The sequence below is a fragment of the Streptomyces flavochromogenes genome (genome assembly GCF_000717595.1).
Lineage (GTDB): Bacteria > Actinomycetota > Actinomycetes > Streptomycetales > Streptomycetaceae > Streptomyces > Streptomyces flavochromogenes.
In genome coordinates, this window is sequence record NZ_JNZO01000031.1 from 1 (window position 1) to 54,942 (window position 54,942).

A 54,942-nucleotide genomic window follows, 5' to 3' on the forward strand; every position below is an offset into this window, starting at 1 on the left:
GTACTGCAGGGGGGACCCTGTGGGAGAGTAGGACGCCGCCGAACAATTTTTAGCCTCAACCCCCGGACCATGTCCGGGGGTTGAGGCATTTTTGCGTTCTAAGCTGGGTTCATGCGCTACGACCTGGTCATCTTCGACAACGACGGTGTGCTCGTGGACAGTGAGCCGATTTCCAACACGCTGTTGGCCGGCTATCTGACGGAGCTCGGGCATCCCACCACGTACGAGGAATCCGTACGCGACTACATGGGATCCGCCATGCACCGCATTCACGAACTCGTCGAGGAGCGGAGCGGGCAGCGGTTGCCGGACGGGTTCGACGAGACGTTCCACGCGCGGGTCTTCGCTGCCTTCCAGGCCGAGCTCGAGGCCGTGCCCGGGGCTGGAGAGGTGCTCAAGCAGCTGGCCGAGGCGGAGGTTCCGTACTGTGTGGCCTCCTCGGGGAGTCATGAGCGGATCCGGGTGGGGCACCGGAAGACCGGGCTCGACGCATGGTTCCCGGACGAGCTCGTCTTCAGCGCCGAGGACGTCGGCAGGGGGAAGCCGGCGCCCGATCTCTTTCTCCACGCCGCCTCGCGGATGGGGGTGGCGCCCGAGCGGTGTGTGGTGGTCGAGGACAGCAGGCTCGGGGTGCAGGCGGCCGTGGCGGCCGGGATGGACGTGTACGGGTTCACCGCGATGACGCCCGAGGAGAAGCTCGCCGGCGCCAAGGGGTTCTTCGGGGCCATGGACGAACTGCCGGCGATATTGGGACTGTGATCCATCTACCCCCGGGTAGGTTCCGGCCCTACGCTGTGCCGCCATGACGGATGCGCGGTTGCGGCGTGGGCGGGGATCCCTGGCGGTCAGCTTCTTTGTGCAGGGGGTGACCTTCGCCCTGCTCGTGACCCGAATACCGGCGATCCAGGACCGGTACGGGATCTCGGACGCGCTGCTGCCGGCCTTCCTCGCCGCCGTGCCGATCCTGGCCGGTGTCGCGAGTGTGATGACCGAGAAGGTCGTCGCCCGGGTGGGGCCCGCGGTGGTGCTGCGATGGGCTCAGCCGTTCGTGCTCCTGGCGCTGCTCGCCGTGGGAGTGGGGGACCGGCTGTGGCACGCGGCCCTGGCCCTGGGGCTCTTCGGGCTCGCGGTCGGTGCGCTCGACGCCTCCATGAACATGCTGGGGGTCAGCCTCCAGCGGGCGTACGGGCGGAGCATCATGCTCGGCTTCCACGCCTCGTACAGCCTCGGCGGGATCGCGGGAGCCTCGCTGGCCTGGGTGGGGGCGCACTGGCATCTGTCGCTCTTCGTCTCCTACCTGCCGGTCGTGGCGGTGCTGCTGCCCCTCGCCTTCGTCGGGAGCCGCTGGTACGTGGCCGGGGGCGACGGGGTCGGCGTCGCGGCGGAGGCGGGGGACGGCAAGAGGAGCGGAGTCGCCTTCACGCTGCTGCTGCCGCTGTGCCTGGTGATGACCTTCGCGTACATCGGGGACTCGACGGTCTCCAACTGGAGCGCCAAGTACCTCCAGGACGTGCTGGGCGGCTCGGAGGAGCTGGCGACCGTGCCGTACAACGCGTACATGGTCACGACGCTCCTCGGGCGGGCCGTGGGGGACTTCGGGGTGCGGCGGTTCGGGGCGGCGACGGTCGTGCGGGCCGGCGCCGTGCTGGGGGCGCTGGGGTTCGCGGTGGTGGCGGTGTCGCCGGGGGCGTGGATCGGGATCTTCGGGTTCACCGTGCTGGGGCTCGGGCTGAGCGTGATCGTGCCGCAGACGTTCGCGGCGGCCGGGCGGTTGTTCCCGGGGGCGAGTGACGCGGCGGTGGCGCGGCTCAATGTCTTCAACTACGTCGGGTTCCTGATCGGCTCCCCGTTGGTGGGGGCGCTGGGTGACGCGTGGAGCTACCGGGGAGCCATGCTGGTGCCGATGGTGCTTGTCCTGGTGACGGTGGTGTATGCCACGTCGTTCGGTTCGCGACCGGCCCGATACGGTGGCGGGCATGAGCGGCCGCGCACTGTTGATGTGGGATGAAGCTGTCACGCAGTACGACTTCGGGTCCGAGCATCCGATGGATCCGGTACGGCTCGCGCTGACGATGTCGTTGGTGCGGGCGTACGGGCTCGACCGGGCCGTGGACGTGGTCGCGGCGAAGCCGGCCGGGGACTCGACGCTGCGTCTCGTCCACCGTGAGGACTATGTGGCGGCGGTGCGGGCGGCGTCGGCCGACCCGCGGCACGCCGACCAGTCGTACGGGCTCGGTACGGTCGACGATCCGGCGTTCACCGGGATGCACGAGGCGTCGGCGCTGATCGCCGGGCAGTCGGTGGGCGCGGCGGAGGCGGTGTGGCGCGGGGAGGCCGCGCACGCCGTGAACTTCGCGGGCGGTCTGCATCACGCGATGCCGGGGGCCGCGTCGGGGTTCTGTATCTACAACGACGCGTCGCTGGCGATCGCGAGGCTGCTCGAGCTGGGCGCGGAGCGGGTCGCGTACGTGGATGTGGACGTCCATCACGGGGACGGGGTGCAGGCGGCGTTCTGGGAGGATCCCCGGGTGCTGACCGTGTCGCTGCACGAGCATCCCCGGACGCTGTTCCCGCAGACGGGCTGGCCGGAGGAGACCGGGGCGGCCGGGCCCGGTGAGGGCGGGGCCGTGAACGTGGCGCTGCCGGCCGGGACGGGCGACGCGGGGTGGCTGCGGGCGTTCCACGCGGTGGTGCCGGAGCTGCTCGCGGACTTCCGGCCGCAGGTTCTCGTCACCCAGCACGGGGCGGACACGCACTTCGAGGATCCGCTGGCCCATCTCGCGGTGTCGCTCGACGCGCAGCGGGCGGTGCAGGAGTCCTGTCACGAGCTGGCGCACACATACGCCGAGGGTCGCTGGCTGGCCCTGGGCGGGGGCGGATACGCGGTGGTCGACGTCGTACCGCGGTCGTGGACGCATCTGGTGGGGATCGCGGCGCATGCCCCGGTGGATCCGGAGTCGGTCATCCCGTCGTCCTGGCGGGACGAGGTGTACGCGCGGACCCGGCAGCCGGGGCCCGGGCGGATGACGGACGGGCTGTGGCCGGTGGGCTTCCGGGACTGGTCCGGGGGATACGACCCGGCGGACCGGCTGGACCAGGCGGTGCTCGCGACCCGGAAGGCGGCATTTCCGCTGCGGGGGATGCTCGCGTAGGTATCAGCCGGAACGTTCTGGCGGGCGTTACGCCGACGGTGGGGTGTCCCGGGGGTTTCGGCTCCGGGGGAGGGGTGTTCCGGCAGCATCGGGAGGGTGTTGAGTACCGGGGCGCTGCGGGCGCATCTGTTGGCGGCGGGGTTGGCGGGAACGGTGGCGACGTCGCGGGAGGAGAGCCTGCGGAGCTATCGGCTCTTCGCGGCGCGGGATCCGCGGGTGCTGCTGGGGCTGGATCCCGCCTGGGGGTGGGGTGAGGCCGATCTGCTGCGGCTGATGGCCGACAAGTGCGGGGTGTCCGACGATCCGGAGCATCGGTCGGGGCCCGACGTGATCGATCCCGAGCGGACGCTGAGGGGGCTCGACGCCTTCGCGGCGCGGTTGGGTGCGGCGGCCGCGCGGCGGGTTCCGGTGCTCCTCGGGACGGGCCATCCGCACCGGCTGCTTGGTTTCTACGTCGCTCTCGCAGACGCCTTGTCGGCGGCGGGATGTCTTGTTCTCACACCGGCGCAGGGGCGATGTGTCGACATAACGACCCGGTTCGGCGTACGCACGTACCTCCTCGACTACGTACGGGGGGTCGCACTGGTGCGAGAGCCGGGGCCGTCGGGGGGCGGGCGCGAGCCGGGGGCGCACTCCCACTCTCCGCTGCCGGTTAGGGCGGCTCTGGAGAGTGCGGCCGAGGCAGGCGGGCCGCTGCCGGCGCTCGTCGTCGGCGACCACGGCTGGGTCTGCGGGGCTGGTCAGCTGGGTATCGAGGCCATCGGTCTCGCCGATACGGATGATCCCGCGCTGTTCGTCGGTGAGGCGGAGGGGCAGGTGTCGGTGGCCGTTCCGCTTGATGACGGCGTGCGCTCCGACTACTACCGTCCGCTGACGCGCTATGTACTCAATCGAGCGTGTCTGTCACGGTAAACGGCAGGTGGTAGCTCCTCTTCCCCACTCGTACCACCCGCCCCTAGTCTGGAGCGTGAGCGCTCGGCGACGAAGAGTCACCGGAGGGGAAGCCGGTGGGCGTCGCGGCGGAAGGTACAGGTGGGTCATGGCTGCTGGCGAACGACCTCTCAACGAGGTCAAGTTTCTGACCGTGGCGGAAGTCGCCTCGGTGATGCGCGTGTCCAAGATGACCGTGTACCGCTTGGTGCACAGCGGTCATCTGCCGGCGATCCGGGTGGGCAGGTCCTTCCGGGTGCCGGAACAGGCGGTTCACGAGTACCTGCGGGAGTCCTTCGTGGGGGTGGGGACCGCGTAGCGCGAGCGCGGCGACAACGCCGGGAAAGCTCCGTATGTCCCTCGGATTACAAGCGCGGTGCTCGGGACGGTAGGCTAGGCCGACGTAGGTCGTGTGGGCCCAGACGCCCCGCACCGATCCCCGCCGGGAGGCGGGGATGTTCCGAGAAGTGAGCGAGGGTAGTCGTGGGCTCTGTTATCAAGAAGCGGCGTAAGCGGATGGCCAAGAAGAAGCACCGCAAGCTGCTCAAGCGCACGCGCGTTCAGCGTCGCAACAAGAAGTAAGGCGACAGCTGCTTCGCAGCGTTCAGTGCGTCAGGCGTGGCCCTTCACCGTTCGCGGTGGAGGGCCACGTTTTATTTGCGCGGAAATCTTGAGGCGCTACGGTGGCGACCAACGGAAAACGGACGGAAGGCGCTGATCTTGGGCAAGGTCGTGCTCGTCACCGGTGCCGCCCGGCATCTCGGGGGCCGCTTCGTGCGGCGGATCCAGCGGGATCCGGAGGTGGACCGGGTGATCGCGGTGGACGCGGTCGACCCGGCGCACCAGCTCGGCGCCGCAGAGTTCGTACGGGCGGACATCCGCCGGCCGGAGATCGCGAAGGTTCTCGCCGAGCACGACGTCGACACGGTGGTCCATCTGGACGTCACCGGTACGACGCTCGGCGGAGGCGGCCGTACGTCGGTCAAGGAGACCAACGTCATCGGCACGATGCAGCTGCTCGGCGCCTGCCAGAAGTCGCCGCGGATCAGCCGGCTCGTGATCAAGTCCAGTACCAGTGTCTACGGCTCCGCTCCGCGCGACCCGGCCGTCTTCACCGAGACGACGGCTGCGAAGTCCTTGCCCAGCGGGGGCTTCGCGAAGGACGCCGTCGAGGTCGAGGGGTACGTGCGGGGGTTCGCCCGGCGCCGCCCCGACGTGGCCGTGTGCGTGCTGCGGTTCGCGAACATCCTCGGGCCCAGGATCGACTCGCCGCTCGCCGAGTACCTCGCGCTGCCGGTGCTGCCGACCGTCCTCGGCTACGACCCGCGGCTGCAGTTCGTCCACGAGGACGATGTCATCGATGTGCTGCGTCTGTCGGCGCACGAGCCCCGCAGGGCCACCCTGAACAGCGGCACCTTCAACATCGCCGGCGACGGGGTTCTCCTGCTCTCGCAGTGCGCGCGGCGGCTCGGACGGCCCACCGTGCCGGTGCTGCTGCCGGCCGTCACCTGGGTGGGGACGGCGCTGCGGACCGTAGGGATCACCGACTTCGCTCCCGAGCAGATCCGGCTGCTCACCCACGGCCGGGTCGTGTCGACGCTGCAGACGCGCGAGGTGCTCGGTTTCTCGCCGCGCTACACCACGGCGGAGACCCTTGCGGACTTCGCGCGGGGCCGGGGGCCGGGGCTGCTGCCGCCGGAGACGCTGGCGGGGGCGGTGGACCGGATCGCGGGGCGGCTGGGCTCGTCGGCCGCGCGGCCGGGCGACCCCGTGGCCGCCGTACCCCCTGCGCACGAGGTGCGCTCTGTTCACTCTGTTCACGACGGCGCCTGAGGAGACCGGACAGCGATGGCGGACGCCAAGGTCATTCCGTTCGACGACGACCGGTCGCGGGCCCGGCGACGGCCCGGCGGCCGCGCCGACGGCGAGGCGGCGGCCGTACGGGCCCTGCCGGGGCCCCAGCAGGGCCCCCAGGAGCCGGAGGGGAGCCAGGAGGGCCCGGCTCCCGGCGAGGCCGGGGAGGCCGTCGGTGCCGACACAGGGGGCGTCGGTGAGGCCGCGGCCGGAGCCGGGCCCGTGGCCGGCGGCTGGGAGCGGCGGCTCGCGGGCGGGCTCGCGTTCCTGCGGCGCCGGATCACCGGCGATTACGAGGTCGACGAGTTCGGCTACGACGAGGAGCTCACCGACCAGGTCCTGATGTCGCTGCTCCGCCCGCTGTACGAGAAGTACTTCCGGGTCGAGGTGAAGGGCGTCGAGAACATCCCGGCCGAGGGCGGGGCGCTCATCGTCGCGAACCACTCGGGGACCCTGCCGCTGGACGGACTGATGATGCAGGTCGCCGTCCACGACCACCATCCGGCCGGGCGGCATCTGCGGCTGCTCGCCGCCGATCTGGTGTTCGTGCTGCCGGTCGTCAACGAGCTGGCCCGCAAGGCGGGGCACACCCTGGCCTGCGCGGAGGACGCGGAGCGGCTGCTGCGCTCCGGCGAGATCGTCGGCGTGATGCCGGAGGGCTTCAAGGGGATCGGGAAGCCCTTCGGGGAGCGGTACAAGCTCCAGCGGTTCGGGCGGGGCGGCTTCGTGTCGACGGCGCTTAGGGCCGGGGTGCCGATCGTGCCCTGCTCGATCGTCGGGGCCGAGGAGATATACCCGATGATCGGGAACGCCAAGACGCTGGCGCGGGTGCTCGGCTTCCCGTACTTCCCGCTCACGCCGACCTTCCCCTGGCTGGGGCCGCTCGGGGCGCTGCCGCTGCCGACGAAGTGGACGATCCAGTTCGGTGAGCCGATCCCGACGGACTCGTACGCGCCGGAGGCGGCGGAGGACCCGATGCTGATGTTCAACCTGACGGATCAGGTGCGGGAGCAGATCCAGCACACGCTCTACAAGTTGCTGGTGCAGAGGCGGTCGGTCTTCTTCTGACCACGTGCCGTCCGTTCGGAGCAAGGAAGAAGGGGCGCCCCCCGTCCGTGGGGGCGCCCCTCCTTCCTTGCTAGCGAGCGTCCTCGCTGTCGATGCCGAGGCCTGGAAGCAGGCCCGGCAGGATGGGCGGAATGGTGACGTCCGGCATCTCGGTCGGCGGCTGGCCGACCGTGGGGGCGGTCGGTGTGCCGGTCGGGGAGGCGGGGGGCTTGAGCAGTCCGCCGGTGTTGCCGCCGAGGAGACCGTCGTCCTCCGGCGATTCGGTGCCGCTGTCGGCGCTCGGGCTGGTGCCCGTGCTGGGGCCCGACGGGCGGGGCGGTGCGGAGTGGCTGCCCGAGGACGGGGAGTCGTGGGTGGACGGCGGACGCTGGGTGTCCGTGCCCTGGGGGTTCTGCGGCGTGCTCGGGCGGCCGCTGGGGCTCTCCGTGCCGATCGCGCCCTTCTCGGGGGTGCGGGGGAGCACCGACTGGAGGGGCTCGACGTCTTCGTCCATGGCGTCGAAGACGTGCGTGACCTCGCTTCCCACGTCCGACAGCTGGACGGGGAGCCGGTCGCGAAGGCCGTTCCAGGTGTCCCGGTGGGCCTGCGCGAAGGAATTGAGCCGGGCCATCGGGGCGATCTCGCCGTCCCGCTCGTACGCCTGGCGGAGCAGCCGGTGGCCTTCGGTGGCGTCGTGCTTCATCCCGCCCAGGACCCTGCGGATCTCGGTGAGCGACTCGTGGTCGAGGTCGCCGACGCGGCCGCGCTCCATGAGTCTGCGGGCCTCGCTGAGCCGGGTGGACGCCTGGTCGAGGTAGATGCCGCCGCGGTCCGCGTCGTCGTCCGCCATGCCCAGCTTGATGTCCTCCATGCCTCGCTTGAGCCCGTAGAGCGAGTCACCGGGGAGCGCGTCGGAGCTGGCGGCAGCGACGCCGCTGAAGGCGCCCGCCGCCACACCCACCGTGAGGCCGCCGGCGGCGAGGCCCTTGGACCAGCGGGAGCGGGGCCGCAGCTTCCGCAGTGGGGACGCCCGGTGGGCGCCCTTGCCGCCGGCGGTGCGCTGCTCGGGCACCGTGGGGCCCCCGGCCGCGCTCCCTTCCATGAGCATCGCTTCCATGGCGGCGACGAGCTGGGCTCGCTGCACCACCTTGACCTCGGGATCCAGCTGTGGCTTCGGCAGTTCGCCGAGGCCGTTCGCCACGGCCAACAGCCGCCCCTGTTCGGCCGGTTCTGCCGGAGTCTCCGGCTGCTCGGCCGCCGCGCCCTCGGACTCCCGGTCCTCCAGGGCCTGGGCGAAGGCGTTCGCCCGCCGGTGCGCCGATACGTTCGCGATCACTGGCGGCACCTCCTCTCGTCATGACGGTCGACTCCCCGGAGTGTCCGGAAGGTTGCACACCTTGAGCGCATCCACACGAAAGAGTGAGTGGCTGCGGACATGGCGTGTCCACAGGGAGCCTGCATCCCGCACAACGAGCGGCGCGGCACTTGGGTTACGCGCGAAAGATGATCGGACCAGTGCGTCATCGAGGCGTCACCGACTGTGAGTTGGGCGGGGGTCGTGGGGGTGTGGGGGGAGATACGGGGACGGGGGCGCGGTCCGGTCCGCAGGGGCGTGTGTGGGGGGAGCGGACCGGTCAGCGGGCGTCGTCCGGGAGAAGGCGGGCCAGGGTGCGGACGGCCCGGTACTGGAGGGTCTTGATCGCCCCCTCGTTCTTCCCCATGACCCGGGCGGTCTCGGCGACCGAGAGGCCCTGGAGGAAGCGCAGGGTGACGCACTCCTGCTGCTGGGGGTTGAGGCGGCGGACCGCGTCGAGGAGTGCGGCGTTGGAGAGGGACTCCAGGACGGAGTCCTCGGGGCTGCGCTCGACCTCGTTGGCGTCGAGCATCTCGCCGGTGGTCACTTCCAGGCGGAAGCGGCTGGACTTGAAGTGGTCGGCGACCAGGTTCCTGGCGATGGTGACGAGCCAGGCGCCGAAGTCGCGGCCCTGCCAGGTGAAGGTGGAGATCCGGCGCAGGGCGCGCAGGAACGTCTCGCTTGTGAGGTCCTCCGCCGTCGCCTTCCCGCCGACGCGGTAGTAGATGTAGCGGTAGACGGTGTCGCTGTACTGGTCGTACAGCCGGCCGAAGGCCTCGGCCTCGCCCGCCTGGGCGCGCTCGACCAGATCCATCATGCGAGCGCTGTCGCTGTCGGCGGTGGGGCGGCGGGGGGCGGTGGTCGAGGTTCCGGACCGGGCACCGCGTCTGCCCACGGCGGCGCCGCCGTCGGCCAGGGCATAACAAGGGCCGGCGGGTGCCGGTGCGGCGAAGGCGAAGGCGGGGACAGGGCCGGCGTACGCGGTGGGGACGAAGCCGCGCAAACGGTCGAGGACCGTTGCGCGCAGCGTAGCCAGGCCCGAGGTGTCAACCCCGACGTGTGGGTACACGGGACTCCCAGAGGCAGAGCTTCCATCACGTGCAGTGCGGGACCGTTCACCCGTCGTAGCGACGTGAGGGGTCCTTTGTGCGTCCCAGGAGAATAACGCTTCGTACAGGCAGCGCTACACCCAGTTGCTCAAATCACCGGTTCCGTCGGTTCTGTTACTGCTTGCAGTCGGATCAAGGTGCGATTGGTGACCGATTGTTGATCGGTTTGCTTCCGAGTGTGACTGCGCGGGCGTTGCGTTGTGCTCAAGTGCAGGACCGGTGAGTGATCGAGGCCGCTGCGGGGTAAGGAGCCCCGAATGCCTGGGAGTCGACCTGTGCGGTGGTGTTCGACCACGGACGGGTGAGGGCGCCTGGTCCGGGGTTGTCGCAGATGATCGCGGCCGAAACGTATCGGCAGACCGATCGGGCGGGCCGGGAGAGAAGCGGGGAACCGGGCCTCAGTGGCGGCGGCGGTGCAGGGCGACCGCGGCCGCCGTGCCGCCGGCCAGGGCGCCCAGACCCGCGGCGGCGGGGATGCCGACCTTGGCGGCCTTGCGGCCCGTCCGGTAGTCGCGCAGTCGCCAGTCCCGGGCCTTCGCGTACTTGCGGAGCTTGGTGTCCGGGTTGATCGCGTACGGGTGGCCGACGAGCGAGAGCATCGGGATGTCGTTGTGCGAGTCGCTGTAGGCGGCGCAGCGGTTCAGGTCGAGGCCCTCGGCGGCGGCGAGGGCCCGTACCGCCTCGGCCTTCGCCGGGCCGTGCAGGGGCTCGCCGACCAGCTTGCCGGTGTAGACGCCGTCGACGGACTCGGCGACCGTGCCGAGCGCGCCGGTCAGGCCGAGCCTGCGGGCGATGATCGTGGCCGTCTCGACCGGGGCGGCCGTGACCAGCCAGACCTTCTGGCCCGCGTCCAGGTGCGCCTGGGCGAGGTCGCGGGTGCCGGGCCAGATGCGGTCGGCCATGTACTCGTCGTAGATCTCCTCGCCGATCGACATCAGTTCGGAGACGCGATGGCCCTTGACGATGGACAGGGCGCTGTCGCGGGCCTCCTGGATGTGCTCGGGGTCTTCGACGCCGGCGATCCGGAACCAGGCCTGTGCCCAGGCGAAGCGGGCGAGTTCACGCCGCTGGAAGAACTTCCGCTTGTACAGGCCGCGGCCGAAGTGGAAGATCGACGCGCCCTGCATCACGGTGTTGTCGAGATCGAAGAACGCGGCCGCCCGTACGTCGCCGACGACCGGGAACTCGGGCTCGGGCGGGGTCTCGGCCTCCGCGGGTTCATGGGCCGCCGCCTCCTCCCGCTCCCGTTCCAGCTGGAGCGAGGACTTGCGCGCTGCCTCGGCAGCGGCCTCGCCTGCGAGCACGCTGCGCGCGGTGGCGGAGCGCCTACGGGGGGTGAGCCATCCCAGAGCGGCCATGCGGTGAGCATAGCCAGTCTGTTCGGTACTTCCCGACTTGTGACGATGCCGCGGCGTGAACACTGTGGGGCTCCCCTGTTAATCAGGGACAGAATGGACGTCATGTTCGGACGGACGAAGAAGAAGACGGACGCCGCTTCGCGCACGGTGACGCTGATCGGCAAGCCGGGCTGTCATCTCTGCGACGACGCCCGCGCGGTGATCGAGGCCGTGTGCGCGGAGACGGGGGCGCGCTGGGAGGAGAAGGACATCACCCAGGACGAGGAGCTCCACCGGGCGTACTGGGAGCAGATTCCCGTCGTCCTGGTCGACGGCGAGCAGCACACCTTCTGGCGCGTGGACGCCGGGCGGCTCCGGCGCGAACTGGGTGCGTGACCGAAAGACGGCTACCATCATGGACGTTTTGTTGGGTTTCGGGGGCGGGGTCGTGAGGAGTGTGTGCGGTTTTGCCCCCTTCGGGTTCTCAACGCGCTGACACGCCGCGCGGTTCCGTGACGATACGAACCAGCCGCGTGACCCCGGTCACTTTGGGCGGACAAAACGGACACCATCTTTGTGCACGCGTTCACAAAGACATAGCCTGCATTCGACGGGGCGGTCTTGGGACATATGGCCGCCTGCAGCCCCGCTCATCCCGCAGGAGCACCGTGGCAACTGGCCGAACTCACCGACCGGCGACCCGTAGCCGAGGAATTCCCGAGGCCACCGTCGCCCGGCTTCCGCTGTATCTGCGCGCACTCACCGCGCTCTCGGAGCGCTCCGTACCCACGGTCTCCTCCGAAGAGCTCGCCGCCGCGGCGGGGGTCAACTCCGCGAAGCTGCGCAAGGACTTCAGCTACCTGGGTTCCTACGGCACCCGCGGGGTCGGCTACGACGTCGAGTACCTCGTCTACCAGATCTCCCGCGAGCTGGGGCTCACCCAGGACTGGCCGGTCGTCATCGTCGGTATCGGTAACCTCGGTGCCGCGCTCGCCGGCTACGGCGGTTTCGCGTCCCGCGGTTTCCGCGTCGCCGCGCTGATCGACGCCGACCCCGCCATGACCGGCAAGCCGGTCGCCGGGATCCCCGTCCAGCACAGCGACGACCTCGAGAAGATCATCGAGGAGGACGGCGTCTCCATCGGCGTCATCGCGACCCCGGCCGGTGTCGCCCAGCAGGTCTGCGACCGGCTCGTGGCCGCCGGAGTCACCTCCATCCTGAACTTCGCCCCGACCGTGCTCTCCGTGCCCGACGGCGTGGACGTGCGCAAGGTCGACCTCTCCATCGAGCTGCAGATCCTCGCCTTCCACGAGCAGCGCAAGGCCGGCGAGGAGTCGAACGCCGAGGCCGACGCGGCCGTCGACGAGGAGACCGCCACGGCCGTCGCGCCGCCGGCCCCCCGGGGCGCGACGGGCGGCAGCCGCAAGGGACCCGACGGGGACGTCCCCGCCGTGATGCCGGCATGAGCCTCCTCGTCGTCGGCCTCAGCCACCGCAGCGCCCCCGTCTCCATCCTGGAGCGGGCGGCACTCGCGGCGGACACCCAGGCCAAGCTCCTCCAGGACACCCTCGCCGCCGAACCGGCCGCCGAGGGCACCGTCCTGGCCACCTGCAACCGCATCGAGCTCTACGCCGACGTGGACAAGTTCCACGCCGGTGTCGCCGAGCTGTCCACGCTGCTCGCGCAGCACAGCGGCGTCGGCCTGGACGAGCTCACCCCCTATCTCTATGTGCACTACGAGGACCGGGCCGTCCACCACCTCTTCTCGGTGGCCTGCGGGCTCGACTCGATGGTCGTCGGCGAGGGGCAGATCCTCGGCCAGATCAAGGACGCCCTGGCCCTCGGCCAGGAGCTGCACACCGCCGGCCGTCTCCTCAACGACCTGTTCCAGCAGGCCCTGAGGGTCGGCAAGCGCGCCCACAGCGAGACCGGGATCGACCGGGCCGGACAGTCGCTCGTCACCTTCGGCCTGGAGCAGCTGGCCGACGGCACCGACGTCGACACCTGGGCCAAGGGCAAGAAGGCGCTCGTCATCGGCGCCGGCTCGATGTCCTCGCTGGCCGCCGCCACGCTCGCGCGGTCCGGTGTCTCCGAGATCGTCATCGCCAACCGCACCCTGGCCCGTGCCGAGCGGCTCGCGCAGATCCTGAACGAGCCCGGGGGTACGGGAGTGGCCGCGCACGCGGTCGAGATGGTTGCCGTCGGCGACGAACTGACACGTGCCGACGTCGTCGTCTCCTGCACCGGCGCCACCGGACTCGTCCTCACCGGGGACGACATCGAGACCGCCGTCCAGGGCCGACGCACCCCGCTCGCCCTGCTCGACCTCGCCATGCCCCGCGACATCGACGCCGCCGCCCACCGCATCCCCGGTGTCCGGCTCGTCGACATCGAGTCGCTCGCCGAGGCCTCCGCCGACGCGCCGATGGCCGCCGACGTCGACCAGGTGCGCGGCATCGTCTCCGACGAGGTCGCGGCCTTCGGCGCCGCCCAGCGCGCCGCCCACATCACCCCCACCGTCGTCGCCCTGCGCACCATGGCCGCCGACGTGGTGGCCGGCGAGGTCGCCCGGCTCGAGGGCCGGCTGCCCGGCCTCGACGACAAGCAGCGCGCCGAGATCACCCAGACCGTGCGCCGCGTGGTCGACAAGCTCCTGCACGCGCCGACCGTGCGGGTCAAGCAGCTGGCGAGCGAGCCCGGCGGTGCCGGGTACGCGGACGCGCTGCGGACACTCTTCGACCTCGACCCGGAGACGGTGGCTTCTGTCAGCCGGGCCGACCTGAATGACGCCGACGTCAAGAACCGAGGGCGAGTATGACCGAGAGGGCACTGAGGCTCGGGACCAGGCGCAGCAAGCTCGCCATGGCCCAGTCCGGGCACGTGGCCGACGCGGTCCGGCAGCTGACCGGCCGGCCCGTCGAGCTCGTGGAGATCACGACGTACGGGGACACCTCCCGGGAGCACCTCGCGCAGATCGGCGGCACCGGCGTCTTCGTCGCCGCCCTGCGTGACGCGCTGCTCGCGGACGAGGTGGACTTCGCCGTCCACTCCCTGAAGGACCTGCCGACCGCGCAGCACCCGGACCTGGTGCTGGCCGCGATCCCGGAGCGCGAGGACCCGCGCGACGTGCTGATCGCCCGCGACGGACTGACGCTGGACCGGCTGCCCCAGGGCGCCCGGGTCGGCACCGGCTCGCCGCGGCGCATGGCCCAGCTCCACGCGTACGCGCGCAACCACGGCCTGGAGATCACCTGCGTCCCGATCCGGGGGAACATCGACACCCGGGTCGGCTACGTACGCAGCGGGGAACTGGACGCGGTGGTTCTCGCCGCGGCAGGCCTCAACCGCATCGGCGGGACGGCGGAGCTCACCGGCTCCCTGTCGCTCGACCACCTGTCGGTCGACTCCGTCCTGCCCGCCCCCGGCCAGGGGGCCCTGGCGATCGAGTGCCCGGCGTCGAACGCCGAACTCGTCACCATGCTCGCCGAGCTCGACGACCCGCTCACCCGGGCCGCCGTGACCGCCGAGCGATCCCTGCTCGCCGCCCTGGAGGCCGGCTGCTCCGCACCCGTGGGTGCGCTGGCCGACCTGCTGGCCGACGACCCCGGTCACGGGCAGGTTGTCACCGAGATGCGCCTGCGCGGCGTCGTCGGCACCACCGACGGCTCGACGCTGGTGCAGCTGTCCACCACCGGACCCGTACCCACCTCGCACGACGAGGCCATGGCGCTCGGACGCGAACTCGCGGACGAGATGCTCGCCAAGGGTGCGGCCGGTCTTATGGGGGAGCGAGCACTTTGAACCCCACCAGCCCGACCACCAGCCCGCTGTCCCCGGCCTTCGCGGGCCATGGACACGTCACATTCCTCGGCGCAGGTCCCGGTGACCCCGGACTCCTGACCCTCAGGGCCGTGGAGGCCCTCGCCGGAGCGGATGTCCTGATCGCCGAGCCGGAGGTGCTCGAGGTCGTTCGCGGCCACGCTCGGGCGGGGGTGAGCACGCCGGAGCTGACGGTTGTTGACGAGGCGTCAACAACCGCCGGTGTCCCCGTGTTGAGGGACGCGGCCAATCTTGTCATGGAGGCCGCGAGGGGCGGCAGGCGGGTCGTCCGTGCGGTGACCGGCGACCCCGGCCTCGACGGCAACGCGGGAGCAGAGATGCTCGTCTGCGCCGCCGAGGGCATCCCCTTCGAGGTCGTCCCCGGCGTCGCCACGGCCGTCGGCGTACCCGCGTACGCCGGCGTCCCGCTCCGCGACGCCCAGGGCACCGACGTGCGCTTCGTCGACGCCCGCACCGCCGACGAGCGGTGCTGGACCGAGGTCGGTGCCTCCGACGGCACCGTCGTCGTGTCCACCTCGCTCGACTCGGTGGCCGCGGCCGCCGGTGAACTGGTGGCGGCAGGCCGTAAGCCGGACACCCCGCTCACCGTCACCATCGCCGGTACCACCACCCGGCAGCGGACCTGGAACGCCACGCTCGGCACCATCGCCCAGGTCTTCAAGCAGGGCAAGGTCCTCCCCTCGCCCGAGGGCCACCGGCCGGTCATAGCCGTGGTCGGCGAGCGCAGCGCCCCGGCGCAGCGGGACCAGCTGTCGTGGTTCGAGTCGAAGCCGCTGTTCGGCTGGCGGGTGCTCGTGCCGCGTACCAAGGAGCAGGCCGCGTCGCTCTCCGACCAGCTGCGTTCGTACGGCGCGGTGCCGCACGAGGTGCCGACCATCGCCGTCGAGCCGCCGCGCACGCCCCAGCAGATGGAGCGTGCGGTCAAGGGGCTCGTGACCGGGCGCTACGAGTGGATCGCCTTCACGTCGGTCAACGCGGTGAAGGCCGTACGGGAGAAGTTCGAGGAGTACGGGCTCGACGCGCGTGCCTTCGCCGGGATCAAGGTCGCGGCGGTGGGCGAGCAGACGGCCGCGGCGCTGGTCGACTTCGGTGTGAAGCCGGACCTGGTGCCGAGCGGGGAGCAGTCCGCGGCGGGTCTGCTGGAGGACTGGCCGCCGTACGACCCGGTCTTCGACCCGATCGACCGTGTCTTCCTGCCGCGGGCCGACATCGCGACGGAGACGCTGGTCGCCGGCCTCATCGAGCTCGGGTGGGAGGTGGACGACGTCACCGCGTACCGGACCGTACGCGCTTCGCCGCCGCCGGCCGACACGCGGGAGGCGATCAAGGGCGGCGGGTTCGACGCCGTGCTCTTCACGTCGTCGTCGACGGTGCGCAACCTGGTCGGTATCGCCGGGAAGCCGCACAACGTGACCGTCATCGCGTGCATCGGTCCCGCCACGGCGAAGACCGCCGAGGAGCACGGGCTGCGGGTGGACGTGCTGTCGCCCGAGCCGTCGGTGCACAAGCTGGCGGAGGCGCTGGCGGACTTCGGGCTGCGGCGGCGGGAGGCCGCGCTGGAAGCCGGGGATCCGGTGACGCGGCCTTCCGAGCGGCGACCGGGTGCCCGGAGGCGGCGGACCACGTAGGTGGTGTGGGGCGGGGCCTCTATTCGGCCCCGCCCTTTTCCTCTCGTGGGCCCTGGTGGTGCGGGCTACGGGGCGCTGCGCCGGCTCTGTCGGCGTTGCCCCACCCGTTCCGCCCTGCGCAACGATTGCCCACAACGGGGCGGGGCGCATGCCGATGACGCGGACGCCGTGTCGGTAAAAGCACTCTTTGGGCGGGCGTAGCCTCGGGGCTATGAACTCGTACGGATCCTTTCCCGGGGCGCGGCCGCGGCGGCTGCGGACGACGCCTGCCATGCGGCGGATGGTGGCCGAGACGCGGCTGCATCCCGCCGATCTGATCCTTCCCGCGTTCGTGCGCGAGGGGATCACCGAGCCCGTGCCGATCCAGGCCATGCCCGGTGTCGTCCAGCACACGCGCGACACCCTGCGGAAGGCCGCGGCCGAGGCCGTGGAGGCCGGGGTCTCCGGGATCATGCTCTTCGGCGTGCCCGAGGACGAGAAGAAGGACGCGGCGGGGACGGCCGGGACCGACCCCGACGGGATCCTTCAGGTCGCCATCCGGGACGTCCGCGCCGAGGTCGGCGACGAGCTCGTGATCATGTCGGACCTCTGTCTCGACGAGTACACCGACCACGGCCACTGCGGCGTCCTCGACGCCGACGGCCGCGTCGACAACGACGCCACGCTGGAACGTTACGCCGAGATGGCCCAGGTCCAGGCGGACGCCGGCGTCCACGTCGTCGGCCCCTCCGGGATGATGGACGGCCAGGTCGGCGTCGTACGGGACGCCCTGGACACCATCGGCAGGGAGGACGTGTCGATCCTCGCCTACACCGCGAAGTACTCCTCCGCCTTCTACGGCCCCTTCCGCGAGGCCGTCGGCTCCTCCCTCCGGGGCGACCGCAAGACCTACCAGCAGGACCCCGCCAACCTGCGGGAGTCCCTGCGCGAGCTCGCCCTCGACCTGGAGGAGGGCGCCGACATGGTGATGGTCAAGCCGGCGGGGCCGTACCTCGACGTCGTCGCCAAGGTCGCCGAGTCCGTGGACGTGCCCGTCGCCGCGTACCAGATCAGTGGTGAGTACTCGATGGTCGAGGCCGCCGCGGAGAAGGGCTGGATCGACCGCGACAGGGCGATCTTCGAGACCCTGACCGGTATCCGGCGGGCCGGCGCGCAGATGATCCTCACCTACTGGGCCACCGAGGTCGCCCAGAAGCTGTCCGCCGCGCGCGTCTAGCCGGGGCTCAGTCCCACCAGAAGGTCCAGACGGGGCTGTCCAGCAGCCCCGTCCGCGCGTAGGCGCGCAGGCCGCCGCGGGGGCCCTGGTCGATGTTGTCCGGGCAGAACGCGAAGTGTTCCGCCGCCAGCGCCTCGGCCTCCTCCAGGGTCTGGGGAGGGGACCCGACCGAGACCACCAGCTGGTCGAAGGTGAGCGCGACGACACGGGCCCCGAAACGGTCCTCCCAGGACCGCAGCACCGCACACAGCCGGGCCACGTCGTTCTCGTGGTTCAGCGGCCCGCTCCAGCCGATCACCGCCGGTATGTCCGCGCTGCGCCGCGCCGGAACCAGGGCCGGGCGGGCGTCCTCAAGCCAGAAGCCCGGCTCCGTCAGCATCTCGGCGACGGCGGCCGCCGCCTTGTCCGGGTCCGTGTCGCACGGCTGCGCCGGGGCCAGGCCCGGCCAGCCGGCGCTTTCGGGTATCTCGTCGGACGCGTTCGCGTCCCAGAACTCGGCGAGGACCTCGTCCGCGTCATGGTCCGCCGGGTCGCTCATCCGCCCGGGCTCCAGCTCCCACTGGTCCAGGCTCCAGTCACCGCCCAGCAGCACCGGCAGCAGGCCCGCCGAGCGGGCCGCCGGCCGCAGCGCGCTCCAGGCGGCGGGCCCCGCCGCGCCGTGTCCCGACCAGATGTACGGGGCGTCCGCCGGGCCGGTGAGGGCGCCGGGCGGCAGGTCGAGGCCGAGTGAACGGCCGGTCGGGTCGGCTGCGAGCCGGGGCAGCTGGTTCGGGATCATCGCCATGCGCAGAACGTACGGGGCGCCACTGACAACGGAGCGAGTGGTGGTGCGGCACGCGTCGGCGCACCCTGGAGAGGTAGCCGACAGGTCCTCGCTGGAGGTGGTCCTCATGATGCACACGCTCGTCGGATGGCATGTGGAGATGGAGTTCCAGGAGGAGGGTGACCGGACGCGGGCCGCGGCCATGGTGCGGCTGACCGACGGCACCGAGTTCCGGGCCCACGGCACGGCCAACCGCCACCCTTCCGACCCGGACCAGCTCAGGGTGGGCGAGGAGATCGCCGGCGCACGCGCGCTGATGGATCTCGCCTCTCAGTTGCTCCAGAAGGCCCACACGGAGATCGACGAGGTCTCGGGCCGGACCTCGCACACCATCCGTTGACGACGAAGCCCCCGGCACGGTGATCCGTACCGGGGGCTTCGCCTTCGGATGTCGCTCCGGGACCGTCAGAGGCGCTCGGGCGTCCGGATGCCCAGCAGAGCCATGCCCTGGTGCAGGGTGCGGGCGGTCAGGTCACAGAGGAAGAGGCGGTTCTCCGCGACCTCCTGCGCCGGTTCCGGCTTGATGACGGGGCACTGGTCGTAGAACGTCGTGTACAGCGACGCCAGCTGGTACAGGTACGCGGCCAGCTTGTGCGGGGCGTGCTCCGCGGCCGTCTCGGCGATCACCTCGCCGAACTGGTCCAGGTGCAGACCCAGCGCGCGCTCGGCCGGTGCCAGCTCCAGCTCCGGGTGGGCGAGCGGCGTGCGGTCGCCGGCCTTCCCGAAGATCGACCTGATCCGTGCGTAGGCGTACTGCAGGTACACCGAGGTGTCGCCGTTCAGCGACACCATCTGGTCCAGGTCGAACTTGTAGTCGCGGGCGGCCGACGTCGACAGGTCGGCGTACTTCACCGCGCCGATGCCCACGTACTGGCCGTTCTCGACGATCTCCGACTCGGTCAGGCCCACCTTCTCGGCCTTCTCGCGCACGACCGTCGTCGCGCGGTCCACGGCCTCGTCCAGCAGGTCCACCAGCCGGACCGTCTCGCCCTCACGGGTCTTGAACGGCTTGCCGTCCTTGCCCAGGACCGTGCCGAAGGCCAGCTGGACCGCCTTCACGTCCTCGTTCAGCCAGCCGGCCCGGCGAGCGGTCTCGAAGACCATCTTGAAGTGCAGCGACTGGCGGGCGTCGACCACGTACACCAGGGACGTCGCCTTGAGGTTCTGCACGCGGTCACGGATCGCGGACAGGTCCGTCGCCGCGTAGCCGAAGCCGCCGTCGGACTTCTGGACGATCAGCGGGGTCGGGTTGCCGTCCGGGCCCTTCACGTCGTCGAAGAAGACGCACAGCGCACCCTCGGAGCGGACGGCGACGCCCGACTCCTCGAGGATGCGGCAGGTCTCCACCAGCATGTCGTTGTAGCCGGACTCGCCGACGACGTCGGCGTCCCGGATGTCCATGTCGAGCTTGTCGAAGACCGAGTAGAAGTAGATCTTCGACTCGTCGACGAACCGCTGCCAGAGCGCGAGGGTCCGCTCGTCGCCGGCCTGGAGGTCGACGACCCGAGCCCGGGCCCTCGTCTTGAACTCCTCGTCGGAGTCGAAGAGCGCGCGCGAGGCCTTGTAGAGCCGGTTCAGGTTCGACATGGCCTCCTCACCGGAGACCTCGGCGCCGTCCTCGGCCGTGTGGTCCAGCTCGTGCGGGTGCTCGATCAGGTACTGGATGAGCATGCCGAACTGGGTGCCCCAGTCGCCGATGTGGTGGCGGCGGACCACGCTCTCGCCGGTGAACTCCAGGATCTCGACCATCGCGGCGCCGATCACGGCGGAGCGCAGGTGACCGACGTGCATCTCCTTCGCCACGTTCGGCTGGGCGTAGTCGATGACCGTCGTGCCTGCCGACTCGTTGAACGGCACGCCGAGCCGGGCGTCGGCGGCGCGGGCCGCGAGGGTCCGCACGATCGCCGCGTCCGTCACCGTGATGTTCAGGAAGCCGGGGCCCGAGACCTCGATCTCCTTCAGGACGTCGTTCTCCGGGATCGCGGCGACGACCTGGGTGGCCAGCTCACGCGGGTTGCCCTTGAGCTGCTTGGCGAGCGCCAGGATGCCGTTGGCCTGGAAGTCGGCCCGGTCGCTTCGTCGCAGCAGCGGGTCGGCGGACGCGGCGTCCGGCAGAGCTGCCGAGAGGCCGTCCGCGAGGCGCTGCTGCACGGTCGAAGCGAGGGAAGGGACCGAGGCCATGAGCTTCCGTTCCTGTTGAGTTCGGGGAGTTCTGTGCGTCCAAATCGCTTGTCAAGTGTCCCATGGGAGCGCAACGTGATTTCCCCGCCTGTGGACGACCGGAGGGCGCGGGCGATCTCCGCCTGTGGACAACCTCGGGGAGCGCTCTTCCGTCTGGGAGAATGGCTCACGTAGGCCCCTCAGGCAGCATCCCACCCAGGAAGAAGGACGTACCGACCGTGGCTCAGAGCAGCACCGAGACCGACTGGGTCTCCCGTTTCGCGGACGAGGTCATCGCCGAGTCGGAGCGACGTGCGCCTGGCAAACCGGTCGTCGTCGCCTCCGGTCTCTCCCCGTCCGGCCCGATCCACCTGGGCAACCTCCGCGAGGTCATGACCCCGCACCTGGTCGCCGACGAGATCCGCCGCCGGGGGCACGAGGTCAGGCACCTGATCTCCTGGGACGACTACGACCGCTACCGCAAGGTGCCGAACGGCATCGAGGGCATCGACGAGTCCTGGGCCGAGCACATCGGCAAGCCGCTGACCTCGGTCCCGGCCCCCGCCGGCTCGCCCCACCCCAACTGGGCCGAGCACTTCAAGGCCGCCATGGTCGAGTCGCTGGCCGAGCTCGGCGTCGAGTACGACCCGATCAGCCAGACCGAGCAGTACACCGCGGGCACCTACCGCGAGCAGATCCTGCACGCCATGAAGCACCGCGGCGACATCGACGCCATCCTCGACCAGTACCGGACGAAGAAGACGCCGAAGAAGCAGTCGCAGAAGCCCCTCGACGAGGCCGAGCTGGAGGCCGAGGAGGGCTCCGGCGCGGCGAGCGAGGACGACGGCTCCGGCGGCTCCTCGGGCTACTTCCCGTACAAGCCGTACTGCAGTCAGTGCGAGAAGGACCTGACCACGGTCACCTCGTACGACGACGACACCACCGAGCTCGCCTACGCCTGCACCAACTGCGGCTTCTCCGAAACCGTGAAGCTCAGCGAGTTCAACCGCGGCAAGCTGGTCTGGAAGGTCGACTGGCCGATGCGCTGGGCGTACGAGGGCGTCATCTTCGAGCCCTCCGGCGTCGACCACTCCTCGCCCGGCTCGTCCTTCGTCGTCGGCGGCCAGATCGTCCGCGAGATCTTCGACGGCGTCCAGCCGATCGGCCCGATGTACGCCTTCGTCGGCATCAGCGGCATGGCCAAGATGTCCTCCTCGCGCGGTGGTGTCCCGACCGCCGCCGACGCGCTGAAGATCATGGAGGCGCCGCTGCTGCGCTGGCTGTACGCGCGCCGCCGCCCCAACCAGTCCTTCAAGATCGCCTTCGACCAGGAGATCCAGCGGCTCTACGACGAGTGGGACAAGCTGGAGGCCAAGGTCGCCGACGGCAGCGTGCTGCCCGCCGACGCCGCCGCCCACACCCGCGCCGCCCGTACGGCCGCCGGTGAGCTTCCGCGCACCCCGCGCCCGCTCCCGTACCGCACGCTCGCCTCGGTCATGGACATCACCGCCGGCCACGACGAGCAGACCCTGCGGATCCTGACCGAGCTCGACCCCGAGAACCCGGTCGCGTCCCTCGACGAGGTCCGGCCGCGCCTCGACCGCGCCGAGAACTGGATCACCAGCCAGGTCCCGGCCGACCAGCGCACCATCGTCCGCGAGGAGCCCGACACCGAGCTCCTCGGCTCCCTGGACGACGAGGGCCGCGAGTCGCTCCGCCGGCTCCTGGAGGGCCTCGACAGCCACTGGTCGCTCGACGGGCTCACCACCCTCGTCTACGGCGTCCCGAAGGTCATGGCCGGTCTCGACGCCGAGGCCAAGCCGACGCCCGAGCTGAAGCTCGCGCAGCGCGCGTTCTTCGCCCTGCTCTACAAGCTCCTCGTCAGCCGCGAGACCGGGCCGCGACTGCCCACGCTGCTGCTCGCCGTGGGCGCGGACCGGGTGAGGAAGCTGCTCGGCGCGTGAGCGCCCGGGTGAGCTGACTACGCGAAAGGGCCGCCGCCCGGCATCCGGGCGGCGGCCCTTTCACGTACCTCCGTGCGGGTCAGGGGGTGCGGTACTCCTGCATGTCCTGCTGGATCCGCTGCTGGACCTCGGGGATCACCTGGTGGAGCAGCTCGGGGTTGCGGAGCTGCTCGACGCCGTAGTGGTCGGCCACCAGCCGTTCGAGCTCCTGGGTCTCCGGGAAGCGGTCGTTCTCCACGGCGTACGCCCAGGTCTGCTTGTAGACGACCTCGCGGAACTCCTCGACCTCCTGCGGTTCCGGCTGCTCCTCCACGTACTCGGGGTACTCGACGAACTCCTCCGGCCCCGGCGGGGGCACGTCCTCCGGGCCGAGCGGCACCGGCACCGGGATCGGCTCCAGGCCGTCCACGATCTGCGGGTTGTACGAGCCCTGGTAGCCGTCAGGCCGCGCCTGGCCGGCGAACCAGGGGCTGCCCTCGGCATCCTCCGGCGCGTCGGGAAGCGGCTGCGGCGTGGGCGCGAGCTGCACCTGCTGAGGCTGCTGGGCCGGCTGAAGCGGCTGGGGCTGCTGGGGCAGCAGCGGCGACGTGCCCTGCGGCTGCGGGGGCAGCACGGCCGGTTCGATGCCGGCCGCCGCGAGACCCGCGGCCGCCGTCTCCGCGAGCGGCACCCCGTACCGCGCGAGACGCAGAGGCATCAGCGCCTCCACCGGCGCCTTGCGGCGCCAGCTCCGGCCGAAACGGGCCTGGAGACGCGCCTGGTAGATCAGCCGCTCCTGCTCCAGCTTGATCACCTGCTCGTACGAGCGGAGCTCCCACAGCTTCATCCGGCGCCACAGCCGGAACGTCGGCACCGGGGACAGCAGCCAGCGGGTCAGCCGGACGCCCTCCATGTGCTTGTCCGCGGTGATGTCCGCGATCCGGCCCACCGCGTGCCGCGCGGCCTCGACGGCCACGACGAACAGGATCGGGATCACGGCGTGCATCCCGACGCCGAGCGGGTCGGGCCAGGCGGCCGCGCCGTTGAACGCGATCGTCGCCGCCGTCAGCACCCACGCGGTCTGCCGCAACAGCGGGAACGGGATCCGCAGCCACGTCAGCAGCAGATCCAGGGCGAGCAGCACACAGATGCCCGCGTCGATGCCGATCGGGAAGAAGTACGAGAAGGTGCCGAAGCCCTTCTGTACGGCGAGCTCGCGCACGGCGGCGTACGAACCCGCGAAACCGATCCCCGCGATGATCAGCGCACCGGCGATGACGAGGCCGATGAGTATCCGGTGTGTGCGTGTCAGCTGCATCGCGGCCACCCGCGATCCCCTCCCCGTCAATCGACATCTCGCGCGCACAGACTGGCACATGTGCGCGAAGCCCGGCCCCCGGGGGAGGGACGGGCTCCACATCGACGTGCCACTCTGGGCCGGTTTGCGACTGGTTGTCGGCCTTCGGTCGCCTACTTGTTCGCGGCGGCGACCGCGGCGACGGCCTCCTTGGCCGCCTTCACCGCACCGTTCATGATCGTCGGGTCCGACGGGGTGGTCGCGCCCGCGTACCCGGCGCCGTTGTACGAGAGCAGCACCAGCACATTGCCCGTACGCGCCACGATCGAGCCGTAGACGAAGTCCTCGTTCGTCTTGCGCAGCTGGTACGCGACGGACTTCGCCTCGTCGCCGATGCCCGTGGCCGTGGTGGTGCGGACCTTCGTCGCGCCCGGGGTCTCCTCGACCTTGGCGAGCTCCTTCGCCAGGTTCTCCTGCGCGCGCTCCTGGCCGCTGCCGAGCGCGGCGTCCGACTCGTACCGGTAGAAGGACACGTCGAGCCAGCGGTACTGCGAGCCCTTCACGCCCTTGTCGTCCAGGCCGTTCCACGAGCAGCCGCTGCGGCTGCCGAGGTCGCTGGAGACGGCCGGCGTGCCGTTCTTGGTCTTCGCCTTGGGCACGAGCGAGGACGTCGTCGCCGCGGCGATCGCCTTGCAGGCCTCCGGCAGCTTCGCGAACTTCGCCGGCTCGACCGTCTTCGTCGTCTGCGAGGGCGAGGGAGCGGCGGAGGCCGACGAGGCCGCCTTGTCCTTGGAACCCGTCGAGCCGGAGCCACCGTCACCGGAGTCCGAGGAGCAGCCTGCGACGACGAGCATCACCGGGACGGCGGCGCAGGCGAGTATGCGGGTGAGTCGCGGGGCTGTTCGCTGCATGGTTCCTTCAGTCGCTTGTCGTACGGGTCCGGCCGGTACGCCGACACGTTACGTGGTGTCCGTCCGCTCACGGAGCGGATGCGGACCGCTACTCCTCCAGGCGTTCGGCGAGCAGCCGGGCCAGGTTCCGGGCCTTTTCCTGCAGCTCCGTGCTGTCGGGGGCCTCGGCCGAACCGGTCGTCTGCTCCCGGTAGGAGACCGTCACGATGACGTTGGATGTGCGGAACACCACGCTGACGGCACGCTGATGGCCGTTCGCGCCGACCGTGCTCAGGGTGTCGTCGAGGTACGCGACGTTCCCGAGGCCCCCGAGGACACGGGGTTCGAGCCCGGTGGGCGAGGGGCTCGACGGGGTGGCCCCGGACGAGGGCGGGGTGGCGCCGGCGGGAGGCTTGCCCGCCGGGGCGTCGCCGGGCTTGCCGGCACCCGTCGTGGCACCCGGCGCGGCCGCGCCCTGTGTCGCGCCGGGAGGCCGACCGCTCGCCGTGGAGGTGCCCTGGGGTGTCGCGGTGGCCGAGGGCGTCGTCGTCGCGGGCGGGGCGGTCGTCGGCGGCGCGGTCGGGGGCAGCGGGATACCGGCCGCGAGCTGCTTGCGGACGAACACCTCCTGCGCCCGGTCGTCGTCGCTGACGGCGGTGTCGTACGAGACCACCCGCTCGATGTCGAGCGCCAGCCGGTGCGAGATGTCCGGGGTGTCGGCCTTCCAGGTGCACCCGACCCGCCGGTCGGTGTCGTACGTCACGGACGCGACGCCGCGGTACGCCTTGTCGCGCTCGGCGTCGGCGAGGGCGGCGGCGCCCGGGAGCAGGTCCTTGAGCGTCGCCTGGGGGACGGCGCCGCAGGGCTCGAAGAGCGTGCGGTAGCGGCCCGGGGGTGCGACGGGCGCGGCGGGGCCGGCCTTGGCGTCGACGGCGATGTCGTCGGCCGGGGTGCCGGACGAGCAGCCCGTGAGGCCGATTCCGAGGCCGAGGCCGAGTGTGAGGACGACGGCGGTGCGAGCCGTGGACCCGGTGCGACCGGGGGTGTACCTCTTTCGCTGCACGCTCCCAGGCTCCCTTCTCCCAAGGTCTTTCCCGAAAACTGTTTGCCGCGCGAACCCGGCCGATGGACACAATGTCTATCGCACACGCAGCTGTTGATGCCGGTCCGCTGTCACCTGTACGGGCTTTGGCTCCGGTTTTTGCGTTATCAGACTTTTCGGGGGAATCGAGGAAGTATGTCGTACGTAGAGGTACCTGGGGCGAAAGTCCCCATCCGGATGTGGGCCGACCCCGCCACGGTGGAGGGCGGTGCCATGCAGCAGCTGCAGAACGTGGCGACGCTGCCGTGGATCAAGGGCCTCGCCGTGATGCCGGACGTGCATTACGGCAAGGGCGCGACGGTCGGGTCGGTGATCGCGATGCAGGGGGCGGTCTGTCCCGCGGCGGTCGGTGTGGACATCGGCTGCGGCATGTCGGCGGTCAAGTCCTCGCTGACGGCGAACGACCTGCCGGGTGACCTGTCGAGGCTCCGCTCGAAGATCGAGCAGGCGATTCCGGTGGGCCGGGGTCTGCACCGGTCGGAGGTGGACCCGGGGCGGCTCTACCAGTTCCCGACGTCGGGCTGGGACGACTTCTGGTCGCGGTTCGACGGGGTCGCCGACGCGGTCAAGTTCCGTCAGGAGCGGGCGCGGCAGCAGATGGGAACGCTCGGAGGCGGCAACCATTTCATCGAGTTCTGTCTCGACGAGTCGGGCGCGGTCTGGCTGATGCTGCACTCCGGATCCCGGAACATCGGCAAGGAGCTCGCCGAGCACCACATCGGCGAGGCGCAGAAGCTGCCGCACAACCAGGGGCTCGTCGATCGTGACCTGGCGGTCTTCGTCGCGGAGACCCCGCAGATGGCGTCCTACCGGAACGACCTGTTCTGGGCCCAGGAGTACGCGAAGTACAACCGCGCGATCATGATGGCGCTCTTCCAGGAGGTCGTCCGCCGGGAGTTCCGCAAGGCCCGGGTGACCTTCGACCAGGTGATCTCCTGCCACCACAACTACGTGGCGGAGGAGCGGTACGACGGCATGGACCTGCTGGTCACGCGGAAGGGTGCGATCCGGGCAGGATCCGGGGAGTTCGGGATCATCCCGGGTTCGATGGGCACGGGCTCGTACATCGTGAAGGGCCTGGGGAACGCGTCGTCCTTCAACTCCGCCTCGCACGGTGCGGGCCGGAAGATGAGCCGGAGCGCGGCGAAGCGGCGCTTCTCGACGCACGACCTGGAGGAGCAGACGCGGGGTGTGGAGTGCCGCAAGGACTCCGGCGTCGTGGACGAGATCCCGGGTGCGTACAAGTCGATCGAGAAGGTCATCGACCAGCAGCGGGACCTGGTGGAGGTCGTCGCCAAGCTGAAGCAGGTCATCTGTGTGAAGGGCTGAGTCGTTCCCGAAAGGGGCGCGGTCCGGGCGGGGCGAGCAGGGAGAGTCAGCGGGAGGGGCCTGCGCGGTGCGCAGGCCCCTCCCGTCTGTCCGCTCGGTCCGCTCGAACGGCTGGGTCTGCTCAGAGCTCGCGGTGGACCTTCGTGTTGGAGGCCTGGGCGCGGGGGCGGACGACCAGGAGGTCGATGTTGACGTGCGGGGGGCGGGTGCAGGCCCAGGTGATGGTGTCGGCCACGTCGTCGGCGGTGAGGGGTTCGGCCACGCCGGCGTAGACCTTGGCGGCCTTCTCGGTGTCGCCGCGGAAGCGGGTGGTGGCGAACTCGTCCGTCTTGACCATGCCGGGGGCGATCTCGATGACGCGGACCGGGGTGCCGACGATCTCCAGGCGGAGGGTCTCGGCGAGGACGCGCGCGCCGTTCTTCGCGACGACGTAGCCGGCGCCGCCCTCGTAGGTGGAGTGGCCGGCGGTCGAGGAGAGGACGACGACCGTGCCGTCGCCGCTGGCGGTGAGGGCCGGGAGCAGGGCCTGGGTCAGGTTCAGCGTGCCGATGACGTTGACCTCGTACATCTGGCGCCAGTCGGCCGGGTCGCCGGTGGCGACGGGGTCGGCGCCGAGGGCGCCGCCGGCGTTGTTGACCAGGACGGCGAGGGTCTGGAAGGCCGTGGCGAACTCGTCGACGGCGGCGCGGTCGGTGACGTCGAGGGCGTAGGCGGTGGCCTGGTGGCCGGCCTCGTTGATCTCGGCGGCCAGTTCCTCGATGCGGTCCTTGCGCCGGGCGGTGAGGACCACGCGGTAGCCGGCGGCGGCGAGCTGCCTGGCCGTGGCGGCGCCGATTCCGCTGCTCGCTCCGGTGATGACGGCGATGGGGGTACCGGGGGCAGTCATGACGTCGTGCTCCTCGCGCAGGTGGTCGATTACGTCGATCGCCCGGCCAAGGATAGGCGGCGTCGATCTCGGAGGGCGCGGTGCGTGTGGGGGGCGGCCCGCCGGAGGGGACACGCCGGCTGATGGATTATCAGGAGATCTGAAGGTCTATGGGTATTTTGGCCTTATGCGTGGATTGCGGAAGGCTGTGCTCGGGGTCGCTCTCGCGGCCGCGGTGGTGATGGGCGCGGGCACCGGTGCCGGTGCCGTGGGGCCGGTGGTGGGGCCCGAGGCGGACCTGTCCCATCACGGTCATGTCTCCCTCTGGGACGGGCGGGTCGGGGTCTGGCTGGTCAGCGAGAACTTCGGTCCCACCGATCTCTCCCAGGCGACGGTCCGGCTCGCGTTCTCCGTGCCGATGGCGGGCGGCCACGAGCTGCCGGAGGCCTGTCTGTGGAGCAGTGACCGGGTGGTCTCCTGCCGGACGGGCGAGCTGCCGGCCGCGGGGGGTGCCGGTGAGCTGGCGCTCGATCTGCGGACCGCGGGCCTTCCGGACGAGCTGACGGTGGAGATCAGCACCGCCTGGCGGGACGGCGTGGCCGACCGGAATCCGCGGAACGACCGGCACCGGGTGCTCGTGCTCGCCACCGGCGATCCTTACGTCTTCTGAGTCTGAAGGGTTCAGCGGCTCGTCCAGTGGACGTAGCCGTCGGGGCGGACCAGCACCGCGGTCCTCCGTGTCGGATCCGTCCAGGTGGCCCGAACGAGGCGCTCGGGGGAGACCGGGGCGGTCGGAGGCAGGGCCGGGATCCCGCCCTCCGGGGTGATCAGCACGAACTCGCCCGCTCGCAGCAGCTCGTAGAGACGGCCTTCGCGCAGGCGCGCATCCGGTGCGCGGCGGCCCGCGGGGCGCCTGGAGCCCGCCGGGGGCGCGTACGCGATGCCGAGTCCGCTGATCATGCCCATGGCGCGGGCGGAGGCGGGCCGTACCGCGCTGAGGAGCCGGGCGGCGAGGGAGCGGGCGGCGCGGGTGAGCGGGGTGTGGGCCATCGCGAGGCGCACGAGTGCGCCGCTGGTGCGGAGCACGGCGGCGCCGACGGGGTGGCGCTCGGACTGGTAGCTGTCGAGGAGGGCTTCGGGGGCGGGTGCGTCGCCGCGCAGGACGGCGGCGAGCTTCCAGGAGAGGTTGGCGGCGTCCTGGAGGCCGGTGTTCATGCCCTGGCCGCCGGCGGGGGAGTGGACGTGGGCGGCGTCGCCGGCGAGGAAGACCCGGCCCACGCGGTACGAGGGGGCCTGGCGCTCGTCGCTGTGGAAGCGGGAGATCCAGCGGGGGTCGTGCATGCCGAGGTCGGTGCCCAGGGCGCGACGGGTGATCTCGCGGACCTCGTCCAGGTCGACGGGTTCGGTGTCGGGGACCTGGCGGGTGCGGCTCCAGCCCATCACCCGGTACCAGCCGTCGCCGAAGGGGGCGAGGAAGGCGAAGGTGTCGCCGGAGCCGCTGACGCTGAACGCGTCGGTGGGTTCCTCCGCGAGACGCACGTCGGCGAGGACGAGGGAGCGGATCACGGATCCGCCGGGGAAGGGCAGGCCCAGGGCGGTGCGGACGGCGCTGCGGACGCCGTCCGTGCCGACCAGGTGGCGGGCGGTGAGGGTGAGGGGGGCTCCGTCGGGGTCGGTGAACTCCGCCGTCACCGTGTCGGCGTCCTGGCGCAGGCCGCGCAGCTCCGTGCCGTACCGGAAGGTGACCCCGGCGGCGACCGCCCGGCGCTCCAGGAGGCGCTCGACCTCGTACTGCGGGGTGACGAGCAGGTGGTTGAAGCGGCTGGGCAGCCGGGTGAGGTCGAGGTCCAGCCGGCCGAAGAGCCGTGCGGTGCCGAGGGTCGTGCCGGTGGCGACGAGTTCGTCCGCGAGACCGCGGGCGTCGAGCTGCTCCAGGGTGCGGGCGTGGACGCCGAAGGCGCGGGTCATGTTGGCGAAGCCGTGTGCGCGGCGCTCGACGAGGGTGACGTCCACGCCGGCGGTGGCGAGGTCGCCGGCGAGGAGCAGGCCGGTGGGGCCGGCGCCGATGACGAGGACCTGGGTGTCCGTCGGGTCGGTGGTCGTGGTGGTCTTCGGTGTCTCCGCGGTGCTCATGGCTGCCTCCGGGGTGCCCACGGTCGTTTGCCAACGGCTGTTGGTCAACGCTTGTTGGCGACTGTAGAGGTGGCGCTGATGGAATGTCAACGCCCGTTGGCCTACAGTTGTTGGTATGACGACCGCCCGCCGTTCCGACGCCACCAGAGCCGCGATCCTGGAGGCCGCCCGCGAGCGCTTCGCCTCCGACGGATACGACCGCGCCACCATCCGGTCCATCGCCCGGGACGCCGGGATCGATCCGTCGATGGTCATGCGCTACTACGGCAACAAGGAGGGCCTGTTCGCCGCCGCCTCGGAGATCGAGCTGAACCTGCCCGAGCTGGGCGGCCTGCCCGCCCGGCACGTCGGGGCCGTCCTGGTCACCCACTTCCTGGAGCGCTGGGAGCGGGACGACGTCCTCACCGGGCTGCTGCGGGTGGGGGTCACCAACGAGGCCGGGGCGGAACGGATGCGGGCGATCTTCGCCCAGCAGCTCGGGCCCGTCACCCGGGGCGTATGCCCCGACCCGGCGGAGGCGCCGCGGCGGGCGGCGCTCGTCGCGTCCCAGATCCTCGGCATGGCGCTCACCCGCTATGTGCTGCGGCTGCCGCCGGTCGTCGAGATGACGCCCGAGGAGATCGTGGCCTGGCTGGGCCCGACCGTGCAGCGTTATCTGACCGCCGAGGCGCCCTGAGGGTGACCCTGGTCCGGGCCGGTGCGGGCCGGGTGCCTGGTTCGTACAATCTCTGCATGACGCAGAAGAGTTCAGGTCGGCGCGAGGCGCTGATGACCGAGCTGTACGGGGAGGCCCGCCGCTACATGGCGGCGTACGCCCTGTTCAACCAGGCCGTCGCCGACCGTCTGGGGCTCCACCCGACCGATGTGCAGTGCCTGAACCTGCTCAGTCTGGAGGACGGTCCGGTGACCACCGGGCGGGTCGCCGAGCTGACCGGGCTCACCACGGGCTCCGCGACCCGGCTCGTCGACCGGCTCGAGCGGTCCGGCCATGTCACGAGGGAACGGGACACCGAGGACCGGCGCCGGGTCCTGGTGGCCCTCGTACCCGAGCGCATCGCCGAACTCGGCGCCCTGTGGCGCAAGCTCAACAGCACCTGGGGCACGATGTTCGACGTCTACAGCGACGCCGAGCTCGCCCTGCTCATCGCCCATATGCGGCGCACCGTCGAGATCAGCGCCGCGCAGATCGAGCGGCTGCGCGGCGGCGACCTGGACTGACCGGGGGCCGGACGGCGCGCTGCCGTTCGGCGGTCGCCCGTCGGCGGCGGGCCCGGGGACGGAGCGCGGGAGCTCAGCCGGCGGTCGCGCCGCCGAACTCGCGTACCGCGTCGGAGACGATCGCCTCCAGGCGGGCGTGGTGGGCGCCGCGCCAGTAGACCCGGCCGCACTCCACGCACTCGGCGAACACGTCGTACGACTTCTCCGTGCCCTGCTCCAGACGCTCGCGCACCGTGTCCTTGTCGGCGTCGCTCAGCCGCCCGTTGCACGCCGTGCACCGCGTCCAGGGCATGAGCGGCGGTGCGAAGCGCTCCAGGACGTCGCGGAGCTGGTCCTCCGGGCGGTCGCTGTAGACGTAGGCCCCCGCCCACAGTTCGCGGCGGCGGAGCAGGCCGCGGTCCCGCGAGAGCATGACGCGCCGCTCGCGCGCGGAGAGCGCGGCCAGGGCGGGGTCGCCGATGTCCTCGCTCTCGTAGGCCGCGTCCACCCCGAGCAGCCGGAGCCGCCGGGCCAGCGTGCCGAGGTGTACGTCGAGCAGGAACCGGAGGGGCGCGCCCGGTCGCGTCGGCTGCGGGCGGGCGACGCCCTCCACCTCGACGGTCTCGCCCGCCGCGGGGACGTAGGAGACGTCGACGGGCCGTCCGTCGACCAGCAGCCGGCCGGCCTCGGTGAGCGGTACGCCGAGGGATTCCACGACGTGGCCGAGCGAGGAGGCGCCGTCCGTGGTCACGGGCGTGCGGCCCGAGCGGCGGTCGGCCGAGACGAAGAGCCCCAGGTCGGGGGCGAAGCTGATGTGGATCTCCGGTCCGTTCACGGGGACAGGATCGCACCGGGGCGGGGTGGGCGGCCAGGGAATTCGTCGCCGTCAGGGGCGGAAGTCCGCCTCGTGGTCGGCGGCCCAGGCGGCGAACGTGCGGGCCGGACGGCCGGTCAGTTCCTCGACCGTGCGGGTCAGCGGTGTCGGCCGGCCGTCGTGCGTGGCCCAGTAGGAGAGCAGGGCGTCGACGAAGAGCTCCGGCATGAAGCCGGCGACCGACTCCTTCCACTCCTCGGGCGTCACGACCGTGTGGGGTGCGGGCCGTCCCGTCACCTCGGCGAGTATCGCCAGCTGCTCGACGAAGGTCAGCGACTCGGGGCCCGTCAGGAGGTACGAGGAGCCGCGCAGCCGGGGCTCGGTGAGGACCGCGAAGGCCGCCTCGGCGACATCGCGCTCATGGATCGGGTCGCCGTACGAGTCAGGGTGGGGCAGGGCGGGGCCCCGCCCGCTCCGGAGGGCTCCGGCCCACTGCAGGGCGTTGGTGGCGAAGGCGCCCGGCTGGAGGTGGGTGGCCTCGAAGGCCCCGGCGTCCGCGGCGGCGGAGAGGGCGCGCTCGGCGGCGAGGTGGGAGGCGGCGATCGGGTTCTCGGCGGCGTCCGGGGCGAGGACGGAGCTGGAGGAGAGCAGGACGACGTGCTCGACGCCGGCGGCGCGGGCCCGGTCGGCGAAGGCCTCGGCGTGGGTGGCCTCGGCGTACAGGAAGACGGAGTCGACGCCGGTCAGGGCGGTGTCGAAGGTGGCCGGGTCGGTGAGGTCGCAGCGCACGGTGTCGACCCCGGGCGGTGGGGAGAGGTCCGTGGGGTTCTTGGAGGCGGCTTTCGCCTTGATGCCGGCGGTGTCGAGGAGGCCGAGCAGGGTGGAGGCGACGCGGCCGCGGCTGCCGGTGACGAGAACGGTCATGAGGGGGTCCTTCCGGAGCGGTGCACGATTTCCTTCGCGACGCATCATCTGCGCCACGCAGATAAATATCCAGGGTCGTGCCGTGTGCGTCAACCCGGATGAAACCCTGAGGTACCGTCCCGGCATGAAGATCATCGACCTTGAGCCCGGCGATCCCCGGCTGGAGAACGACCTCCTGCCCGTCCTCTCCGAACTCCGCCCGCACCTCACCCCGGACCTCTTCCGGGAGGTCTACGAGACGGGGCACTCCCAGGGGCTGCGGTTCAGCGCCGCCTACACCGACGAGGGCCGCTGCGTCGGCGCCGCCGGCTGGCGGATCGTCATCAACACCAGCTCCCTGCGCAAGCTCTACGTCGACGACCTGGTGACCGCGGCCGCCACCCGGTCCACCGGGGTGGGCCACGCGCTCATCGCCCATCTGGAGAGCCACGCCCGCGCGGCCGGCTGCCACGAGCTCAACCTGGACTCCGGCACCCACCGCACCGGAGCCCACCGCTTCTACCTGCGTGAGCGCTTCGACATCGTGGCCTTCCACTTCACCCGGGCGCTCACGGGACCCGAAGACGCCTCCTGACGACAGGCCCTAAGGAGCCTCCCGGGCCGGCTTTCCCAGGTCGAGGCGCCAGTCGTTGCAGCGCATCCGCTGGCCCGGCGGGTATTCGAAGTCCCGCTCGCCGAGCAGCTCGAACCCGGCTTTGCGGCACACCGCGTTCGACGCGGCGTTCTCCGTCGACGGGAACGCGTGGAGGAAGGGATGGAGGCCCGCCGCCCGGGCCTCCTCGGCCACCGCGCGCGTGGCGGCGCTCGCCACGCCCCGGCCCTGGAAGCCCGGCAGCACGGCCCACCCGGTCTCGTAGACCGGCTCGCCGTCGCCGGTCCGCACCCAGAATCCGATGCTGCCGACGACGGCCTCCTCCGGCAGCAGCACGATCCGGTACATGCACCCCGCGCCCGGCTCGCCGGCGCTCAGCTCCACGTACCGCCGGTGGCGCCGGACGAGCTGCTCCTCCGTCTCCGGGCCGCCGAGGTGATCCATCAAGTCCGGTGCGTTCAGGGCGCGCAGCAGGCCGGCGTCGGTCTCGGACCAGGGCTCGATCCGTACGGGCGAGGTGGTGTCGGTGTCCATCTCCGTACGGTAGGTCAGGGCGCCGACACTCCCCGGGCGTACACCGTCGGCGACACCCCGATCGTCGCCGTGAACTCCCGTACGAGATGGGCCTGGTCGCTGTAGCCCAGCTCCACCGCCAGGGCCGCCCAGTCCGGGCCGCCCGCCGCGCCCGCGGCCTCGGCGCGCTCCAGGGCCTCGTGGATGCGGTAGCGCAGGATCACCCACTTCGGGCCGACGCCGACGTGGGTCGCGAAGAGACGCTGGAGCGAGCGTGCCGACAGGCCCGTCGCCGAGACCAGTTGGGTCACCTTGCGGACCGTACGGTCCCCTCGGATCAGGTCCACCAGCTCCATGGCCCGGGCGGCGGCCGGATCGGGTGCGGGGCCGTGGGCGAGCAGGAAGGCGTCGAGCGCCGCCACGCGCGCGTGGTCGGTGTCGGGGGAGAGGACGGCGGACAGGAGGCCGGCGCCCGTAGCCGCGCGGTCCTCCTCCCCACCCGTCCCGAGGCTCGGCTCCGGGCCCGTCCCGACGCCCGACGCCGTGCCCGCGTCCGGGAAGACCTCCGTCAGGGGGACCCGGCGGCCCGTCCAGGTCGACACCGGCCACGCGGGCGCGAAGGGACGGAAACCGCCCGGGCGGAACTGGACCCCGCAGACCCGGCCCGCCTCCGTCAGCTTCTGGGTGAACAGGCCGAGCCCGATCCCGGAGACCTCGGCGGACGCGCGCGCCTCCGCCGCAGGGGCGCCGAGCGCCCCGTACCGCTGGAAGACGATGTTCACCGACGGGTGCGGGACGACATGGGTCGCGTACGGCTCCGGCAGCTCCCAGTCGATCAGCCAGTAGTGCTCCAGATAGGGCCGCAGCTCCGGTGCCGGGGTGTGGCGGCGGAAGCGGACGCGGGAGAGCAGTTCGGCGGGGTCGACGATGCCGCGGGTGTCCTCGCGGGGAGCGGAGTCGGACATACTCCGATGCTAGGCCGGGACGCGTTTCCGGCCTGGCGTGTTTCTTCAAGACGGGGGTGGGCAGCGTCTCCTAACGTCACCCTCATGACGAACGAGGACCCGCTTCGCACCGGTGCCCCGCCCCGCATCCGTGACCTCCTCCGTAGCGCCGCCGCGCAGGCCACGCCCCTGGTCAGGGACATCGCCGACGCCTCGCTCGGCGCGCCCACGCCCTGCGCCGAGTACGACGTGCGTGCCCTGCTGAACCATCTTCTCGGCGTCGTCGTGCACTTCCAGGCGCTCGCCGCCAAGCGGCCCGCCGATCTCTCCACCACCACGGACTGGCTCGCCGACGCCGACTGGCGGGACCGCTTCGAGGCCGAGACCGGGAAGCTCGTCGAGGCCTGGTCGGCGCCCGGTGCCGAGGAGGGCACCACCGGGGGCATGGCGCTGCCGGCGCGGACCGTCGGGTCCATGGTGCTGCTCGACCTCACCGTGCACGCCTGGGACCTGGCCCGCGCCACCGGGCGGAGCTTCACACCCGATCCGGGCGTGGTCGACGGGCTCGTCGAGGAGGTGGAGCGGATGGCGCCGATGGCCCGGAAGACGGGTGTCTTCGGGGAGGCCGTCGACCTGCCCGGCGATGCCAGCGTCTTCGAGCGGCTGCTCGCGACGACGGGCCGCGATCCGCGCGCCTGGGAGGCCTGAGGCCCTGGAGGCCTGGGCCGGCGGTCCCAGAGCCCTCAGGCCCTGGGCCGGCGGTCCGGGACCCTGCCGGCAGACCGGGTGCCGACCCGGGGGCCCGGCTCAGCGCAGGCGGCCCGCCGAGCCCGGGGAGAGCCGGGAGACGACCTGGCCGAAGGCGTGCTCCTCCGCGGGCGTCAGCGGTATCGACTCCTGCGGATGCCAGATCCGCTCCAGTGGGGTGTGCGCCGGGTCGCGGCGGTCGCGGGCGCGGGCGCGCAGGCCGAGCGACAGCCACACCACCGTCGATACGGCGAGCAGGCCGAAGAGCGTGATCACACGGGGATCGGAGAACTGGCCGGGCAAGGACATGACTCACTCCAGGGCGGGAGGGCCGCCCGGCACCGCGCGCCCCGGCAGGTGGCGCGTGGGCACGAGGGCCCGACGATTCCTACTGCTTCCTCCCGACCTGTTCAGTTAACACCACCCTGGGGGACTTTCGGCAGGGGGTCCGGGACCTTGGTCCCGGACCCGGCCGCCCCGGGGGCCCGCGCCGCCGACAGGCCCTCTTGTGCGGGCCGGGGAACCGCTCCAAGGTGCTCGGAAGAGGCATATTTCCGGCCGGGGAGGGAGCAGCCGTATGTCCGGGACGCAGGCATGGGGATTCACGGACGACAGAGGCGCGGAGCTGGGGGCGGCCCGCGTGCCGCGGCGGGTGATCGCGTATGTGCGGGCCGGGGCCGCCCTGTGCGACCTGGGCGTGACGCCGGTCGCGGTGTACGGCTCCGGGCATGACGGGGACGTCCTCGACCCGGCGAAGGACGGCGGGCTGACGGCGGCCGCGGTGACCTACCTCGGGCCGGGCCGGGTCCTCGACGAGGGGCTGCTGCGGGAGCTGCGGCCGGACGTGATCGTCGACGTGACCTACGACGGGAAGAGCCCCTACGCGCTCGACGAGGCGGTCGCCGAACGGCTCGGGGTTCCGCTCGTCGCGCTCTCCGTCGGCAACGAGCTCACCCTGCCGGCGATCCTCGACCGGTTCGGCGCGCTGGCGGTGAGTCTGGGGGCGGCGCCGGACGACGGGACGACCGCCGAGGATTCCCCGGGCGATCTCGGGGCCGCCGAGGACGAGCTCCGGGAGGTCGCCGCGCGGACCCGGCTCGCAGTGCTCGCCCTCTCCGGGGCCGGTCCCGACCAGGTGCACCTCGCCCGGCCGTCGGCCTGGCCCGAGCTGGCGAGGCTCGCCGAGCTCGGCGTACGGCTCGTGGACCCGGGCCCGGGGCCCGGGGCCAACTGGCTCACCGGTGACTGGGGCCGGGCCTCCGAGCTCCGGCCCGGCCTGGTCCTCTTCGACAGCCGGGCGCACGCCACGGCGCCGGACGCGGCCCTGTCCGGCGTCCGGTTCTCGCCGTGGAACCCGGAGACCCCGCCCAGCCCGGCGGCGTACGCGCGCTTCTTCCGCGCACTGGCCGGGGCGCTCGCCGGCTGAACCGGCGAGGGCGTCGACGCGAAGCCGGGGCCGCTCAGGCCGGGGCCGCCGTGAGGCGGGTCCGGCGGAGCGAGTCGGCGAACTCCTCCGCGCGGGAGAGCTGGGCCCGCAGCTCGGCGACCCGCTCGGCGGCGGCCCGCTCGTAGCCGCGGACGCGGGCCACGAGCGCGGCCCGCTCGTCCGGGTCGAGCTCGGTGTCCGTGCCCGCGCGCTCGGCGGCCAGCAGGTCCACGGCCGTGAGGAGTTCGCGGGTCTCGTCGAGGGTGAAGCCGAGCGGCTTCATCCGGCGGACGACCATCAGCCGGGACACGTCCGCGTCCGTGTAGAGCGGGAAGCCGCCGGGCGAGGCCGCGGACGGGACGACGAGTCCGTTGTCCTCGTACTGCCGGATCGTGCGCAGGGACAGCTCGGTCCGTGCGGCGACCTCGCCGATCTGCATGGGCTCGCCGGCCATACGCATTCCTCGTACTCCGCTCACGCGTCAGGTCCTTCCTCGTACGGGGTTCCCACCGGGCGTACGGGGTCCCCACAGGGCGCGGCTTCCGCGCATTACATACCATTCGTCCTAACTTCAGCACTTATGAGAGCTGGAAGTGCGGCGAAACGCCTGCTCGTAGGTCGTCCGTTGGACAGCGGGCGGCTCGGGGAGACCCTGCTGCCGAAGCGGGTCGCCCTGCCGATCTTCTGCAGCGACCCGCTCTCCTCGGTCGCGTACGCCACCGAGGAGATCCTGCTGATCCTGGCCCTCGGCGGCCTCGCCGTGCTCCATCTGGCCTGGTACGCGGCGGTCGGCATCGTGATCCTGCTCCTGGTCGTCGTCGCCTCCTACCGGCAGACCTGCTACGCCTATCCGGGCGGCGGCGGGGCTTATGTCGTCTCCGCCGAGAACCTCGGGCAGACCGCCGCGCTCACCGCCGCCTCCGCGCTGCTGATCGACTACGTGATGACCGTCGCCGTCTCCGTCGTCTCCGGGGTCGCCGCCATCACCTCGGCCGTGCCCTCGCTCGACGGGCACGCCGTGGCCATGTCGGTGTTCTTCGTGGCCGTGCTGGCCTGGCTGAACCTGCGCGGAGTGCGGGAGTCGGGGCGCTGGTTCGCCGTCCCGACGTACGCCTTCATCGCGGTCATCTATCTGATGTTCGCGGTGGCCGCGGTGCGGATGGCGACCGGTGCGACGATCCGGGCCGAGTCCGCCGATCTGCCCGTCGAGGCGGTCTCCACCTATTCGGGGATCGCGCTCGTGCTGCTCGCGCTGCGCGCCTTCGCCTCCGGCTGTACCGCGCTGACCGGTGTCGAGGCCGTCAGCAACGGCGTACCGGCGTTCGCCAAGCCCAAGAGCCGCAACGCGGCGATGACGCTCGCGATCATGGGCGGGCTGTCCGTGACCATGTTCTTCGGGATCACCGTGCTCGCGATGGTCTACGAGGTCCACGTCGCCGAGGACCCCACCGAACTCGGGCTCGCGCCCGGCACCCCGACGTCCACCGCGCTCGCGCAGATCGGACGGGCCACCTTCGGCGACTGGCACATCCTCTTCTACGCGCTCCAGGCCGTCACCGCGGGCGTCCTGATCCTGGCGGCCAACACCGCCTTCAACGGCTTCCCCATGCTCGCCTCCGTCCTGGGCCGCGACCGCTACGCGCCCCGCCAGCTCTTCCACCGCGGCGACCGGCTCGTCTACTCCAACGGCATCGTGCTCCTCGCGCTCGCCGCGATCGTCCTCATCGTCGCCTTCGACGCGCAGCTGACCCGCCTCATCCAGCTGTACATCCTCGGCGTCTTCGTCTCCTTCACCCTCTCCCAGGCCGGCATGGTCAAGCACTGGCGGCGAGAACTCGCCACACCCGCGGGCGCCGCCGACCGTCACAACATCCACCGCCGTCTCGCGATCAACGCCTTCGGCGCCTGTCTGACGGCGGTCGTCCTCGTCATCGTCCTCATCACCAAGTTCACCCACGGCGCCTGGATCGTCGTCATCGCGATGCCGGTGCTCTTCGCCGGGATGAAGGGGGTGAGGCGGCATTACGACGCCGTCTCCGCCGAGGTGGCCGTCGCCCCCGGGCAGCGGCCCCACGCCCTCGCCGAGAACCACGTCCTCGTCCTGGTGGCCTCGGTGAACGCGCCCAGCCTCCGGGCCCTGTCGTACGCGAAGACCCTGCACCCCGCCTCGCTCACGGCGGTCACCGTCGCCGAGGACCCGGCCGAGGCGGAGGTGCTCCGCGCGACCTGGGAGGCCCATGGCATCGACGTACCGCTTCGGGTGCTCAGCTCCCCGTACCGCTCGATCGTCCAGCCGGTCCTGCGGCACGTCCGGGAGGCGCCCGAGCGGGCAGGGGACGCGGTGATCTCGGTGGTCATCCCCGAGTACGTGGTGGGCCACTGGTGGGAGCAGCCGCTTCACAACCAGAGCGCGCTGCGTCTCAAGACCCGGCTGCTGTTCATGAAGAACGTCGTCGTCATCGACGTGCCGTACCGCCTCGCCTCGGCCCGCGAGCTGGCCGCCGAGCGCGCGAGGGCGGCGGACGCCGCGCGGGCCGCGGAGGCGGCGAAGGCGGCCGGGGACGCGAAGCGCCCCGGGGACGGGACCTGACGGCCCGGTCGTCCCTCGCCGTCACGGAGCCTCCCCGTCACAGGCGCCGTGCAGCCGTCGTCCCTACGGCCACACCAGGCAGTACGGCTGGTGACCCGCCTCGTGGAGGCGGACCGAGAAGTCCTGCCACTCGTGGAGCAGCTGGTAGACGTCGAAGGCGTCGCGCGGGCCGCCGCGGTCCGGGACCGTGGACCAGATGAAGGCGGCCGCGCCGACCGACTCCTCGCCGATCGCGCGCAGCGGGTCGACCACGGTCATCGGCAGCTTCACCACGGCGTAGTCCGGGTGCAGGACCACCAGCTCAAGCGGCGGCACCTTGTTCAGGGGCATGCCCTGGATGCCGGTCAGGACCATGGCCGCTATGGTCTCCGGCTTGATCTTGGTGAACATGCCGCCCATGCCGAGCTCGTCGCCGCCGAGTTCCTCCGGGCGCATCGAGATCGGGACGCGGGCCGCCGTGGCGCCGTCGGGCGCCCCGAAGTACTTGTACGTCACCCCCAACCGGCCACTCCCGCTCGCGCTTCCCTTGGCCGGATCTCCCGGAGGGCCCGATGTGTCAGGGATGCCGGGAATGCCTGGAGTGCTCGGGGTTCCGGAGGTCGAGTCCTCGCCCCGCCGGCGCCGGTGCCTCCCCCGGCGGGCAGACTCCGGACCCAGATCGTCCGTCCCCTCGCCCGGTCCGCCACCGCGATGCATATCTCCACCCGACTGCTTTTTCTCGGCAACACGACCCCGCCGCGCAACCCGATCATCGTGTCAGTGACCTCCCCCGCGTTCGTACGGTGAAACACCTGTCCGCAAGAACGCCGTGGCCTCTGACACCATGGATTCCGTGAGCCATCCCTTTGACGCCCCAGTTTCGCAGACGCTGAGGGCGGACGCCCCGGCGTAATACTCAGGATGTTCACACCCTCCCTTCGTCCCCGATGTCGTGCCCGAAGTCGTTCTCGCAGGTCAGGATCACAGTGCCGTATTCATACGAAGCCCCAGTCTCACAGACGCTTTTCGACCGCGCTTCCCTCGTGACGCCCGGCGGCGTGAACTCACCGGTACGTGCCTTCCGGGCCGTGGGCGGAACGCCCCGGTTCATGGTGTCCGGTTCCGGTCCCTACCTCACCGACGCGGACGGTCGTGAGTACGTCGACCTGGTGTGCTCGTGGGGGCCGATGATCCTCGGCCACGCGCACCCCGAGGTCACCGCCGCGGTGCAGCAGGCCGTCGCCCGCGGCACCTCCTTCGGTACGCCCGGCGAGGGCGAGGTCGCGCTCGCCGAGGAGATCGTGGCGCGCGTCGAGCCCGTCGAGCAGGTTCGGCTCGTCTCCTCGGGCACCGAGGCCACGATGTCCGCGATCCGGCTCGCCCGCGGGTTCACCGGGCGCGCCAAGGTCGTCAAGTTCGCCGGCTGCTACCACGGCCACGTGGACGCGCTGCTCGCCGCGGCCGGTTCCGGTGTCGCCACCCTGGGGCTTCCCGACACGCCCGGTGTGACGGGCGCCCAGGCCGGGGACACGATCGTGCTCCCCTACAACGACCTGGAGGCCGTCCGGGCCGCGTTCGCCGCGCACCCGGGCGAGATCGCCTGTGTCATCACCGAGGCCTCGCCCGGCAACATGGGCGTCGTGCCGCCGGCCGAGGGCTTCAACCAGGGCCTCGCGGACCTGTGCCGGGAGAACGGCGCGCTGTACATCTCCGACGAGGTGATGACCGGTTTCCGTACGTCGAAGGCCGGCTGGTACGGCGTCGACGGCGTCAAGGCCGACCTGCTGACCTTCGGCAAGGTCATGGGCGGCGGCTTCCCGGCCGCCGCGTTCGGTGGCCGCGCCGACGTCATGGGGCACCTCGCCCCGGCCGGGCCGGTCTACCAGGCGGGCACCCTCTCCGGTAACCCCATCGCGACGGCCGCCGGGCTGGCGCAGCTGCGGCTGCTCGACGACGCGGCGTACGCCAGGGTGAACGCCGTCTCGGAGACGATCCAGGGCCTGGTCACCGACGCGCTCGGCAAGGAGGGCGTGGCGCACCGGCTGCAGACCGCGTCCAACATGTTCTCGGTCTTCTTCACCGCCGACGAGGTGCGGAACTACGACGAGGCGAAGCAGCAGGAGGCCTTCCGCTTCAACGCCTTCTTCCACTCGATGCTGGCCGACGGCGTCTACCTGCCGCCGTCCGCCTTCGAGTCCTGGTTCGTGTCGGCCGCCCACGACGAGCGGGCGATCGAGCGGATCGCCGCCGCCCTGCCGGCCGCCGCCCGCGCCGCCGCGGAGGCGACGGCATGAGCGAGAGCGGCAACGGCACCCATGGCGCCGATCAGGACATCACCGTCGTCCATCTGATGCGGCACGGCGAGGTGCACAACCCCGACGGTGTCCTCTACGGGCGCCGCACCGGCTACCACCTCTCCGAGCTCGGCCGGCAGATGGCGGACCGGGTCGCCGAGAGCCTGGCCGACCGGGACATCACCCATGTCGTCGCCTCGCCGCTGGAGCGGGCGCAGGAGACGGCGACGCCGGTCGCCAAGGCGCACGGTCTGGACCTGGCCACGGACGAGCGGCTCATCGAGGCGGCGAACGTGTTCGAGGGCAAGACGTTCGGTGTCGGTGACGGGGCGCTGCGCAAGCCGGCGAACTGGAAGCACCTGACGAACCCGTTCCAACCGTCCTGGGGCGAGCCGTACGTCGAGCAGGTCGTCCGCATGATGGGGGCGCTCGACGCGGCGAAGGACGCGGCCCGGGGGCACGAGGCGGTCCTGGTCAGTCACCAGCTGCCGATCTGGATCGTCCGCAGCTTCGTGGAGAAGCGCCGGCTCTGGCACGATCCGCGGCGGCGCCAGTGCACGCTCGCCTCGCTGACCTCGTTCACGTACAAGGGCGACAAGATCGTCTCGGTCGGATACAGCGAGCCGGCCCGGGACCTCGTTCCGGCGCATCTGCTCGCCGGCGCGAAGCCGGTCAAGGGGAAGTCGAAGGCCTTCGGGGCGTAAGCCCTCTTGAGCGGCACGTAAGCGGGACGCAGTTCTTCCGAAGCGGGACGGTGGATCTTCCGGAGCCACATGTAGTCCTTCGGTGAAGGATTGCGTCCCCGCTGGACAGCGCGGGAGTCCGCGGTCCACAGTTCAGGGCGGTCGGGTGGTGTTCATGCCAACCGATCGCCCTAAAATTTTTGTGCGATTTTCCGGAACCTCCGTGTTCCTCCTGGCATCTCACTCATTGTCGGTTTGGATGACGTTTCGTTAATACGTCAGCGCGAATGGGGATGTCATGCGCGGGATCAGTGGGATCAGTCGAAGGGGGCTGCTCGGAGCGGGCGTTGGTGCCGCGGCGGCGATGGGCATCGCGGCGTGCAGCAACGGCAACCAGGACAAGTCGGGACGTTCCGGGCCGGGCAAGGGGGGCGACGTCTCGGCGGAGCCGAGCACGAACACCCCGACCAAGGACCACGCCAAGCTCATCGGCGACGGTTCCACCGCCGACACGGGGAAGCAGCCGCACCAGCCCGACGCCCCCGTCCCGCTCGAACCCGGCCAGACCCCGCCCCAGTTCGTGATCTTCTCCTGGGACGGTGCCGGCGAGGTCGGCAACGGCCTGTTCCCGCGCTTCCTCGAACTCGCCAAGAACCACGACGCGGCGATGACCTTCTTCCTCTCCGGGATCTACCTCCTCCCCGAGTCGAAGAAGGACCTCTACCGCCCGCCGAACAACCGCGTCGGCGCCTCGGACATCGGCTACCTCACCGACGGCCACATCAAGGACACCCTGAAGTACGTCCGGCAGGCCTGGCTCGAAGGCCACGAGATCGGCACCCACTTCAACGGGCACTTCTGCGGCGGCTCCGGCTCCGTCGGCAACTGGACCCCGGCCCAGTGGCAGAGCGAGATCGACCAGGCCATGAAGTTCGTCACCGAGTGGAAGACGAACAGCGGCTGGACCGACCTCGACCCGCTGCCCTTCGACTACTCCAAGGAGCTCGTCGGCGGCCGTACGCCCTGCCTCCTCGGCCAGGACAACCTGCTGCCCACCGCCAAGAGGCTCAACTGGCGCTACGACGCCAGTTCGCCCGGCGGCCGGCAGATGTGGCCCACCAAGCGCCAGGGCATCTGGGACCTCCCGCTGCAGGCGGTGCCCTTCCCCGGGCACTCCTTCGAGGTCCTGTCGATGGACTACAACATGCTCGCCAACCAGTCGAAGAACACGACGAAGGGCATGCCCTCGCGCTACCCGGGCTGGCGCAAGCAGGCCACCGAAGCGCTCCTCGGCGGCTTCACGCGCGCGTACGAGTCGAACCGTGCGCCCTTCTTCGTCGGCAACCACTTCGAGCAGTGGAACGGCGGCATCTACATGGACGCCGTCGAGGACGCGCTCAAGGGCATGGCCGGCAAGAAGGACGTCCGGCTCGTCTCCTTCCGGCAGTTCGTCGACTGGCTCGACGTCCAGGACCCGAAGATCCTCCAGAGGCTGCGCTCGCTGGAGGTGGGACAGAAGCCGGCCGGCGGCTGGAATACTTTCCTCAAGCCCGCGACGGACGGTGCGACGGCCTCGTCGACCCCGTCCGCATAGTCGTCCCCCGTGTTCGCTTAGGCGATCTTGACAAGGGGCTTTCCGGGCACGTAGGGGGGTGCCCAAGATCCCCCAAACGCCCATGCGAAACTTTTCACATGAGCCTTAGCCGTGCCCCTCGACGCACCCTGCTCGCCGTCGGAGTGCTGTCCGCCGCCCTCACGCTCTCGGCCTGCGGCGGCGACAGCAACGGCAAGTCCGGCGGCGGTGGCAACACCAACTTCGTGACCAACACGGGTGGGATCGCCACCGCGCCCAAGGGCGAGCGCGCGGCCACCGGCAAGCTCGCGGGCGAGACCCTCGACGGCGAGCAGCTCGACGTCGCGGACCTCAAGGGCAAGGTCGTCGTCCTCAACGTGTGGGGCTCCTGGTGCGCCCCGTGCCGCGCCGAGGCCCCCCACTTCGCGAAGGTCGCCAAGGACCTGGAGGGCAAGGGCGTCGAGTTCGTCGGACTCAACACCCGCGACCCCAACAAGCAGCCCGCCCTCGCCTTCGAGGAGGACTACGGGGTCACCTACCCGAGCCTCTACGACCCTCAGGGGAAGCTGATCCTCTTCGGCTTCCCCAAGGGCACGCTCTCCCCGCAGTCCATCCCCTCCACCGTCGTCCTCGACAAGGAGGGCCGGATCGCGGCCCGCTCGCTCATGGCGCTCAACGAGGAGAAGCTGCGGTCGATGATCGACCCCCTCCTCAAGGAGAAGTGAGCCGGTGAACGAGACCGTCACCAGCGGAGCCCTGCTCCTCGCGCTGCCCGTCGCCCTCCTCGCCGGACTGGTCTCCTTCTTCTCGCCCTGCGTCCTCCCGCTGGTCCCCGGCTACCTGTCGTACGTGACCGGCGTCTCCGGCACCGACCTCGCCGAGAGCCGCCGCGGCCGGATGACCGCGGGGGCCGTCCTCTTCGTCCTCGGCTTCACCGCCGTGTTCGTGTCCGGCGGGGCGCTCTTCGGCTACTTCGGGTCGACCCTCCAGGAGTACCGCGAGACGCTCACCACGATCCTCGGCGTGCTCATGATCCTCATGGGCGTGTTCTTCCTCGGTCTGATGCCCTGGTTCACCCAGCGCGAGTTCCGCTTCCACAAGAAGCCCGTCGCCGGTCTGGTCGGCGCGCCGCTGCTCGGCGCGCTCTTCGGCATCGGATGGACCCCGTGCATCGGCCCGACGCTCGCCTCGGTCAACGCGCTCGCCCTGGAGCAGGCCAGCGCCGGCCGCGGCGCGCTGCTCGCCTTCGCGTACTGCCTCGGCCTCGGCGTGCCGTTCGTGCTCGCCGCCATAGCCTTCCGCAAGGCGCTCGGGGCGTTCGGGTGGGTCAAGAAGCACTATGTGTGGGTCATGCGGATCGGCGGCGGCATGATGCTCGTCACCGGTGTCCTGCTCCTCACAGGCGCGTGGGACAGCATGGTCGCCACGATGCAGGGCTGGTCCAGCGGTTTCACGGTGGGGATCTGAGTTCCATGAGCACGACCGACACGTCCGGTACGACGGACACCTCCGGTACGACGGAGCAGCAGGAGAGCCTCGGTGAGGCCGGGGCCCAGTTGTCCACCGCCCCCATCGACGACCGCGCCGAGACGACCGTCGTCGGCGGCCCCACTCTCGGTGTCATCGGCTGGATCCGCTGGTTCTGGCGGCAGCTGACCTCCATGAGGGTCGCGCTGATCCTGCTCTTCATGCTCTCCCTCGGCGCCGTCCCCGGCTCCCTCGTCCCGCAGACCAGCGTGGACGAGCTGAAGGCGCAGGCCTTCAAGGACGCCCACAAGACGCTGACGCCGCTGTACGAGAAGCTCCAGTTCTTCGACGTCTACAGCTCCGTGTGGTTCTCCGCGATCTACATACTGCTGTTCGTCTCCCTCATCGGCTGCATCGTGCCCCGCAGCTGGCAGTTCGTCGGCCAGCTCCGCAGCCGCCCGCCGGGCGCCCCCAAGCGCCTCGACCGGCTCCCCGCGTACACCACGTGGCGCACCGGGGCCGAGCCCGAGCAGGTCCGTGCGGCCGCGCTCACCCTCCTCAAGGGGCACCGCTTCCGCGCCCATACGGCCGGGAACGCGATCGCGGCCGAGAAGGGCTACCTGCGCGAGGCCGGCAACCTGGCCTTCCACGTCGCCCTGATCGTCATGCTCGTCGCCTTCGCCTGGGGCCAGCTCTTCAAGTCCGAGGGCGGCAAGCTGGTCGTCGAGGGCGACGGCTTCTCCAACACGCTCACCCAGTACGACGACTTCAAGTCCGGTTCCCAGTTCGGCATCGACGAGCTGGAGCCGTTCAGCTTCCGGCTCGACGCCTTCGACGGCACGTACGAGAAGAGCGGCCCCCAGCGCGGCACGCCCCGCACCTTCGAGGCGAAGGTGTCCTACACGCAGGGCGGCACGGACAAGAAGGCCGTCATCCGGGTCAACGAACCGCTCAAGGTGGGCGACTCCAAGGTCTATCTGATCGCCCACGGCTACGCGCCCGTCGTCACCGTCAAGGACGGCCGCGGCAAGGTCGTCTTCCACGGTGCCGTGCCGCTGCTCCCCATCGACAACAACATCACGTCCACCGGCGCCATCAAGGTCATGGACGGGTACCGCGACAAGAAGGGCGACAAGGACCAGCTGGGCTTCAGCGCCCTCTTCGTGCCGACCTTCGCGGGCGAGGGCAAGGGCACGATGTTCTCGCAGTTCCCGGGGCTCGACTACCCGGTCCTCGCGCTCACGGGCTACCGGGGCAGTCTGGGCGTGGACTCCGGTCTGCCGCAGAACGTGTACCAGCTCGACACCTCCAAGATGACCCAGTTCAAGATCGAGAAGGGGACCGGGTTCGCCGAGCGGCTGCTGCCCGGCGAGACCATGACGCTGCCCGACGGCGCCGGCTCGATCACCTTCGAGAAGGGCGTCAAGGAGTGGGCGAGCTTCCAGATCTCGCAGCAGCCCGGCAACGGGCTCGCCCTCGCCGGCGCGATCGCCGCGATCGCCGGTCTGACCGGTTCGCTCTTCATCCAGCGGCGCCGCGTCTGGGTCCGGGCCGTGCGCGGTGAGGACGGCGTGACCGTCGTCGAGATGGCGGGCCTGGGCCGCAGCGAGTCCGCGAAGCTGCCGGAGGAGCTGGGCGACCTCGCGGTCGCGCTCACCGCGGACGCGCCGCCGGCGCCGGACGCCGTACCCGAGGACGTCCGCGACGACGTGCCGCCCGGAGCCGAGAGGCAAGCCGTACCCGACGCCGATCCGGAAGACGTACCGGAACCCGCGGAAGAACCCGCAGAAGACCCCGCCCCTTCTGGAGAGGCCGACAAGTGATCCTCGCCGCCACGACCAACGAGAGCCTGGCGCGGATGAGCGACCTGCTCATCTACTCCTCGATGGCCGTCTACACCCTGGCCTTCTTCGCCCACATCGCCGAGTGGGTGCTGGGCAGCCGGAGCAAGGTCGGCCGTACCGCCGCCGCGCTCACCTCCCAGGCCTCGGCCGCCACCTCCGCCGTGACCGTCCAGGTCAAGCAGGCGGCCGGTGGCACGGCCGTCCTGGAGAAGCCGAAGGTCGTCACCCGTTCCGCGGCCGGCACCCGTGACGTCCCGGACGGCCCCGGTGCCGCCGGCGGCACCGTCAAGGGCGATCTGTACGGCCGTATCGCGGTCTCGCTCACCGTCCTCGCCTTCCTGGTCGAGGCGTCGGGCGTGGTCACCCGGGCGCTGTCCGTGCAGCGGGCCCCCTGGGGCAACATGTACGAGTTCTCCACCACCTTCTCGACGGTGGCGGTCGGCGCGTACCTCGGCTTCCTCGTCGCCAAGAAGAACGTGCGCTGGCTCGGCCTGCCGCTGGTCACCACGGTCCTGCTCGACCTCGGCATGGCGACCACCTGGCTGAAGACCCCCAGTGACCAGCTGGTCCCCGCGCTCGACTCGTACTGGCTGTGGATCCACGTCTCCACCGCGATCTTCTGCGGCGCGGTCTTCTACCTGGGCGCCACCGCCACCCTGCTGTACCTCTTCCGCGACTCGTACGAGAACAAGCTGGCCAGTGGCGGGAACCCCGGCGCCTTCGCCCGCTCCGTCATGGAGCGGCTGCCCTCGGCGGCCTCGCTGGACAAGTTCTCGTACCGGGTCAACGCGGCGGTCTTCCCGCTCTGGACCTTCACGATCATCGCGGGCGCGATCTGGGCCGGCGACGCGTGGGGCCGTTACTGGGGCTGGGACGCCAAGGAGGTCTGGTCCTTCATCACCTGGGTCGGCTACGCCGCGTACCTGCACGCGCGTGCGACGGCCGGATGGAAGGGGCGGAAGGCCGCGTACATCGCGCTCATCGCCTTCGCCTGCTTCCTGTTCAACTACTACGGCGTGAACATCTTTGTGAACAGCAAGCACTCGTACGCGGGCGTCTGATCCGGCACCGGGGCGTCTGAGCTGGCATCGTGCCTGCCCCTGGGCGACGCTTGAGGTATGAGCGAGATACCCCGGGGCAGGTGCGAGACCCACGACGGGGAAGCGCAGCTGCTGCGGTTCGCCGTCGAGCTGTCCCATCCGCCGTCCGAGGTCTGGGAGGCTGTCGCCACCCCCGGGGGCCTGGAGGGCTGGCTCTGCGCGGCGGACCCGCTGGAACCCCGGCTCGGCGGCCGGGTCACCCTCCGCTGGCAGAACGGGGACACGGTGGTGTCGGGGCGGGTGACCGCCTGGGACCCCGAGTACGTGGTCGAGTACACGGTCGATCCGACGCACGGACGCATCCGGTTCCATCTGGAACCGGGGGCGTCCGGGGGCGGCGGGTCGACCGTGCTGCGTTTCACGAACGAACTGCGGGCGGACCGGGAGTACCGGCTGGACTGCCTGGCGGGGTGGCACGATCACTTCGAGCGGCTCGCCGCCGCGCTGGACGGGCGCCCGTCCGACTGGGCCGCCTGGTCGCCCGAGCGGTGGCAGCACCTGCGTGACCTCTACGAGCGGGATGAGGCACCCTGGCCGAAGTGGGTGCCGTAGGCGTCGTCACCCCCGCTTCGGGGGCAGGCAGGACGTGGACGGCGGTGTGCCCTCCGGCCAGGCGATCTGGACGAAGCGCTGGGTGCCGTCCTGGGCCAGTTCCACGATCGGGACCGCCTTGTTGTACGGGTTCCCGTAGTTGTCCAGGCAGATCCAGCCGCTCGCGCCCTGCACCCGCAGTGAGCCCTTGACCTGCGGCCACTGGGTGACGACGTCCGCGAGTTCCGGGTACTGGGAGCCCTGCGGGGTGGCCTGGCGGATCGCGTGCACCGCCGTCGCCATCGCGTCGTACGCGACGATCGCCTGGCCGTCCGCGAGCGGCACCGGCTCCTTCGAGGCGCGGGCGATGTCCGTCACGAAGGTCGAGTAGGCCACCACCGAACCGCCCGTCGCCGGGACCTTCCGCCCCGCCGCCGGCTTCCACGCGTCGGGGTGGGCGAGCGCCGCGTACCGCACGGTCAGCTTCGCCTTCAGGGCGTTCCGGTCGAGCTGCTCGTCCGCGCCCAGGTACGAGCCCTCGTCGCCGGTCAGGATCGTGAAGGCGCGGTCGAGGCAGCCGCGCGAGCCGAGTGCGTTGATGAACTGGCGCAGCTGGGTGTGGCGGCCCGCGAAGAAGACCGTCTCGGCGCGGGTGTCGCAGATCAGATGGGTGATCTGGCGGAAGGTGTTGGAGGTGGTGCCCTCGTCGGTGGGGTCGGCGGGCGAGGTGAAGAGCTGTGGCTCGTAGGGCGCGCCCTTGAGGGACGCGGCGAAGGCGGACTTGAGGGTGTCGGTGTAGTGGTCGCCGCTGCGGGTGTCCTGGACGAGGAGGGCCTTGGCGGCGTCGACGCGGCCGAAGTTCGCGAGGGCCTTGGCCTCGTCGTTGTTGGTGGGGGAGACGCGGGCGAGGCCGGGGTAGCGGTTGTGTCCGGGGCCCGGGCCGTTGGCGATGTCGTCGGCGGTGATGGTGGTGCCGACGACGGCGATCCCGGCGCCGGTGAGGGCGGTCACCGACTCGCGTACCTCCGTGGAGGAGGTGGCGACGCCGGAGACGGCCCGCAGCCGGTCGGGGGCGCCGGTCATGGCGATCAGCCGGTCGACGGTGCCGCGCCAGTGGGCGTTGCCCTTGCCGGTGTTGGCGAGGACGAGGCGGATCTTCGGGGTCTCGCTGTTGGACTCGTGGTTGGCCCGGTACTGGTAGGCGTACGCGCCCTGGACCTCGTGCAGCACCTTGACCCGCATGCCGCTGTCGGTGGAGGTCAGCGGCAGGAGGACGGCGACGGTGGCGTACTCGCCGGGCTTGAGGGCGGCGTTCTCGGCGCCGATGGCCCGGGCGACCTCGGCGAGTTCGGGTACGCCGAAGGCGTGGCCGTCGCCGTTGACGCCGACGCATTCGCCGCTGCCCTCCGGTCTTTCGACGCCCGCGGCGCAGGAACGGTCCTCCGGGGTGTTGAGCCGGGCGACGGCGTATCCGCCCAGGCCGAGGACGACGGCGGCGGTGACGACGGACGTGACGAGCTTCTGGCGGGGGGTGCGGACGCGGCGCCGCAGCCGGTCGAGCGGTCGGCCGATGCGCGGGGCGGTCGGGCGGTCGGGCATGGCGTCAGACTCCGTCCTCGCGGCCCGGCGGCAGCGACGGCTCCCGCCAGGCACGGATGTCGCGCGGCCAGTGGGTGGCCGCGTCCCAGAGCGAACCGCTGCCCGTCAGATGACGGCCGGAGAGCCGGCGCAGTTCGTGCGCGAGGCGGTCGGCCACCTCGTCGTCGGGCAGCGCGAGCGGATCGGTCAGCAGCCATACGGCGTGCAGCAGTCGCCGTACGGACAGGTGGAGTTCGGTGGTGTCGTGGTCGAGTCCGGGAGGGAGGTCGTCGGCCGTTGCGCCTCTCGCTCCGCCCGGCGGCCGTCGGCCGAGGGCGATCGCCCGGCGCGGGTCCGGCCCGGTCCGGCCGTGCTCGCGGGGGTACGGGGCGGAGCCGATGAACCGCAGCCGCCTCAGCCAGCCGAGGACGTCCTGCTCCGGGAAGGTGAGCCGCAGCTGGGTGACGGCCTCCTCGGTGCGGCCGAGCGCCAGGTCGTGATGGAGGCGGTACGGGCCGGGCTCGGGGCCGTAGTGCCGGTGCAGCGTCTCGTGGACGGCGTGCCAGGCCGCGTACCGGGGATGGTCGCCGTCCTCGAAGCGGAGGCGGTGCAGGAGCAGGGCGCGCAGGAGCGGGTCGGCGACGAAGTGGCCCGAGCCCGGTTCGGAGGCGGCCCAGTCCTCGGAGCGCAGCCGGTCGCGGACGCGCAGCGCCACGTCCCCGTCCAGGGACTCGCCCTGGAGCCGGGCGTGGGCGAGCATCCGGGCGGACTCCTCGTCGTGGGCGGCGGCGAGCACGGCGTACGGGCCGGGCCGCCGCACCGGGAGGAGCTCGGCGAGGAGGGTGGGGGCGACGGGCACCGGCGGGGTGTCCTCGCGGAGTTCCACGGTCAGGTCGAGCAGCCCGCCCGGGGTGAGGCCTGCCCGCAGATGCTCCGGTGCCTCTCCTGCGGCCCGGCCGAGGAGGGCGACGCCGAGGGGGCGGCCACCGGTCAACCGGTGGACGGCGCGCGCGAGTTCGGTGGTTGTCCGGCCTGCCGGGTCGTGGTGGTCGAAGGCGGAGCGGGTCTGGGCGGGGGAGAGCGGTGTGAGCTCCACCGCGAGGATGCCGGAGCCGACGCGGGTGTCGCGCGGGCTCGGCGCCCGGTGCGCTGTCTCCGGCAGCCGGGTCCTGGTGGCGTTGCGCAGTCCCTCGTGCTCGCGGACCCGGGAGGTGGCGAGGACGACGACCCGGTCGCGGCGCCCCTCGGAGCGGGCGCGCAGGACCGGTTCGACGAGCTGCCGGCCGAGCGGTTCGTGGGCGTTGTCGAGGAGGACCAGCGGGCGGCCGATCCGGCCGCCGCGCCGGATCCCCACGTACGGATGGAGGAGGTCCTCGGTCAGCGCGCCGACGAGGAAGCCCTCGGCCTCGGCGCGGCGCCGGCCGCCCTGCTCGAAGTCGATCGCGAGCTGCTGGAGCCCCGCCTTGCCGCGTCCGCCGGCGTTGCGATAGGTGCCGTACCAGCTTTCCGAGGTGCGCTGGAGGCGGCCGAACACCTCCTCCAGGACGGTCTCCACGGTCGCCTCGGCCAGCAGCCCGGCGAGCGGGACGGTGGCCTCGGCGAACGTGGCGGCCAGCTTGGCGAGCACCTTGCCGACCCAGTGGGTGGCCGCGCCCCTGGTCGGGTCGACGGTCGCGAGCAGCGGCCCGAGCCGCTGGAGGTCGCGGCGGGCCCGCTCGTCGTCCTCCTGCGACCAGCCGAGCGAGGCGACCGCGACGAGTCCGAGCGAGACCCGCGGGAACTTCACCGGCCGGGCGCCGAGCACCTTCGGCGACAGCTGTACGGCGAGCTCGGCGAGCGCCCCGGTGAGCGGGGTCCAGCCGGGGCCGTGGTCGGCGGGCGGCTCGATGTGCGCGCAGTCGAGGAGGGCCAGCGGCGTGTACCCCCTGTACCGGTTGCGGACCTCCTTGAGCAGGGCGGTCTTCCCCGTGCCGCGCCCGCCGGTGAAGACGGTGACCGGCGGATCGTCACCGTGCTCGAACGGCACCCGCGAGGCGCCGTGCTTCGTGAGGCCGCTGAGGCGCGCGACCAGTCCGGCATCGTGCAAGGCCGCCTCGCGGCCGTACAGCTCCCTGTCCACGAACCGTCACCCCCGTCACAGTCAACTCAAGGATATCGACGGTGTGTTGGGAAAGCGGTCGGCTTTTCGAGTCTGTTCCGCACCTGTTGTCAGTCTGTGGCGATCGCGTCGAGCTGGGCCCGCAGGTAGCCGTGCGACTCGATGCCGTGGATCGTCGTCCCGGGCGTGCACTCGTAGAAGTACACGAGCGACATCAGCTCCTCCGTGGGGACGTCGGCCGGTGGCGGCAGCACCCGGTGGCGCCCCGAACGCCACCGCCCGCCGGTCCAACCCGCCATCAGGTCACCGATGTTGACGGTGAACGCCGTCGGGTCGAAGGGGGCGTCCTGCCAGCCCCCGGCGTCGGTGAAGACCTGCAGGCCGCCTTTGCCGGCCTCCCGGTCCAGGACGGTGACCGTGCCGAAGTCCGTGTGCGGGCCGATCCGGAACTGGCCCGGCTCCGGCTCGCCCGTCCGCTCCCGCCCCGGATACCAGTTGATGTTGAAGCCGAAGGTGGGGTGTCCGGTGTGCCGGGTGAAGAAGTCCCGCTCCTCGCCGAGCGCCACGCCGAGCAGGTCCAGGACCCGGTCCGAGAGCGTCTTCATCTGCGCCAGATACGTCTCCACCAGCGGCTTCAGCTCGGGCACCTCGGCCGGCCAGGTGTTCGGCAGGAACCATTCGGCGTCCACGGTCGGGTCGCCGGTCGGCTCGTCCGCCGCGAAGGACAGCGACTCCTTCAGATCGGGCGGCGTCGCCGTACCCTCCGCGTACCCGTTGGCCTCCGCGCCCGGCCCGAGCCAGCCCCGGCCGCCGACCCGCACGGCGTACGGCTCCTTCACGGCGGGCGGGAGGTGGAAGAAGCGGCGGGCCGCCGACCGGATCTCGGCCCGGATTCCCGGGGCGACACCGTGCCCGGTCACCAGCAGGAAGCCGGCCTCGCGCAGGGCGCGGTCGACGGCGGGGAGCTGCGGGGCCGCGTCGCGGGCCAGGTCGATCGTGGGGAGGCTCGCCCCGCGCGACCCCTCCGCGCTCGTCCCTTCACTCATCGCCGATGTCCTCGTTCCACAGGGCCGGCTGTTCGGCGATGAACTTCCTCATCAGCGCGGTGCATTCGGGATCGTCGAGCACGAGGACCTCGACCCCGTGCTCCGCCAGCCAGTCGTGCCCGCCGTGGAAGGTCTCCGCCTCCCCGACGACCACCCGCGAGATCCCGAACTGCCGGACGAGACCCGAGCAGTACCAGCAGGGCGAGAGGGTCGTCACCATCGTCGTACCCCGGTACGAGCGCTGCCGGCCGGCGGCCCGGAAGGCGGCGGTCTCCGCGTGCGTCGACGGGTCCCCGTCCTGCACGCGCCGGTTGCGGCCGCGCCCGAGCAGCGCGCCGTCCGCCCCGTACAGCGCGGCCCCGATGGGGATCCCGCCCTCTTCCCGTCCGTCCCGGGCCTCGGCGAGGGCGGTGGCGAGCCACCGGTGGGCTTGTTCCTGGTCCATGCGGGGAGCCTTCCCCGCCGGGCCCGGGGTGTCACACCTGCTGGTGGCCCTCGTCCGTCGGCAGCGGATCGGCGACGAAGGTCCCCTTGCCGTGAACGGTCAGGATCAGACCGCGTTCGCGCAGGACGCGGGCGGCGCGGCGGACCGTGAGGTAGGCGACCCCGTACTCCTCGGCCAGGTCGCGTTCGGCGGGCAGACGAGCACCCGGGGGCAGCTCTCCCGCCGAGATGCGAGCCGCGATGTGGTCGGCCACCGCGACGTAAATCAGCTGGGGGCCCTGCGGGTTGAACTCGGGGATCTCGACGTGGTCGTTCACACGACCAACGTAGGCATCGAAGACCTGTGCTAACCAGTGTTGAGCTATGCAGAGCTATACATGCCCTCATAGGGTCGTCAGACACGAAGACCCCGGCGAGGTGGCTAGACCTCCCGGGGCATGGCCACCAACTACCAACGGAGTTGATGACGTGCGGAACCCTATCGCGCGCGTACTGGGCCGGGCCTGGATCCCGCTCCTCCTCTGGCTGCTCATGCTCACCCTGCCGCCC

Annotated in this window: 55 protein-coding genes (1 of these 55 only partly in view); 33 read left to right on the forward strand and 22 right to left on the reverse strand. The window is 71.4% G+C overall.

Annotation, left to right across the window (positions count from 1 at the left end; genetic code table 11):
* The first annotated feature begins 111 nt into the window (after positions 1–111).
* The 8 genes from IF00_RS0132340 to IF00_RS0132370 all read left to right on the forward strand — a co-directional run bounded on the left by IF00_RS0132340 (position 112) and on the right by IF00_RS0132370 (position 7,004).
* Positions 112–759: an HAD family hydrolase gene (locus IF00_RS0132340; RefSeq protein ID WP_030324253.1), complete on the forward strand. Its 648-nt coding sequence runs from the start codon at positions 112–114 to the stop codon at positions 757–759.
* Between the two features lie 43 nt (positions 760–802).
* Complete coding sequence (locus IF00_RS0132345) at positions 803–2,008, forward strand: MFS transporter (RefSeq protein ID WP_030324254.1); 1,206 nt, start codon at positions 803–805, stop codon at positions 2,006–2,008.
* A complete protein-coding gene (locus tag IF00_RS0132350) occupies positions 1,977–3,152 on the forward strand; it encodes an acetoin utilization protein AcuC (RefSeq protein ID WP_030324256.1) in 1,176 nt (391 codons plus the stop codon). Before IF00_RS0132345 ends, IF00_RS0132350 begins: the two co-directional genes overlap by 32 nt.
* Before the next feature lie 96 nt (positions 3,153–3,248).
* Positions 3,249–4,064 (forward strand): phosphatase, encoded by an 816-nt coding sequence (locus tag IF00_RS0132355; protein ID WP_030324258.1) that lies wholly within the window; start codon positions 3,249–3,251, stop codon positions 4,062–4,064.
* Between the two features lie 127 nt (positions 4,065–4,191).
* Positions 4,192–4,401 (forward strand): helix-turn-helix domain-containing protein, encoded by a 210-nt coding sequence (locus tag IF00_RS0132360; protein ID WP_015034391.1) that lies wholly within the window; start codon positions 4,192–4,194, stop codon positions 4,399–4,401.
* A gap of 164 nt (positions 4,402–4,565) precedes the next feature.
* On the forward strand, positions 4,566–4,664 hold the full coding sequence (locus IF00_RS44210) for a 30S ribosomal protein bS22 (RefSeq protein ID WP_003948845.1): 99 nt from the start codon (positions 4,566–4,568) through the stop codon (positions 4,662–4,664).
* Positions 4,665–4,802: 138 nt separating this feature from the next.
* A complete protein-coding gene (locus IF00_RS0132365) occupies positions 4,803–5,915 on the forward strand; it encodes an NAD-dependent epimerase/dehydratase family protein (protein ID WP_078944931.1) in 1,113 nt (370 codons plus the stop codon).
* 15 nt (positions 5,916–5,930) lie between these two features.
* Entirely contained in the window at positions 5,931–7,004 is a 1,074-nt protein-coding gene (locus IF00_RS0132370) for a lysophospholipid acyltransferase family protein (RefSeq protein WP_030324261.1), read from the forward strand.
* Positions 7,005–7,074: 70 nt separating this feature from the next.
* Here the strand turns inward: IF00_RS0132370 and IF00_RS0132375 are convergent, their stop codons facing one another.
* The 3 genes from IF00_RS0132375 to IF00_RS0132385 all read right to left on the reverse strand — a co-directional run bounded on the left by IF00_RS0132375 (position 7,075) and on the right by IF00_RS0132385 (position 10,804).
* Positions 7,075–8,319, reverse strand: coding sequence for a DUF5667 domain-containing protein (locus IF00_RS0132375; protein WP_030324263.1), 1,245 nt, complete (start codon positions 8,317–8,319; stop codon positions 7,075–7,077).
* A gap of 298 nt (positions 8,320–8,617) precedes the next feature.
* A complete protein-coding gene (locus IF00_RS0132380) occupies positions 8,618–9,406 on the reverse strand; it encodes an ECF subfamily RNA polymerase sigma factor, BldN family (RefSeq protein WP_030324264.1) in 789 nt (262 codons plus the stop codon).
* A gap of 438 nt (positions 9,407–9,844) precedes the next feature.
* Entirely contained in the window at positions 9,845–10,804 is a 960-nt protein-coding gene (locus IF00_RS0132385) for an HAD family hydrolase (protein WP_030324266.1), read from the reverse strand.
* Positions 10,805–10,897: 93 nt separating this feature from the next.
* Here IF00_RS0132385 and IF00_RS0132390 point away from each other — a divergent pair, with 93 nt between their 5' ends.
* From IF00_RS0132390 to hemB, 6 genes are all read left to right on the forward strand, one after another.
* Positions 10,898–11,179 carry a glutaredoxin family protein gene (locus IF00_RS0132390; protein WP_030324268.1) on the forward strand — a complete coding sequence of 94 codons (282 nt, stop codon included), beginning with the start codon at positions 10,898–10,900 and terminating at the stop codon, positions 11,177–11,179.
* 272 nt (positions 11,180–11,451) lie between these two features.
* Entirely contained in the window at positions 11,452–12,249 is a 798-nt protein-coding gene (locus tag IF00_RS0132395) for a redox-sensing transcriptional repressor Rex (RefSeq protein WP_030324269.1), read from the forward strand.
* Entirely contained in the window at positions 12,246–13,601 is a 1,356-nt protein-coding gene (locus IF00_RS0132400; RefSeq protein ID WP_030324271.1) for a glutamyl-tRNA reductase, read from the forward strand. The genes IF00_RS0132395 and IF00_RS0132400 overlap by 4 nt, the downstream gene beginning before the upstream one ends.
* Positions 13,598–14,584 (forward strand): hydroxymethylbilane synthase, encoded by a 987-nt coding sequence (gene hemC / locus IF00_RS0132405; RefSeq protein ID WP_030324272.1) that lies wholly within the window; start codon positions 13,598–13,600, stop codon positions 14,582–14,584. The genes IF00_RS0132400 and hemC overlap by 4 nt, the downstream gene beginning before the upstream one ends.
* A complete protein-coding gene (locus IF00_RS0132410) occupies positions 14,581–16,251 on the forward strand; it encodes a bifunctional uroporphyrinogen-III C-methyltransferase/uroporphyrinogen-III synthase (protein ID WP_030324274.1) in 1,671 nt (556 codons plus the stop codon). The genes hemC and IF00_RS0132410 overlap by 4 nt, the downstream gene beginning before the upstream one ends.
* A gap of 211 nt (positions 16,252–16,462) precedes the next feature.
* Positions 16,463–17,467, forward strand: a complete 1,005-nt coding sequence (hemB, locus tag IF00_RS0132415; RefSeq protein WP_030324276.1) for a porphobilinogen synthase — start codon at positions 16,463–16,465, stop codon at positions 17,465–17,467.
* Positions 17,468–17,474: 7 nt separating this feature from the next.
* Here hemB and IF00_RS0132420 read toward each other — a convergent pair whose 3' ends face one another.
* Positions 17,475–18,251, reverse strand: a complete 777-nt coding sequence (locus IF00_RS0132420; RefSeq protein WP_030324277.1) for a DUF4253 domain-containing protein — start codon at positions 18,249–18,251, stop codon at positions 17,475–17,477.
* 109 nt (positions 18,252–18,360) lie between these two features.
* Between IF00_RS0132420 and IF00_RS0132425 the strand changes: the two genes are divergently transcribed.
* The gene (locus tag IF00_RS0132425) at positions 18,361–18,630 is read left to right on the forward strand and encodes a DUF1876 domain-containing protein (protein ID WP_030324279.1); all 270 of its coding nucleotides are present in this window, start codon (positions 18,361–18,363) and stop codon (positions 18,628–18,630) included.
* 65 nt (positions 18,631–18,695) lie between these two features.
* Here the strand turns inward: IF00_RS0132425 and argS are convergent, their stop codons facing one another.
* A complete protein-coding gene (gene argS, locus IF00_RS0132430) occupies positions 18,696–20,471 on the reverse strand; it encodes an arginine--tRNA ligase (protein ID WP_030324280.1) in 1,776 nt (591 codons plus the stop codon).
* Positions 20,472–20,632: 161 nt separating this feature from the next.
* On the opposite strand from argS, the gene lysS reads away from it, so the two are divergent.
* Positions 20,633–22,414, forward strand: a complete 1,782-nt coding sequence (lysS, locus tag IF00_RS0132435) for a lysine--tRNA ligase (RefSeq protein WP_051820725.1) — start codon at positions 20,633–20,635, stop codon at positions 22,412–22,414.
* Positions 22,415–22,493: 79 nt separating this feature from the next.
* Here lysS and IF00_RS0132440 read toward each other — a convergent pair whose 3' ends face one another.
* From IF00_RS0132440 to IF00_RS0132450, 3 genes are all read right to left on the reverse strand, one after another.
* On the reverse strand, positions 22,494–23,711 hold the full coding sequence (locus IF00_RS0132440; protein ID WP_030324283.1) for a DUF2637 domain-containing protein: 1,218 nt from the start codon (positions 23,709–23,711) through the stop codon (positions 22,494–22,496).
* Positions 23,712–23,863: 152 nt separating this feature from the next.
* Positions 23,864–24,601 carry a hypothetical protein gene (locus IF00_RS0132445; protein ID WP_030324284.1) on the reverse strand — a complete coding sequence of 246 codons (738 nt, stop codon included), beginning with the start codon at positions 24,599–24,601 and terminating at the stop codon, positions 23,864–23,866.
* Positions 24,602–24,689: 88 nt separating this feature from the next.
* Positions 24,690–25,643, reverse strand: a complete 954-nt coding sequence (locus IF00_RS0132450) for a hypothetical protein (protein ID WP_030324286.1) — start codon at positions 25,641–25,643, stop codon at positions 24,690–24,692.
* A 174-nt stretch (positions 25,644–25,817) separates the two neighbouring features.
* Between IF00_RS0132450 and IF00_RS0132455 the strand changes: the two genes are divergently transcribed.
* Positions 25,818–27,011 carry an RtcB family protein gene (locus IF00_RS0132455; protein WP_030324288.1) on the forward strand — a complete coding sequence of 398 codons (1,194 nt, stop codon included), beginning with the start codon at positions 25,818–25,820 and terminating at the stop codon, positions 27,009–27,011.
* Between the two features lie 121 nt (positions 27,012–27,132).
* Here IF00_RS0132455 and IF00_RS0132460 read toward each other — a convergent pair whose 3' ends face one another.
* Positions 27,133–27,897 carry an SDR family NAD(P)-dependent oxidoreductase gene (locus IF00_RS0132460; RefSeq protein ID WP_030324289.1) on the reverse strand — a complete coding sequence of 255 codons (765 nt, stop codon included), beginning with the start codon at positions 27,895–27,897 and terminating at the stop codon, positions 27,133–27,135.
* Positions 27,898–28,063: 166 nt separating this feature from the next.
* Here IF00_RS0132460 and IF00_RS0132465 point away from each other — a divergent pair, with 166 nt between their 5' ends.
* A complete protein-coding gene (locus IF00_RS0132465) occupies positions 28,064–28,546 on the forward strand; it encodes a hypothetical protein (protein WP_030324291.1) in 483 nt (160 codons plus the stop codon).
* An 11-nt stretch (positions 28,547–28,557) separates the two neighbouring features.
* Here the strand turns inward: IF00_RS0132465 and IF00_RS0132470 are convergent, their stop codons facing one another.
* Positions 28,558–30,009 (reverse strand): FAD-dependent monooxygenase, encoded by a 1,452-nt coding sequence (locus IF00_RS0132470; RefSeq protein WP_030324292.1) that lies wholly within the window; start codon positions 30,007–30,009, stop codon positions 28,558–28,560.
* 115 nt (positions 30,010–30,124) lie between these two features.
* Here IF00_RS0132470 and IF00_RS0132475 point away from each other — a divergent pair, with 115 nt between their 5' ends.
* Together IF00_RS0132475 and IF00_RS0132480 are read left to right on the forward strand one after the other, a co-directional pair.
* Positions 30,125–30,685 carry a TetR/AcrR family transcriptional regulator gene (locus IF00_RS0132475; protein ID WP_030324294.1) on the forward strand — a complete coding sequence of 187 codons (561 nt, stop codon included), beginning with the start codon at positions 30,125–30,127 and terminating at the stop codon, positions 30,683–30,685.
* Between the two features lie 56 nt (positions 30,686–30,741).
* Positions 30,742–31,227, forward strand: a complete 486-nt coding sequence (locus tag IF00_RS0132480) for a MarR family winged helix-turn-helix transcriptional regulator (RefSeq protein ID WP_030324299.1) — start codon at positions 30,742–30,744, stop codon at positions 31,225–31,227.
* A gap of 73 nt (positions 31,228–31,300) precedes the next feature.
* Here IF00_RS0132480 and IF00_RS0132485 read toward each other — a convergent pair whose 3' ends face one another.
* Together IF00_RS0132485 and IF00_RS0132490 are read right to left on the reverse strand one after the other, a co-directional pair.
* The gene (locus IF00_RS0132485; RefSeq protein WP_030324301.1) at positions 31,301–32,041 is read right to left on the reverse strand and encodes a Mut7-C RNAse domain-containing protein; all 741 of its coding nucleotides are present in this window, start codon (positions 32,039–32,041) and stop codon (positions 31,301–31,303) included.
* Between the two features lie 51 nt (positions 32,042–32,092).
* A complete protein-coding gene (locus IF00_RS0132490) occupies positions 32,093–32,944 on the reverse strand; it encodes an NAD(P)H-binding protein (RefSeq protein ID WP_030324303.1) in 852 nt (283 codons plus the stop codon).
* A gap of 124 nt (positions 32,945–33,068) precedes the next feature.
* Between IF00_RS0132490 and IF00_RS0132495 the strand changes: the two genes are divergently transcribed.
* Complete coding sequence (locus IF00_RS0132495) at positions 33,069–33,518, forward strand: GNAT family N-acetyltransferase (RefSeq protein ID WP_030324305.1); 450 nt, start codon at positions 33,069–33,071, stop codon at positions 33,516–33,518.
* Positions 33,519–33,527: 9 nt separating this feature from the next.
* Here the strand turns inward: IF00_RS0132495 and IF00_RS0132500 are convergent, their stop codons facing one another.
* Entirely contained in the window at positions 33,528–34,070 is a 543-nt protein-coding gene (locus tag IF00_RS0132500; protein ID WP_030324306.1) for a GNAT family N-acetyltransferase, read from the reverse strand.
* Positions 34,071–34,084: 14 nt separating this feature from the next.
* Positions 34,085–35,014, reverse strand: a complete 930-nt coding sequence (locus tag IF00_RS0132505) for an AraC family transcriptional regulator (RefSeq protein WP_030324309.1) — start codon at positions 35,012–35,014, stop codon at positions 34,085–34,087.
* Between the two features lie 84 nt (positions 35,015–35,098).
* Here IF00_RS0132505 and IF00_RS0132510 point away from each other — a divergent pair, with 84 nt between their 5' ends.
* The gene (locus IF00_RS0132510; RefSeq protein WP_051820726.1) at positions 35,099–35,701 is read left to right on the forward strand and encodes a TIGR03086 family metal-binding protein; all 603 of its coding nucleotides are present in this window, start codon (positions 35,099–35,101) and stop codon (positions 35,699–35,701) included.
* Positions 35,702–35,800: 99 nt separating this feature from the next.
* On the opposite strand, the gene IF00_RS0132515 is transcribed toward IF00_RS0132510, so the two are convergent.
* Complete coding sequence (locus IF00_RS0132515; RefSeq protein ID WP_030324314.1) at positions 35,801–36,049, reverse strand: hypothetical protein; 249 nt, start codon at positions 36,047–36,049, stop codon at positions 35,801–35,803.
* Positions 36,050–36,317: 268 nt separating this feature from the next.
* Here IF00_RS0132515 and IF00_RS0132520 point away from each other — a divergent pair, with 268 nt between their 5' ends.
* A complete protein-coding gene (locus IF00_RS0132520) occupies positions 36,318–37,166 on the forward strand; it encodes an ABC transporter substrate-binding protein (protein WP_030324316.1) in 849 nt (282 codons plus the stop codon).
* 34 nt (positions 37,167–37,200) lie between these two features.
* Here IF00_RS0132520 and IF00_RS0132525 read toward each other — a convergent pair whose 3' ends face one another.
* Positions 37,201–37,620: a MerR family transcriptional regulator gene (locus IF00_RS0132525; protein ID WP_030324318.1), complete on the reverse strand. Its 420-nt coding sequence runs from the start codon at positions 37,618–37,620 to the stop codon at positions 37,201–37,203.
* A gap of 126 nt (positions 37,621–37,746) precedes the next feature.
* Here IF00_RS0132525 and IF00_RS0132530 point away from each other — a divergent pair, with 126 nt between their 5' ends.
* Positions 37,747–39,756 (forward strand): APC family permease, encoded by a 2,010-nt coding sequence (locus IF00_RS0132530; protein ID WP_051820727.1) that lies wholly within the window; start codon positions 37,747–37,749, stop codon positions 39,754–39,756.
* 63 nt (positions 39,757–39,819) lie between these two features.
* On the opposite strand, the gene IF00_RS0132535 is transcribed toward IF00_RS0132530, so the two are convergent.
* Positions 39,820–40,452, reverse strand: coding sequence for a hypothetical protein (locus IF00_RS0132535; protein ID WP_078944933.1), 633 nt, complete (start codon positions 40,450–40,452; stop codon positions 39,820–39,822).
* A gap of 230 nt (positions 40,453–40,682) precedes the next feature.
* Between IF00_RS0132535 and hemL the strand changes: the two genes are divergently transcribed.
* The 8 genes from hemL (at position 40,683) to IF00_RS0132575 (ending at position 49,248) form a co-directional block, all read left to right on the forward strand.
* Positions 40,683–42,029: a glutamate-1-semialdehyde 2,1-aminomutase gene (gene hemL / locus IF00_RS0132540; RefSeq protein ID WP_078944934.1), complete on the forward strand. Its 1,347-nt coding sequence runs from the start codon at positions 40,683–40,685 to the stop codon at positions 42,027–42,029.
* The gene (locus IF00_RS0132545; protein WP_030324326.1) at positions 42,026–42,733 is read left to right on the forward strand and encodes a histidine phosphatase family protein; all 708 of its coding nucleotides are present in this window, start codon (positions 42,026–42,028) and stop codon (positions 42,731–42,733) included. The genes hemL and IF00_RS0132545 overlap by 4 nt, the downstream gene beginning before the upstream one ends.
* Before the next feature lie 286 nt (positions 42,734–43,019).
* A complete protein-coding gene (locus IF00_RS0132550; protein WP_106975910.1) occupies positions 43,020–44,306 on the forward strand; it encodes a polysaccharide deacetylase family protein in 1,287 nt (428 codons plus the stop codon).
* Between the two features lie 98 nt (positions 44,307–44,404).
* Positions 44,405–45,010: a TlpA family protein disulfide reductase gene (locus tag IF00_RS0132555; RefSeq protein WP_030324330.1), complete on the forward strand. Its 606-nt coding sequence runs from the start codon at positions 44,405–44,407 to the stop codon at positions 45,008–45,010.
* A gap of 4 nt (positions 45,011–45,014) precedes the next feature.
* A complete protein-coding gene (locus IF00_RS0132560) occupies positions 45,015–45,752 on the forward strand; it encodes a cytochrome c biogenesis CcdA family protein (RefSeq protein WP_030324331.1) in 738 nt (245 codons plus the stop codon).
* Positions 45,753–45,757: 5 nt separating this feature from the next.
* Complete coding sequence (gene resB, locus IF00_RS0132565; protein WP_037639551.1) at positions 45,758–47,575, forward strand: cytochrome c biogenesis protein ResB; 1,818 nt, start codon at positions 45,758–45,760, stop codon at positions 47,573–47,575.
* A complete protein-coding gene (ccsB, locus tag IF00_RS0132570; RefSeq protein ID WP_030324333.1) occupies positions 47,572–48,657 on the forward strand; it encodes a c-type cytochrome biogenesis protein CcsB in 1,086 nt (361 codons plus the stop codon). The genes resB and ccsB overlap by 4 nt, the downstream gene beginning before the upstream one ends.
* Before the next feature lie 57 nt (positions 48,658–48,714).
* A complete protein-coding gene (locus tag IF00_RS0132575; protein WP_030324334.1) occupies positions 48,715–49,248 on the forward strand; it encodes an SRPBCC domain-containing protein in 534 nt (177 codons plus the stop codon).
* A 6-nt stretch (positions 49,249–49,254) separates the two neighbouring features.
* On the opposite strand, the gene IF00_RS0132580 is transcribed toward IF00_RS0132575, so the two are convergent.
* The 5 genes from IF00_RS0132580 to IF00_RS0132600 all read right to left on the reverse strand — a co-directional run bounded on the left by IF00_RS0132580 (position 49,255) and on the right by IF00_RS0132600 (position 54,710).
* On the reverse strand, positions 49,255–50,826 hold the full coding sequence (locus tag IF00_RS0132580) for a type 1 periplasmic-binding domain-containing protein (RefSeq protein WP_051820728.1): 1,572 nt from the start codon (positions 50,824–50,826) through the stop codon (positions 49,255–49,257).
* A 4-nt stretch (positions 50,827–50,830) separates the two neighbouring features.
* Positions 50,831–52,924: a hypothetical protein gene (locus IF00_RS0132585; protein ID WP_030324336.1), complete on the reverse strand. Its 2,094-nt coding sequence runs from the start codon at positions 52,922–52,924 to the stop codon at positions 50,831–50,833.
* 89 nt (positions 52,925–53,013) lie between these two features.
* Positions 53,014–53,949: an isopenicillin N synthase family dioxygenase gene (locus IF00_RS0132590; RefSeq protein WP_030324338.1), complete on the reverse strand. Its 936-nt coding sequence runs from the start codon at positions 53,947–53,949 to the stop codon at positions 53,014–53,016.
* Positions 53,942–54,394, reverse strand: a complete 453-nt coding sequence (locus IF00_RS0132595; protein ID WP_030324339.1) for a nucleoside deaminase — start codon at positions 54,392–54,394, stop codon at positions 53,942–53,944. The genes IF00_RS0132590 and IF00_RS0132595 overlap by 8 nt, the downstream gene beginning before the upstream one ends.
* Before the next feature lie 31 nt (positions 54,395–54,425).
* Positions 54,426–54,710, reverse strand: a complete 285-nt coding sequence (locus tag IF00_RS0132600; protein WP_030324340.1) for a GntR family transcriptional regulator — start codon at positions 54,708–54,710, stop codon at positions 54,426–54,428.
* Positions 54,711–54,861: 151 nt separating this feature from the next.
* Here IF00_RS0132600 and IF00_RS0132605 point away from each other — a divergent pair, with 151 nt between their 5' ends.
* A protein-coding gene (locus tag IF00_RS0132605; RefSeq protein WP_037639554.1) for a hypothetical protein crosses the window boundary here: on the forward strand, positions 54,862–54,942 show its 5' portion. Its footprint extends 276 nt past the window's final position; the window shows 81 of its 357 coding nt (coding positions 1–81); it begins with the start codon at positions 54,862–54,864; the stop codon falls past the right edge of the window.

What these genes read in the sequence shown, in the direction of transcription:
- IF00_RS0132400 (WP_030324271.1), top strand. Translation starts at nt 12,246, where the DNA reads ATGAGCCTCCTCGTCGTCGGCCTCAGCCACCGCAGCGCCCCCGTCTCC.
- IF00_RS0132360 (WP_015034391.1), top strand. Translation starts at nt 4,192, where the DNA reads ATGGCTGCTGGCGAACGACCTCTCAACGAGGTCAAGTTTCTGACCGTG.
- IF00_RS0132370 (WP_030324261.1), top strand. Translation starts at nt 5,931, where the DNA reads ATGGCGGACGCCAAGGTCATTCCGTTCGACGACGACCGGTCGCGGGCC.
- IF00_RS0132440 (WP_030324283.1), bottom strand. Translation starts at nt 23,711, where the DNA reads ATGCAGCTGACACGCACACACCGGATACTCATCGGCCTCGTCATCGCC.
- IF00_RS0132480 (WP_030324299.1), top strand. Translation starts at nt 30,742, where the DNA reads ATGACGCAGAAGAGTTCAGGTCGGCGCGAGGCGCTGATGACCGAGCTG.
- IF00_RS0132445 (WP_030324284.1), bottom strand. Translation starts at nt 24,601, where the DNA reads ATGCAGCGAACAGCCCCGCGACTCACCCGCATACTCGCCTGCGCCGCC.
- argS (WP_030324280.1), bottom strand. Translation starts at nt 20,471, where the DNA reads ATGGCCTCGGTCCCTTCCCTCGCTTCGACCGTGCAGCAGCGCCTCGCG.
- hemC (WP_030324272.1), top strand. Translation starts at nt 13,598, where the DNA reads ATGACCGAGAGGGCACTGAGGCTCGGGACCAGGCGCAGCAAGCTCGCC.
- IF00_RS0132505 (WP_030324309.1), bottom strand. Translation starts at nt 35,014, where the DNA reads ATGTCCGACTCCGCTCCCCGCGAGGACACCCGCGGCATCGTCGACCCC.
- IF00_RS0132455 (WP_030324288.1), top strand. Translation starts at nt 25,818, where the DNA reads ATGTCGTACGTAGAGGTACCTGGGGCGAAAGTCCCCATCCGGATGTGG.
- IF00_RS0132465 (WP_030324291.1), top strand. Translation starts at nt 28,064, where the DNA reads ATGCGTGGATTGCGGAAGGCTGTGCTCGGGGTCGCTCTCGCGGCCGCG.
- IF00_RS0132510 (WP_051820726.1), top strand. Translation starts at nt 35,099, where the DNA reads ATGACGAACGAGGACCCGCTTCGCACCGGTGCCCCGCCCCGCATCCGT.
- IF00_RS0132595 (WP_030324339.1), bottom strand. Translation starts at nt 54,394, where the DNA reads ATGGACCAGGAACAAGCCCACCGGTGGCTCGCCACCGCCCTCGCCGAG.
- IF00_RS0132515 (WP_030324314.1), bottom strand. Translation starts at nt 36,049, where the DNA reads ATGTCCTTGCCCGGCCAGTTCTCCGATCCCCGTGTGATCACGCTCTTC.
- hemL (WP_078944934.1), top strand. Translation starts at nt 40,683, where the DNA reads ATGTCGTGCCCGAAGTCGTTCTCGCAGGTCAGGATCACAGTGCCGTAT.
- IF00_RS0132390 (WP_030324268.1), top strand. Translation starts at nt 10,898, where the DNA reads ATGGACGTCATGTTCGGACGGACGAAGAAGAAGACGGACGCCGCTTCG.
- IF00_RS0132535 (WP_078944933.1), bottom strand. Translation starts at nt 40,452, where the DNA reads ATGCATCGCGGTGGCGGACCGGGCGAGGGGACGGACGATCTGGGTCCG.
- IF00_RS0132425 (WP_030324279.1), top strand. Translation starts at nt 18,361, where the DNA reads ATGCACACGCTCGTCGGATGGCATGTGGAGATGGAGTTCCAGGAGGAG.
- IF00_RS0132350 (WP_030324256.1), top strand. Translation starts at nt 1,977, where the DNA reads ATGAGCGGCCGCGCACTGTTGATGTGGGATGAAGCTGTCACGCAGTAC.
- IF00_RS0132575 (WP_030324334.1), top strand. Translation starts at nt 48,715, where the DNA reads ATGAGCGAGATACCCCGGGGCAGGTGCGAGACCCACGACGGGGAAGCG.
- IF00_RS0132520 (WP_030324316.1), top strand. Translation starts at nt 36,318, where the DNA reads ATGTCCGGGACGCAGGCATGGGGATTCACGGACGACAGAGGCGCGGAG.
- IF00_RS0132580 (WP_051820728.1), bottom strand. Translation starts at nt 50,826, where the DNA reads ATGCCCGACCGCCCGACCGCCCCGCGCATCGGCCGACCGCTCGACCGG.
- IF00_RS0132475 (WP_030324294.1), top strand. Translation starts at nt 30,125, where the DNA reads ATGACGACCGCCCGCCGTTCCGACGCCACCAGAGCCGCGATCCTGGAG.
- IF00_RS0132345 (WP_030324254.1), top strand. Translation starts at nt 803, where the DNA reads ATGACGGATGCGCGGTTGCGGCGTGGGCGGGGATCCCTGGCGGTCAGC.
- IF00_RS0132525 (WP_030324318.1), bottom strand. Translation starts at nt 37,620, where the DNA reads ATGGCCGGCGAGCCCATGCAGATCGGCGAGGTCGCCGCACGGACCGAG.
- IF00_RS0132340 (WP_030324253.1), top strand. Translation starts at nt 112, where the DNA reads ATGCGCTACGACCTGGTCATCTTCGACAACGACGGTGTGCTCGTGGAC.
- hemB (WP_030324276.1), top strand. Translation starts at nt 16,463, where the DNA reads ATGAACTCGTACGGATCCTTTCCCGGGGCGCGGCCGCGGCGGCTGCGG.
- resB (WP_037639551.1), top strand. Translation starts at nt 45,758, where the DNA reads ATGAGCACGACCGACACGTCCGGTACGACGGACACCTCCGGTACGACG.
- IF00_RS0132460 (WP_030324289.1), bottom strand. Translation starts at nt 27,897, where the DNA reads ATGACTGCCCCCGGTACCCCCATCGCCGTCATCACCGGAGCGAGCAGC.
- IF00_RS0132590 (WP_030324338.1), bottom strand. Translation starts at nt 53,949, where the DNA reads ATGAGTGAAGGGACGAGCGCGGAGGGGTCGCGCGGGGCGAGCCTCCCC.
- lysS (WP_051820725.1), top strand. Translation starts at nt 20,633, where the DNA reads ATGGCTCACGTAGGCCCCTCAGGCAGCATCCCACCCAGGAAGAAGGAC.
- IF00_RS0132420 (WP_030324277.1), bottom strand. Translation starts at nt 18,251, where the DNA reads ATGGCGATGATCCCGAACCAGCTGCCCCGGCTCGCAGCCGACCCGACC.
- IF00_RS0132545 (WP_030324326.1), top strand. Translation starts at nt 42,026, where the DNA reads ATGAGCGAGAGCGGCAACGGCACCCATGGCGCCGATCAGGACATCACC.
- IF00_RS0132470 (WP_030324292.1), bottom strand. Translation starts at nt 30,009, where the DNA reads ATGAGCACCGCGGAGACACCGAAGACCACCACGACCACCGACCCGACG.
- IF00_RS0132530 (WP_051820727.1), top strand. Translation starts at nt 37,747, where the DNA reads ATGAGAGCTGGAAGTGCGGCGAAACGCCTGCTCGTAGGTCGTCCGTTG.
- IF00_RS0132495 (WP_030324305.1), top strand. Translation starts at nt 33,069, where the DNA reads ATGAAGATCATCGACCTTGAGCCCGGCGATCCCCGGCTGGAGAACGAC.
- IF00_RS0132555 (WP_030324330.1), top strand. Translation starts at nt 44,405, where the DNA reads ATGAGCCTTAGCCGTGCCCCTCGACGCACCCTGCTCGCCGTCGGAGTG.
- IF00_RS0132500 (WP_030324306.1), bottom strand. Translation starts at nt 34,070, where the DNA reads ATGGACACCGACACCACCTCGCCCGTACGGATCGAGCCCTGGTCCGAG.
- IF00_RS0132385 (WP_030324266.1), bottom strand. Translation starts at nt 10,804, where the DNA reads ATGGCCGCTCTGGGATGGCTCACCCCCCGTAGGCGCTCCGCCACCGCG.
- IF00_RS0132490 (WP_030324303.1), bottom strand. Translation starts at nt 32,944, where the DNA reads ATGACCGTTCTCGTCACCGGCAGCCGCGGCCGCGTCGCCTCCACCCTG.